A 54,940-nucleotide genomic window follows, 5' to 3' on the forward strand; every position below is an offset into this window, starting at 1 on the left:
CGACCTCATCCACTCGGTGTTCGACTTCACGGACCAGTTCGTCCGCGCGGTGATGGTGCCCCGCACCGAGATGGTGACGGTCGACGCCACGGCGACCACCGATGAGGCGATGGCACTGTTCCTCAACCGCGGTGTCTCGCGCATGCCCGTCGTCGACGACGAGGCCGATGACGTCGTGGGAGTGCTGTACCTCAAGGACCTCGTGCAGTTCGCGTACCGCGACGACAGCGCCTGGCGCGCGGCCTCCATCCGCCCGATCGCCCGGCCCGCGACCTTCGTGCCGGAGTCGATGCGTGCGGAGACGCTCCTCCAGCAGATGAAGCGCGACGCCGTGCATGTGTGCCTGGTGATCGACGAGCACGGCGGCATCTCCGGCCTCGTTACTCTGGAGGACCTGATCGAGGAGCTCGTCGGGGAGATCTCCGACGAGTACGATCAGGTATCCGCCGAGTTCGTCGATCTCGGCAACGGACGTTACCGCGTGAGTGCCCGACTCTCGCTGGAGGACGTGGGCGATCTGTTCGGCCTCGAGCTCGAGGACGAGGACGTCGACTCGATCGGCGGTCTGCTCGGCAAGGCGCTGGGACAGGTGCCGCAGCCGGGTGCAACGGCGACCGTGGAAGGCTTGGTCCTCACGGGCGGAGCATCCCGTGGTCGTGGTCGCGGAATCGCGACGGTGTTCGTGGAACGTGCGGCGGGGGAACCCGACGCTTCGCAGGATGAAGGAGATCGAGACGATGACTGAGGACACCCGAAGTGGTTTCGTGACCTTCGTCGGCCGGCCGAACGTCGGCAAGTCGACGCTGACGAACGCGCTGGTGGGCGAGAAGATCGCGATCACCAGTGAGAAGCCGCAGACGACCCGTCGAGCGATCCGGGGCATCGTGAACCGGCCGGAGGGTCAGCTCGTGATCGTGGACACCCCCGGCATCCACAAGCCGCGCACGCTGCTCGGCGAGCGGCTGAACGACCTCGTGGAGCAGGTGCTCGGCGACGTCGACGTCATCGGATTCTGCGTGCCCGCGAACGAGAAGGTGGGCCCGGGCGACCGGCGCATCGCCGCGTCGCTCGACGGCTACCCGCGGGCGAAGAAGATCGCGATCGTGACGAAGACCGACGTGGCTGCGCGCGACGAGATCACCGAGCGGCTGCTGGAGGTCGACGCGCTGCGCGAGGACTGGGACGCGGTCATCCCGCTGTCCGCCCTCACCCGAGACCAGCTCGAGGTGCTCTCCGACGAGATCCTCCTGCTGATGCCGAAGGGCCCCGCTCTGTACCCGGAGGGCATCACGACCGACGAGTCGGACGAGGATCGCATCGCCGAGATGATCCGCGAGGCGGCTCTCGACGGCGTGCGTGACGAGCTGCCGCACTCGATCGCCGTCGTGATCGACGACATCGCCCCCCGCGAAGGCACGGACCTGACCGACGTGCACGCGTCGATCGTGGTGGAGCGCGACAGCCAGAAGGCGATCATCATCGGGCACAAGGGGAAGCGTCTCAGCGATGTCGGAGCGCGTGCGCGCAAGGGCATCGAAGAGCTCCTCGGCACCCGCGTCTTCCTCGGCCTGCACGTCAAGGTCGCCAAGGAATGGCAGCGCGATCCGAAGCAGCTCGGCAGGCTCGGCTTCTGAGATGACCCCCCGTCACACGTCGAAGGCGGCGGGCAGACCGCCGACCCCGGACCGATGATCGGTCGCAGCGAAGACCCGAATCCGCTGCGAAACGAGGTCTTCACCCGAGTGTTCGATGAGCACTGGGCAGCAGTGCGACACCACATCGAGGGTGTCGTCGCCGCCGAGGAGGAAGTGACCGAGCTCGTCTCGGAGGTCTTCCTCTTCGCATGGTCGCGGCTCCGGCCCGCCCGGCCCCCGGGGCGCGTCTGGCTGCTCCGCGCCGCGGACCGGCGTCTGCGCACCCGACCCGGCCGTGTCTCGACCCCGCACAGTGCGCTGGATGCCGTGCACACCGGGCTGTGCGGTGACGACGGCGTCCCCGGTCTCGTCGATCGTGTCGAAGTCGTGAGGGCTTTGGGTGTCCTCACTCCGCCCCAACGGCGTATCATCATGCTCACGTACTGGGATGGACTCGCGGTGGGGGAGATCGCGGAGCTGTTGCGCGCTTCTGAGTCCCGAGTGCGGAAGACGCTGAGCCGAGCGCAGGAACGCCTGCGTGCGGAGCTGGGCCTGGAGGGGCTGATAACGGGTGATGACTGACAACGCCGTGCTCGAGCGGCTGCTGAGCGACGCCGATCCTGCGACGACGCCGAGGGACGCACTGCCAGATGCTCGCGCCCTCGCGACCAGGGATCGCATCCTCCGCTCGAACGGCGTACGCAAGCGGCGCCGCAGCCTGGCACTGGGCTGGGCATCGGGTCTCACCGCCATCGCCGCCTCCACGGCACTGGCCTTCGCCGTGCTCTCTCCGCAGGGCGCCGCCGTCGCTGGCACGCCGGCACCGCTCGACTTCTCCGGCGCGAACACGGTCGCCCAGATCGTCGACGACGCCAGTGCGGCGCTCACCGAGGTTCCCGGTCCGACGGCACCGGCCCGTACCGTCCGGACGGCATCGTGGGGGTTCTCGGTCGACGTCGACGAGAAGACCAGCACGGTCGTGCCGCAGCTGTCGACGCTGACCTGGGAGCCCGACGGGTCCGGACGCATGACGATCGTCGCCGGCGTTCCGTACGATCCGTCCGACGCGGTGGCCAGCAACGCCGCCGAGGTCACCAGCAGCGGGAAGGTCGTCACCGATCTGGTGATGGCACCGGGCGACTTCGAGACCCCGTGGACGGACGTGCCGGGGGAGACGCGCGACGACATGGTCGAGATGCTCCGTGCGTTCGGGATGCCGGAAGACCCGACGGCTTTCGAGGTGGGGGCGGCGATCACCTCGGTCCTCGACCAGTGGACGCTCACCGACACGCAGCACCACGAGCTGCTCCTCCTGCTGCAGGAGGCGGGCGGTGGGGATGCCCTCGGCACGACGACCGATCGGCTCGGACGCTCGGTGACGGGTATCCGTGTCGCGTCGCCGGACGGCGCCGTGAGCGACCTGATCCTGGTGTCCCGCGACACCGGTCGGATCGTCGGGGTCGAGCGCACCGTCCTGGTCGCGGATGAGATCTTCCCCGCGGGCGCGATCATCTCGTACCAGATGTGGGATCTCGACGAGGAGACGATCGGATGAAGCGAGTCGCCCCCCTCGGCGCGATCCTGCTCGGGCTCGTGATCGCCCTGGGCGCGACTCCCGCCTACGCGGCGGATTCCGGCGGTCGTGCGGTCGACCCTCAGGTCACGGCCATGCTGGAGGAGGTACCGGGCGGAATCGTCATCGATGCGACCCATGCGGTGTGGCCCGAACTGGACATGGAACTGAGCGTCCCCTCCGCGTCGGGGATCAGTGCGCGGTCGGTCGGTGCCTGTGCGACCGGCAAGTTCTGCGCCTTCAACGCCTCCTCGATCGGCGGGAGCGTCCTCTCGTTCAGCACCTGCGGCGTCAACGCGATCCCGTCGAGCTTCTCGGTGAAGTCGGTCGCGAACGCGCGCACCTCGGGGTCGCTGCAGGCGCGCAACGGCACGACCGTCCTCAAGACGGTGAGCGCCGGGAGCTGGTCGAACGTCACCGGCACGGTCACCAACCTCCGCTGCCTGCTCTGAGGATCGGCCCCCGCGAACATGTCGAAGCAGTGGATCGCCACCGCCTGGGGCGCACCGGAGTCGTGGGAGCTCGTCGAGCGCGGGGTCGCGGCACCCGGCGTGGGTGAGGTCACGATCCGCGTGCACGCCGCGGGCGTGAACCCGGCGGATGCGAAGCACGTCGCGTCCGCCCGCCCCGGTGTCGAGCTCCCCGTGCCGATCGGCTACGAGGTGTCCGGCGTGCTGACTGCGATCGGTCCCGACACGCGGATCGGCTCGGGCGAGGCGGTGCTCGACGCCGAGGTGGTCGCCTTCCGGATCCAGGGCGGCTATGCGACCGAGGTGACCGTGCCCGCCGAGAAGGTGTTCGCGAAGCCGACGACGCTCACCCACCCCGAGGCCGCGAACCTTCTGCTCGTCGGCACCACCGCCGCCGAGATGCTCGCGGTCACCGGAGCAGCGCCCGGGGAGACGATCCTGCTCCACGGTGCCTCGGGTGCGGTCGGCGTGAGCGTGCTCCAGCAGGCCCGCCTGCGCGGCATCCGGGTGATCGGCACCGCAGGGGAGCATCGACTCGACGAGGTCCGCAGGTTCGGGGGCATCCCGGTGACGTATGGAGCCGGGCTCGCCGATCGGGTGCGGGAGGTCGCGGACGCGCCGATCGCCGCCGCCCTCGACGCGGTCGGCACGGACGAGGCCGTGGACGTGTCTCTCGAGCTCGTCGCCGACCGCCGCTGCATCGTCACCATCGCCGCACCCGCCCGTGCGCAGGCCGCGGGCTTCCTCGCGATCGCGGGATCGATGCCGGACAGCGCCCGGTTCCGCGACGAGGTGCGCGGCGAGCTGATCGCGCTGGCGCAGAACGGCGATCTCATGGTCCCGCTCGCGCGCACCTTCCCGCTCGCCCAGGCGCCGGACGCCCATCGCCTCCTGGCGACCGGCCACCCGGGCGGCAAGCTGGCGCTGATCCCGTAGATCAGTCGATCTCGCCCAGGGACGAGGTCACGAACACGACGTCCTCGCCGTACTCGGCGTCCACGGCGTCCTGGAGCGTCCCGTCGTCCCAGACGACCTGCAGCCAGACGTATCCGCGGTCGGTGCCGACCGAGAGCGCCGACGGCCCGAGGCGTGCGGCGATGTCGTCCTGCACGCGGGTGAGCTCGGTGTCGGTCGTGGTCCCGTCGACGCCGCCCGTCGGGTCCTCCGTCGCCACCGGGTCGAACAGGGCGAGCATGATCGGCGGGTCGGTGTTCGTGAGGCGTTCACCGTCGTACGTCGCGTAGACGGCGTAGGCGCCCCACGTGGTGTCGCCGCTGCTCTCACTTCCGTCCACGCCCTCCCACGTCCAGTCGTCGAGCGGCACGCCGCTGCACTGGGGCGGGTACGACTCCGCGACGGCGCCGAGGCACAGCTGGACATCGCCGCCGACGTCCAGCACCGTGCCGACACCGATCACGCGCCCGTCGGGGAGATCGGGGTGCGCTTCCTCCAGGCGCTGATCGGAGGGAACGCTCGTGCTCGTCGGTGCCGCGGAGCTTCCGGGACCGGTCGCACAGGCGCTGAGGAACAGGAGTCCGACGGCGGATGCCGCGGCGAGGGCGAGGCGACGCTGCGATGTGCTCATACCGAGAAGTGTCGCCTGCGCCGGGATCGTCTCAGGACCGGCGGAATCCGGCGTCGCATCCCTGCTACCATGACGACATGCCTTTCGGCGGTCTGCTTCTTCTTAGCTGCCGCGACGAGTCCTAAAGCTAGGGCCTTCCTCGTCGCGGCGCTTGTGTTGGCCCGTTCATCTTGACGAAGAGAAGAAGCCCCATCATGCAGAACACTCAGCGCCCGTCCGCGATGCCGATCCACAAGTACCGGCCGTTCCACGAGCAGATCAACGTCCACCTGCCTGACCGCACCTGGCCGGATGCCCGCATCACCGAGGCCCCGCGCTGGTGCGCCGTCGATCTCCGCGACGGCAACCAGGCTCTCATCGACCCGATGTCGCCCGAGCGCAAGCGCGTCATGTTCGAGCTGCTCGTCAGCATGGGCTACAAGGAGATCGAGGTCGGCTTCCCGTCGGCGAGCCAGACGGACTTCGACTTCGTCCGCCAGCTCATCGAAGAGAACCTCATCCCGGACGACGTCACGATCCAGGTGCTGACTCAGGCGCGCGAGCACCTCATCGCCCGCACCTACGAGTCGATCGCGGGCGCCAAGCAGGCCATCGTGCACCTGTACAACTCGACCAGCGTGCTGCAGCGCGAGGTCGTGTTCCGCACCGACAAGCAGGGCATCATCGACATCGCGCTCGAGGGTGCACGGCTGTGCCGCCAGTTCGAGAAGACGATTCCGGACACGAAGGTCTACTACGAGTACTCGCCCGAGAGCTACACGGGTACCGAGCTCGAGTTCGCCCTCGACATCTGCAACCAGGTCATCGAGGTGTTCGAGCCCACGCCCGACCGCAAGGTGATCATCAACCTGCCCGCGACCGTCGAGATGGCCTCTCCGAACGTCTACGCCGATTCGATCGAGTGGATGAGCCGCAATCTCGCCCACCGCGAGAACATCATCCTGTCGCTGCACCCGCACAACGACCGCGGCACGGCGATCGCCGCCGCGGAGCTCGGCTACATGGCCGGTGCCGACCGCATCGAGGGGTGCCTGTTCGGCAACGGCGAGCGCACCGGCAACGTCGACATCGTGGCGCTGGGCATCAACCTCTTCACGCAGGGCATCGACCCGCAGATCGACTTCAGCGACATCGACCAGGTCAAGCGCACGGTCGAGTACTGCAACCAGCTGCCGGTGCCCGAGCGCAGCCCGTGGGCGGGCGACCTGGTCTTCACCGCGTTCAGCGGTTCGCACCAGGATGCGATCAAGAAGGGCTTCGAGGCCATGGAGGCCCGAGCGGCCGCCGAGGGCGTCACGGTCGACGAGATCGAGTGGGCGGTGCCCTACCTGCCCGTCGACCCGAAGGACCTCGGCCGTTCCTACGAGGCCGTCATCCGCGTCAACTCGCAGTCGGGCAAGGGCGGCGTCGCCTACCTGCTGAAGTCGGACCACGCGATCGACCTGCCGCGCAAGCTGCAGATCGAGTTCTCGGGCGTGGTGCAGGCCAAGACGGATGCGGAGGGTGGCGAGGTCACCAGCGAGCAGATCTGGTCGATCTTCAACGACGAGTACCTGCCCGCGGACGACACCGCGGCGAAGTGGGGCCGGTTCGAGCTGCTCGCGACCCAGACCCGCAGCGACATGTCCGGAGACGTCGTGCTCGATGTCGTGCTGCGCGATGACGACCAGCAGGTCTCCGTGTCGGGCAACGGCAACGGGCCCGTGGCCGCGTTCGTCGAGGTCCTGCGCGGTCAGGGCTTCGACATCACCGTCTACGACTACGTCGAGCACGCTCTCAGCGCCGGGGGTGACGCGCAGGCGGCGGCGTACGTCGAGCTGCAGGTCGGCGACCAGCGGCTGTGGGGCGTCGGCATCGACGGCGACATCTCGACGGCGTCGCTCAAGGCCATCGTCTCGGGTGTGAACCGTTCGATCCGCACGCGCCAGCAGGAGCTGGCAGCCGTCTGAGCACGGGGCAGTCGACGAAGGCCGGGATCCTCGGGGAACCCGGCCTTCGTCGTCGGCGGCTTCAGAGGTCGGCGCTGGGCTTCACGATCGCGATGGCACCCGTCTCCGCGGCCACCTTGCGGCGGTAGATGCGGCGCTGCTCCGGCAGGGAGACGTCGAACGTGACGGCGAGGACCCGGATGACGGCCGTGACGGCGATGCCGATGACCGCGGCGAGCGTGATCGGCATCCCCAGGGCGACGGCGATCACGATGAACGTGCACCCCGCGCCGGCGGCGACCGCATAGAGCGAGCCGACGTGCATGATCGCGGTCGGCAATCCCATCAGCATGTCCCGGAGCACGCTGCCACCGACCGCCGCGCACACGCCGATGAAGACGGCGGGCACCTCGGGAATGCCGAAGGCGAGGGCCTTGCTGGTGCCGAACGCGCCGAACATGCCGATCACCACGGCGTCGAGGACCACGATCACCGTGTTCAGCCTGGTGAACAGTCCCGCGAGCAGCATGCCGAGCAGCGCTGCCCCACCCGCCGTGACCAGGTACCACTGGTTCTGGAGCGTCGCGGGCGTCTGTCCGAGCAGGATGTCGCGGATCAGACCGCCGCCCATGCCGATCATGATGCCGATGATCGCGACGCCGAGCCAGTCGAGGCGTCGCTGCCCCTGGAACCCCGACGCGAACATCGCGCCTTGCACGCCGCCGAGGCCGACGCCGAGCAGGTCCGCCCACAGCGGAATGGTGAAGAGCGGTTCGGTCACGCGTCCATTCTCGCGCACGGAGGATAATCGAAGGGTGCCCACCTATCGAGACGAAGCGGTGATCCTGCGCACCCACAAGCTCGGTGAGGCGGATCGCATCGTCATCATGCTCTCGCGACGCCACGGCAAGGTCCGCGCGGTGGCGAAGGGCGTACGCCGGACCTCGTCGAAGTTCGGCGCCCGGCTCGAGCCGTTCATGGTCGCCGACGTGCAGCTGTATCAGGGGCGCTCGCTCGACATCGTGCAGCAGGCCGAGTCGCTCGGCTCCTACGGCACGGACATCGCCGCGCACTACGAACGGTTCACCGCGGCCAACGCGATGGTCGAGACGGCCGACCGCCTGAGTGACTCCGAGGCGACTCCGGACCAGTACCTGCTGCTCGTCGGCGGACTGCGTGCGCTGTCGCGCGGAGAGCACGTCGCACGGAGCATCCTCGACTCCTACCTGCTGCGCGTGATGTCGCTCTCGGGATGGGCGCCCTCGCTGGATGAGTGCGCGCGCTGCGGCACCCCCGGACCGCACGCACGGTTCGTCGCGCAGCTGGGGGGACTGGTCTGCGGGAACTGCGCTCCGGCGGGAAGCCCCCGGGTCGCCGAGAAGACCCTGGCCCTGCTCCGTGCCCTGATCGCGGGGGAGTGGGACGTGATCGACGCGTCTTCGCCCGCCGACACCGCAGCCGCCTCGGGACTCGTCTCCGCCTACGCCCAATGGCACCTGGAGCGCGGCATCCGCTCGCTCGCCCACGTGTCCGACATCCCCACGGAAGGAGCACGGTGAGCCCCAAGCCGTATACCCACAAGGACGCCGTGGCCTATCGGCCGCTGGACTGGACCGGGGCGCACCCGCCCGCGTTCCCCGCGGTTCCCGCGCACGTCGCGATCGTGATGGACGGCAACGGCCGCTGGGCCAACCGTCGGGGCCTCAACCGCATCGAGGGGCACAAGGCCGGGGAGGAGGTGCTGCTCGACGTGGTCGCCGGGGCGATCCAGGCCGGCGTGAAGCACCTCTCCGTGTACGCGTTCTCCACCGAGAACTGGGCCCGCTCTCCCGAGGAGGTGCGCTTCCTCATGGGCTACAACCGCGACGTGCTGCACCGGCGCCGTGATCAGCTCAACGAGTGGGGCGTGCGGATCCGCTGGGCGGGACGCAAGCCCCGGCTGTGGGGCAGCGTCATCAAGGAGCTGCAGTACGCCGAGCAGCTCACGCGCGGCAACGACGTGCTCACCCTGACGATGTGCGTCAACTACGGCGGGCGGGTCGAGCTCGTCGATGCGATGCGGGCGATCGCGGAAGACGTCGCGGCCGGGCGGGTGAAGCCCAAGGCGATCACCGAGAAGATGATCCGTCGGAACCTGTACGTGCCCGACATGCCGGACGTCGACCTGTTCCTGCGCAGCTCGGGGGAGCAGCGCACCTCGAACTTCCTGCTGTGGGAATCGGCGTACGCCGAGATGGTGTTCCTGGACACGCTCTGGCCCGACTTCTCGCGCGAGGAGCTGTGGCGCGCGATCGGCATCTACCTGTCGCGCGACCGTCGCTTCGGCGGCGCGATCGACACCCCCGACGCCCCGGCCTGAGCGCGCAGCCAGCGCTCCGTCTCCCGGGGGTGACCCAGTCGGACGATCGTCAGGTGCGGGAAGCGCTCCTGCAGCTCGGGAAACCGCTCGGCCCAGTTGTGCAGGGTCGCGGTCTGCCACGCGAGGATGTTCCTCGCGGGATCGCGGATGAGGAGGTTCCACGGACCCTTCTCGCGGTTGCCGTTCCAGAGCTCGCGCCGCAGAATGCCGCGGGCGAGCGTGCGCCGGAGCAGCCGGCTGCGCACCACGGCGTAGGGGTAGTCCGACCGGGTGCGGCTCCCTCGGAATAGCTCATAGAACCATGCGGTTGGATGATGATGTGACTGAACCCATCTCCATCGACATCTGGTCCGACATCGCCTGCCCCTGGTGCTACATCGGCAAGCGCAACCTCGAGAAGGGTCTCGAAGCGGTCTCCGCCGATGAGGACGCACCGCAGGTCAACATCACCTTCCACTCGTTCGAGCTGTCGCCCGACACTCCCGTCGACTTCGACGGCGACGAGATCGACTTCCTCGCCGGACACAAGGGCATGCCCCGTGAGCAGGTCGAGCAGATGCTGTCGAACGTGACCGGCGTCGCCGCGAACGCGGGTCTCGAGTACCGTTTCGACCTGCTGCAGCACACCAACACCGTGAAGGCGCACGAGCTGCTGCACTTCGCGAAGGCCGAGGGGCTCCAGCACGAGCTGGAGGAGCGGCTCATGTCCGCCTACTTCACCGAGGGCAAGCACGTGGGTCGCATCGACGACCTCGTCGAGCTGGCGACCGAGGTCGGCCTCGACGCCGATCGCGCCCGCGCCGCGCTCGAGAGCGAGCAGTACCTTCCGGCCGTGCGTCAGGACCAGGCCCAGGCCCGCGCCTACGGGATCCAGGGCGTGCCGTTCTTCGTCGTCGACGGCCAGTACGGCATCAGCGGCGCGCAGCCGCCCGCGGCGTTCGAGAACGTGCTCCGCGACCTCTGGTCGAAGCGCGGAGAGGCCGAGTCGGAGGCCGCGGCGGTCTAGCGGGTCAGAGCCGCTTCGATCGCGCTGACGATCTCGGGGGCGTCCGGCTTCTGCTTCGGGCGGAAGCGCAGGACGTCTCCGTCCGGCAGCACGAGAAACTTCTCGAAGTTCCACTCGACGCGGCCGGCCTTGCCCCCGGCATCCGGAGTCTCCTTCAGCGTCTTGTAGAGCTCGGACGCGTTCTTGCCGTTGACCTTGACCTTGTCGTTGACGGGGAAAGTGACGCCGTAGGTCGTCGAGCAGAACTCGAGGATCTCGTCGACCGAACCCGGCTCCTGACCGAAGAACTGGTTGCACGGGAAGCCGATGACGGTGAAGCCGCGGTCGCCGTAGAGACGCTGCAATTCCTCGAGCTGCTCGTACTGCGGGGTGAGGCCGCACTTGGACGCGACGTTCACCACCAGCACGACGTCGGCACCGAGATCGTCGAGGGTCTTCTCCTCGCCCTGAGCGTCGGTGAACGGGATCGAACGGAGCGCAGAATCGGTCATATTCACAGCTTAGGTCGCAGCATCCCTCCTGGCTCCGCGTCTGGGAGAATAGAGGGGACATGACTCTCGCCACCGCCCCCGCCCGCCCCCTTCGCATCGGTCCGATCGATCTCGACGTGCCGGTCGTGCTCGCGCCCATGGCCGGCATCACCAACACCGCGTTCCGACGTCTGTGCCGCGAGTACGGCGCCGGGCTCTACGTGAGCGAGATGATCACCTCGCGCGCTCTGGTGGAGCGCAACGAGACGACCATGCGGCTGATCCGGCACCACGAGTCCGAGACCCCGCGGTCCATCCAGCTCTACGGAGTGGACCCGAAGACCATCGCCGAAGCCGTGCGCATCATCGTCGCCGAGGACCACGCCGACCACATCGACCTGAACTTCGGCTGCCCGGTGCCCAAGGTCACACGCCGGGGTGGGGGAGCCGCGCTTCCCTGGAAGTCGAAGCTCTTCGCCGACATCGTCGACCAGGCCGTGAAGGCCGCGGGCGACATCCCGCTCACGGTCAAGATGCGCAAGGGCATCGACAAGGACCACCTGACGTTCCTCGAGGCCGGTCGCGCAGCCGAGGACGCCGGGGCCGCCGCCGTCGCGCTGCATGCCCGGACGGCGGGCGAGTTCTACTCCGGGAACGCCGACTGGAACGCCATCGGCGAGCTCAAGCAGGCCGTCACGAGCATCCCCGTGCTGGGCAACGGCGACATCTGGTCGGCCGACGACGCGGTGCGCATGATGGAGCAGACCGACTGCGACGGCGTCGTGGTCGGACGGGGCTGCCTCGGGCGTCCGTGGCTGTTCGGCGAGCTCGCCACGGCATTCGGCGGCGAGGGCAAGACCGTCGACGCCACGCTCGGCTTCGTGGCGAACGCCTTCCGGCGTCACGCCGAGCTCCTCGTCGAGTTCTTCGAAGACGAGGACCGCGGATGCCGCGACGTCCGCAAGCACGTGTCCTGGTACTTCAAGGGGTACCCCGTCGGCGGCGACATCCGCACCGGCCTCGCCACCGCATCCAGCCTCGACGAGATCGACGACTTCCTCGGACGGCTCGATCACACCGCGCCGTACCCCGGTGCGGACGCCGAGGGCCAGCGCGGCCGCTCCGGACACCCGAAGCGGACGGCGCTTCCCGACAAGTGGCTGGAGTCGCGCGAACTCGCGCCCTCGGCCTCCGAGATGATGCGCGGAGCGGAGATCGAGAACAGTGGCGGTTGATCTTCCGGTCGGCCTGCGCGCCGACGGCTACGACGCGCGTGACGCCGAGCGCTTCTTCGCCGAGACCCATCGCTCCGAGCGCAACGACTTCGCCCGCGACCGCGCGCGCGTGCTGCACTCCGCCGCGCTGCGACGTCTCGCCGCGAAGACCCAGGTCCTGAGCCCGGCGAGCACGGCCGACTTCGCCCGCAACCGGCTGACCCACTCGCTCGAGGTCGCCCAGGTCGGGCGTGAGCTGGCGGTCGCGCTCGGCGTCTCCGGCGACGTGGTCGACACCGCCTGCCTGAGTCACGACCTGGGGCACCCGCCCTTCGGGCACAACGGTGAGCGCGCGCTCAACGAGTGGGCCGAGCCCATCGGCGGCTTCGAGGGCAACGCGCAGTCGCTGCGCATCCTCACCCGGCTCGAGGCGAAGGTGCTCGACGACGACGACCGCTCCGTCGGGCTCAACCTCACGCGCGCGAGCCTCGATGCCACGTGCAAGTACCCGTGGACGGTCGACAGCCCGGTGCCGGATCCCGGTGGGCGCCTGAAGTTCGGCGTCTACCCGGAAGACGAGGCCGTGTTCCGGTGGATGCGGGAAGGGGCGCCCGGGCGCCTGCGGTGCATCGAGGCCGAGATCATGGACCTCTCCGATGACATCGCGTACTCGGTCCACGACTTCGAGGATGCGATCGTCAACGGCTACGTCGACGTCGCGCAGCTCGCCGATCCGCAGCAGCATGACGCGCTCGTCGGGCGGATCCAGCAGTGGGTGGGATACGACTTCACCCGGGACGAGCTCGCCGACGCCCTGTACCGCCTGTCGTCGCAGCCGATGTGGCTCGCGTCGTTCGACCGCTCTCGTCAGGCCCTCGCCCGGCTGAAGAACCTGACGAGCGACCTGATCGGCCGCTTCGCCCGCGCCTCGGTCTCGGCGACGAAGGATGCCTACGGCACGACGGCGCTGGTGCGCTACAACGCGCACGTCATCGTGCCGCGCGTGATCGAGGTGGAGATCGCGGTCCTCAAGGGCATCATGGGCCAGGCCATCGTGACGATCGAGGCCCGAAAGGGCGTCTACAAGGAGCAGCGGCGGGTGCTGAAGCGGCTCGCCGATGCGCTCTGGTCGACCGACGCGCTGTGGTCGGCGGGCTCCGACGTGCTCGAGCCCGCGTTCGCGGCCGACTTCATCGCGGCCGAGGACGACGCCGAGCGTGCCCGGGTCGTGGTCGACCAGATCGCGAGCCTCACGGATCAGAGCGCGATCGACTGGCACAACCGTCTGGTCGGCGAGATCGATCCGGCCGAGGTCGGCATCTGGACGCCCCGCCATGCGCGACCCGGCGCTCGCGCGCACGCCGAGAGGCGGCCCATCGCCGAAGGGGCGCACTGATGCCGCGGATCCTGCAGGCCGACGTGGACGAGGTCAAGGCGCGGACGAACATCGCCGACATCATCGGGGAACGCGTCGCCCTCAAGTCGGCCGGCGTCGGATCCCTCAAGGGGCTCTGCCCCTTCCACGACGAGAAGAGCCCCAGCTTCCACGTGCGACAGCAGGTGGGGTACTACCACTGCTTCGGCTGCGGCGAATCGGGCGACGTCTACTCCTTCCTCCGCGAGATGGATCACGTCAGCTTCACGGAAGCGGTGGAGCGTCTCGCCGGACGCATCGGCTACACGCTGCACTACGAGGACGGGGGAGCGGCCCCCGAGACGAGCGGTCGTAGCCGCCTCTACGCCGCCAACACAGCGGCCGCGGAGTTCTTCCGGTCGCAGCTGCTCACGCCGGATGCGGAGGCGGGCAGACGCTTCCTCGGGGAGCGCGGCTTCGACGCCGGAGCGGCGGCGCACTTCGGGGTCGGCTTCGCGCCGCGCGGCTGGGACGGCATGCTCAAGGCTCTCACCGCGCAGGGCTTCACCCGCGAGGAGCTGAGCAACGCGGGGCTGGTGTCGACCGGCCAGCGCGGCGTCTACGACCGGTTCCGCGGGCGCCTGGTGTGGCCGATCCGCGACGTGTCCGGGCAGACCATCGGCTTCGGCGCTCGCAAGCTCTTCGACGACGACCAGGGGCCGAAGTACCTGAACACCCCGGAGACGCCGATCTACAAGAAGGCGCAGGTGCTCTACGGTCTCGATCTCGCCAAGCGCGACATCGCCCGTGGCGACCCTCGGCGCGTCGTGGTGGTCGAGGGGTACACCGACGTGATGGCCTGTCACCTCGCCGGTCTCACGACCGCGATCGCGACCTGTGGCACGGCATTCGGCACCGATCACATCAAGGTGCTGCGCCGGGTGATGGGCGATGACAACGCCTCGGGCGAGGTCGTCTTCACGTTCGACGGCGACGAGGCGGGGCAGAAAGCGGCGCTGCGGGCGTTCACGGAGGACGACCGATTCAACGCGCAGACCTTCGTCGCGGTCGCCCCCGACGGCCTCGACCCCTGCGATCTGCGTCTGCAGCGCGGAGACGCCGCAGTGCGAGGCCTCATGGAGACCAAGCAGCCGATGTTCGAGTTCGCGATCGATCGCAAGCTCGGCGGCTTCGACCTCGCCACCGTCGAGGGGCGCGTGGGAGCCCTCCGCGCCGCGGCTCCGATCGTCGCGGAGATCCGCGACCAGCTGCTGCGGCCGGGGTACGAGCGCGTGCTCGCGCGTCGTCTCGGCATGGACCCGACCGAGGTGCGCAGCGAGGTCGAGCGGGCGGCGCGCGGTGGATCCGCGCCGCAGCAGGCACGGCGTGAGGTCCCGCAGGTCGATCCCGCCACGGGTGCGCCCGTCATCGCCCCAGTGACGCTCGCGAGTCTCCCGCGCACGCCCGATGTCGCCGTCGAGCGGGATGCACTGATGGGAGCGCTGCAGTACGGGCATCAGGTGGATCAGGCGCTGCTGAACCGCGCGCTCGGAACGCCGTTCCGGACGCCGGGGCTGGATGCGGTGCGCGAAGCCGTCGCCGCTGCACCGGACCGCATCCGGGCCGGATGGGTGACCGAGGCGGTGAACGGCGTGCGCGAGCCCTACCGCTCCCTCGCCGGCGAGCTGCTCATGACGCCGTTCCCCGCTCGTGACGAGGAGCGTGCCGTCGCCACGGTCGCCGATCTCGCCCGCAGGCTGGTGCTTCGCCAGCTCGAGCACGAGAAGCAGGAGCTCCTCGGCGCGGTGCAGCGGGTGCCCGCGGACTCCGACGGAGGACGCGCGTTGCGGATGCGGCTCCGGGACATCGACGCGGAGCGTCAGCGCTTCGCCGAGTCGTAACCCCGACGCGGGTGGCGCAGAGGGCAGGATGGAGACATGTCCCGCAGGCCCGATTCCCCGAACGCGATCGATTGCTCGGATCTGGTGATCGACCGGATCGGGCACGGTCTGCCGACGCGTGCCGTCGACGGCGTCACGTTCTCCCTCGCTCCCGGCGGGCTCATCTGCGTCGCCGGTCCCACGGGCTCGGGGAAGTCGACCCTGGTGGCGGCCCTCGCGGGCTCCACCGATCCTTCCGTGAAGGTCGTCGGCGGCAGCGCCCAGGTGTGCGGCGTCGACGTCAGGCGCCCGGGGCGCAAGCATCGGATCCTCACGTATCGCACCGGCTTCGTGCCGCAGGGTGCGGGAGCGGATCTGCCGCCGCGGCTGACCGTGAACGAGGTGATCGCCGAGCCGATCCTCATGCGCGAGCGGAAGGTCAACACGAAGGCGCTCTCGATCCGCGTGGCGACACTGCTGGACGAGCTCCACCTCCCGCTCGGGACCGCGGCCAAGTTCCCCTACGAGCTCAGCGCCGGCATGCGTCAGCGCGTCGCGATCGCCCGCTCGTTCGTCCTCGAGCCGAGGGTGCTCATCGCGGACGAGGTGCTCGCGAACCTCGACCTCGAGGTGCGCCCGGTGGTCTTCGACGCGATCACCCGCCGCCGCAAGGAGCAGTCGATGGCCGCCCTGCTCGTCACCAACGATGCCGACTTCATCCGCGAGCTGAACGCCGAGACGCTGATGCTGCGCGGAGGGCACGTCGTGGCCCGCGGTGTCGGCAAGGACCTGCTCTGGGTGCCGAACGCCGAGTCGGATTCCCGCCACTGATCCCGACACGCCCGACATCCGCGAAGGGCGCCCCGGTGTCATGAACTGGCCCTGGAGTTTGCTAAGCTTGTCGAGTTGCCCGCTCAGCGGACACATTCCTCGGTAGCTCAATTGGCAGAGCAGCCGGCTGTTAACCGGCAGGTTCTTGGTTCGAGTCCAAGCCGGGGAGCCAACGGAAAAGCCCCCTCCACGGAGGGGGCTTTTCTCGTTCCGGGACGTGCCCGTCCGGTTCGATCGGGTCTCAGCGCGCGGCGCCCTCGAGGCTTCCCTCGACCGGACCGGCGGGGTCGAACAGCACGCAGGCCAGGGTCTTGCCGCCGGGCTCGCCCCATGTCTCGCTCGTGGGTGCCATCACGTACACGTCGAGCGAGGATTCCGCCTTGCTCACGCCGACGAAGGTCGTGAAGGCGTCTCCGGCGCATTCGGCGGATGCGGTGTCGACCGCCTGCTGCGAGAAGGTCTTGCCGGTGAGGGGGACCATGTGGAAGACCTCCTCGTCGTGCGACTCCGTGCACGGGACGACCTGGGCGTCGGCGGGCAGGCCGGTGGCACTCTCGATCCGGCAGTCGCCCGCTTCCGCGGTCGAGGTGGTTCTCGCTCCCGCGCCGGAGGGCTCATCGGCGTCGGAGGGGTTTCGCGGCTCGGCATCGGTGCTGCAGCCGGCCAGGGCGACCGTGAGCGCGATGATGCTTCCTGCCAGCAGGAGAGGGGCTCGACGAAGGTGCTTCATGATGATGATCTTCCTCGTGTCTCGGGTGACACGGTACTCAGGGTACGACGGTCTCAGCCTTCGAGGTCGTCCACGCCCGGCATCCAACTCGCACCGGGGCGTCCCCACCCGCGCTTGCGGGCGATCTTCTGCGCCGTCTTCCAGTCGCTGTCGGACAGGCGGTCCACGTAGAGGATGCCGTCGAGGTGGTCGAACTCGTGCTGCATGATGCGCGCGCGCCAGCCGTCGACGTCGATCGAGACGGGCTGCCCCTCGAGGTCGGTCGCCGTCACGCGCGCCCGGTCCGAGCGTCGCAGCGGGAACCGCTCGCCCGGGAACGACAGGCACCCCTCGGACTCGAGATCCGGGTCCGGGTCGCCGGGCTCGAGCGGGACCATCCAGAGCACGGGGTTGATGAGGACGCCGCGCCAGGGCTCGTCGTCGTCGTCGACGTAGGAGTAGGTGTAGATCCGCAGCGGGACGCCGACCTGCGGAGCGGCGAGCCCGACTCCGGGGGCGGTGTCCATCGTCTCGAACATGTCGGCGACGAGGGTGCGGATGTCGTCCGTGATCTCGTCGACGGGGGAAGCGGGGGAGTGCAGGACGGGGTCGCCCATGATGCGAATCGGAAGTACAGCCACGTCACAACCCTAGTCGGCGCCATACGCCAGGTAGGGTCGTAGTGTGAGCGCAGGGGTGTGGATGGGGATGGCCGAAGACGTCGGCGACCAGCTCGTGGGCGCCTTCCAGGACCCGGGCATCCTGCTCGGCATCCCTCTCGCCCTCGCCGGAGCGGTCTTCATGTCGCTCGGCGCGCAGTATCAGCACCGCGGCGTGGAGAAGGTCGAGCGTCTCAGCGGCTCCACCGGCACGTCGGGGCTCACCTTCGCGCAGATCAAGGGCCTCCTGACCCGGCCGTCCTGGATCGTGGGGACGCTGATGCTCGCGCTCGCGATCGTCTGTCAGCTCGCGGCCCTCGTACGGGCGCCGCTCATCGTCGTCCAGCCTCTGGGAGCGATCGCCCTCGTCATCACGACGCTGCTCAATGCCCGGATCACGGGCCATTCGCCCACGAGGCAATCGTTGACGGCGATCATCTGCTGCGTGGGCGGCATCTTCCTCTTCGTGTTCTTCGCGGCGATCTACGCCACCGAGCAGGAGGTCACGGACCGCGAGCTCTTCGTCATCCTGGCCCTTCTGCTGGTCGTGATCATCGTGCTCGGCGCGTGCTGGCTGATCCTGCGCCATCGCATGCGTGCACTCTTCTACGTGATCGGCGCCGGCATCCTCTACGGCTTCGTCGCGACGCTCGCGAAGGTCGTCATCAAGCGCATCGAGGCGGGGCAGTTCGAGTGGATCACCGCCATCTGCGTGCTGGCCCTCGTCTCGGCCGCCGCCGTCGGTGCGTACTTCGTGCAGACCGCCTACAGCTCCGGCCCACCCGATCTCGTGATCGCGGGACTCACCGTGGTCGACCCCCTCATCGCCGTGCTCATCGGCATGGTCGTGCTGGGCGAGGCTGCGGCAGCCCCGTGGTGGGTCCTGGTGATCTTCGGGATCGCCGGCGCCATCGCCGTCTGGGGCGTCGTCGGGCTCGCCCGTTACCACCCGCAGGTGCTCAGCGACAGCCAGGAGCTCGGGATCGAGCGCGGGAGCACTCCGACGAGCACCGGCTCGAATTCCGGCCCGAACTCCGGTCACGATGCGCGAACCGCCGGAGAAGCCTCTCCGTCGACCACCGCCACTGGTGCTCCGAGCGACGGCACAGGATCCGACGGCCACGAGACGCCGCCGTGGCGGCAGGGTTCGTCAGACCAGTCGTAGCGGGCGGGTAGACCACCCGCAGGTGCGGGTCCGGAGACCCGCGACCTGTGGTGTTCAGTACGCCTGATCGATCAGGTCGGGGGAGACCTCGGAGGCCGCGGCCTCGTCGACGAAGAAGACCGTGCGCTTGCGGCCCTTGGCACCGGCCGCGGGAACGCTCGTGTAGCTCGCCCCCGCGAGAGCGAGGCCCAGCGCCGAAGCCTTGTCGGCGCCGGTGAGCACGAGCCACACCCGCTTCGAGGAGTTGAGCACGGGACGCGTGAGGGTCACGCGCTCGGGCGGCGGCTTGGGCGACTCGCGCACCGCCAGGACCGCGGCGTCCGTCACCGTGACCTCTTCGCGGTCGGGGAACAGGGACGCGATGTGTCCGTCCGGGCCGACGCCGAGGAAGCACACCGCGAAGGACGGCCAGGGGTGTTCGTCGGTGCCGAATCGAGCGAGGTCGGCGGCGTAGGCCGCTGCCGACTCGTCGAGCGTCAGACCCGTCTCCGGGCCGGAGACCTCGTGCACGTTCTCCGAGGGCACGGCGATGTGGTCGAGCAGGGCCTGCCGCGACTGCAGCGAGTTGCGGTCGGCGTCGTCCTTCGGCACGAACCGCTCGTCACCCCACCAGAAGTGCACGAGTGACCAGTCGATCTCGGTGGCCCGAGGATCGGCCGCTGCAGCTTGCAGCACCGCTCCACCCATCGAACCGCCGGTGAGGGCGATGTGGGCGAGCCGGCCGTTCCGGGTGCGCGCGCGGACACGCGTGAGGAACCGGTCGGCTACGCGGCTGGCGAGTGCGGCGGGCGTGGATTCCACCACGACCCGCTTCTCGGCGGACGATGTCGTCATCGACGTCACTCTCCTGTCTCGGGCGGACCCAGCTTCTCCCAGCCCTCGGTGATGACTCGACCGTACAGGACGTCCGGGTCCAGCCGACGCAGCTCCTCCGCAAGGCACTCACGGAGGGTGCGACGCGGGAGGTGGAGGTCGTGCTTCGGCTGATCCGGCTGCGTCAGGATCGCGATACCGGGAGACGGGCGCTCGAGCAGGATGTCGCCCGACGCGCGGGTCAGACGGACCGACTTGATGCCCTCCTGCCAGTGCTCGGGGTCTTCGTACGACCAGCGCACGGGCACGTCGAGGGCCATCTGCAGCCAGGCGGCGAGCAGAGCCGTCGACGGGGAGGCCGATGCACCGCGCACCTCGACACCCGTGATCGACTCGTACGGCGGCTGGTCGAGGACGGCGGCGAGCTGCTCGCGCCAGTGGGTCAGACGCGTCCAGGCGAGATCGGTGTCTCCCGGTGCGTGCGTGCGTCCGAGCAGCGCGAGCCGGTCGCGCACGTCGGGCGAGGTCGCGGCGTCCGTGATGCGACGCTGCGCGATGCGGCCGAGAGGCGACGTGGCGGGGGACGTGGGAGCCTCTTCGGGCCACCAGGCGACGACGGGGGCATCGGGCAGAAGGAGGCCCGTGATGAGGCTCTCCTCGTTGCTCGCAGCCTCGCCGTACGCCCGCAGGACGACGACCTCGCTGGCGCCGGCGTCGCCGCCGACCCGGATCTGGGCGTCGAGGCGGGACTCGCCGTCGCCCGTCGTGATCACGATGACGCGCATCGGGTGCTCGCGCGAGGCGTCGTTCGCCGCGTCGATGGCGGCCTCGGCGACGCCGTTGCGGGCCGCGATGACGAGCGTCAGCACACGGCCGAGTGCGACCGCGCCGCCCTCTTCGCGCACCTTGACGAGCTGCTTGGCGACCTGGCTGACGGTCGTGTCGGGAAGATCGATGATCACGGGCGTCTCCAGACTCGTCCGTCGCGGGCCAGCAGGTCGTCGGCGGATGCCGGTCCCCACGAGCCGGGCGCGTACTGCTCCACCGGTCCGCCGACGGCGGCCCAGTACTTCTCCACCGGGTCGAGGATCTTCCAGGAGAGCTCGACCTCCTCGTGCCGCGGGAACAGCGGCGGGTCGCCCAGCAGGACGTCGAGGATCAGGCGCTCGTAGGCCTCGGGGCTCGCCTCGGTGAAGGCGTGGCCGTATCCGAAGTCCATCGTGACGTCGCGGACGTTGGTTCCGCTGCCCGGGACCTTCGAGCCGAAGCGGATCGTGACGCCCTCGTCGGGCTGCACGCGGATGACGAGCGCGTTCTGTCCGAGCTCGGAGGCGTTGCCGCGACCGAACAGGTGCTGCGGAGCGCGCTTGAAGACCACGGCGATCTCGGTGACGCGTCGTCCGAGACGCTTGCCCGTGCGCAGGTAGAACGGCACATCGGCCCAGCGGCGCGTGTCGATCTCGAGCTTGATGGCCGCGTACGTCTCGGTCGTGGACTCGGGGTTCATGCCCTCCTCGTCCAGGAAGCCGGTGACCTCGTCGCCGCCCTGCCAGCCGCCGGCGTACTGTCCGCGGGCGGTCGCGAGCGAGAGGTCGTCCGGCACGTGGACCGCGGCGAGGACCTTCTCCTTCTCGGAGCGGAGGTGCTCGGCCGACAGGCTGATCGGCTCCTCCATGGCGGTGAGCGCCAGGAGCTGCAGCAGGTGGTTCTGGATGACGTCGCGCGCCGCGCCGATGCCGTCGTAGTACCCGGCACGCCCGCCGACGCCGATGTCCTCGGCCATCGTGATCTGCACGTGGTCGACGTAGTTGCGGTTCCAGATCGGCTCGTACAGCTCGTTCGCGAAGCGCAGCGCCAGGATGTTCTGGACCGTCTCCTTGCCGAGGTAGTGGTCGATGCGGAAGATCGAGTCGGCCGGGAAGGCCACCTCGAGCGCGGCGTTGAGAGCGCGGGCGGACTCCAGGTCGTGCCCGAAGGGCTTCTCGATCACGACACGGCGCCACCGCTCGTCGTCGTCGCTGTTCTCGCCGACGAGGCCGGACTCCTTCAGCTGCTTGGCGACGAGGGGGAAGTCCTTCGGCGGGATCGACAGGTAGAACGCGTGGTTGCCCATCGTGCCGCGTTCGACGTCGAGCTTCTCGACCGTCTCGCGCAGCTTGCGGAACGAGTCGGGGTTGTCGAACTCGCCCGAGACGAACCGGATGCCCTGGAGCAGCTGCGTCCAGGTCTCCTCCCGGAACGGTGTGCGGGCATGCTCCTTGACGGCGTCGTAGACGACCTGGGCGAAGTCCTGGTCCTCCCAGTCGCGACGGGCGAACCCGACCAGGGCGAAGCCCGGGGGGAGGAGACCGCGGTTGGCGAGGTCGTAGACCGCGGGCATCAGCTTCTTGCGTGACAGGTCTCCGGTGACGCCGAAGATCACGAGGGCGCTGGGCCCCGCGATCCGGTTGAGGCGGCGATCGTCGGGGTCACGCAGCGGGTTGTGCCCGCGCGAGATGGGAACAGACATCGGTGGGGGATTCTCCTGCTGTTACTTCTGTGCGGCTTCGAAGAGGGCGAGCACGTCGTCCGAGGACTCGGTGATCGTCAGCGTGACGACCGGGCGGCCGTGTTCGGCGAGCACACCCGCGTCTCCGGCGGCCTGCGCCTGGATGAGCTGCCCGAACGTGAAGGGACGGTCCGGGATCTCGAGGTCGACCTCGGTGCGCTCCAGGATCTGCAGGAACACGCCCTGTGCGGGGCCGCCCTTGTGGTACTGACCGGTGGAGTGCAGGAAGCGCGGACCCCACCCGAAGGTGGTCGGGCGACCGGAGTCGGCCGCGACGAGCTCGCGGAGGCCCTGGAGCTGCGGCACCTCCAGGCGGTTGACGTAGGCCTGGATGGATACGTAGCCGTCGGCGGGGAGCTGCGCCCAGAGGGCGTCGAGCACGCCTTCGACCGTGCCGGAGGCGGCGAGGGCCGGGTCGGACACCCGCACCTCGACGCCGTTCTCGACGAAGGCCGGAGCGGTCGGCTCGGGACGCGCGTCGAGCAGACCACGCGCCGCGATCTTCGCCGACTCGACGTCGGGCTGGTCGAACGGGTTGATGCGGAGCAGGTGCCCGGCGATCGCGGTGGCGTACTCCCACACGATGAACTGGGCGCCGAGGGTGCCGCTGACGAGGATCTCTCCCTCGTGGCGCTCGTGCAGGTGGAACTCGTTCGCGTCGTCGACCAGGCGGACGATCTGGAGATCGGCGGGCACCGGATCGAGCTCGGGCGAGACCGGGAGCAGGACGACCGGGAGGATGCCGGTGCCGTCCTTGCCCGTGGACTCCGCGATGAGCTGCTCGATCCAGTCCGGCAGGCCGTTGATGTGCGTGCCGTCGGTGATCAGGCCGAGCTTGTCACGGCGCGGGGTGGTCGCGGCGATGGCCGCACCCAGGCGGAGTGCCGGGTTCTCGGCCGAGTCCACGGCGACCTCGAGCAGCGAGGCCTCGGCCTCGTTCAGGAGCTCGTCGATGTCGACGCCGGCGAGGCCGGACGGCACCAGGCCGAAGGCGGTCAGCGCGGAGTAGCGCCCGCCGACGTTCGGGTCGGCGTTGAAGACGCGGTAGCCCGCCTCGCGCGCGGACGCGTCGAGGGGCGAGGCCGGGTCGGTGACCACGACGATGCGCTCGGTGGGGTCGATGCCGAGGTCGCGGAATGCGGCCTCGAACGTGCGACGCTGCGAGTCGGTCTCGACGGTGGAGCCCGACTTCGACGACACCACGAGGACCGTGTCCTCGAGGCCCTCGTCGAGAGCGGCCAGCACCTGGCCGGGCGCGGTCGAGTCCAGGATCGTCAGCGGGACGCCGGAGGTCTGTGCGATGACCTCGGGGGCGAGCGAGGATCCGCCCATGCCGGCGAGGACGACGCGCGTGACGCCCTTGGCGTTCAGGTCGGCGCGCAGCGCGACGATCTCGGCGACCAGCGGACGCGAGATCGAGACGGCCTCGACCCAGCCGAGTCGGACGGAGGCCTCGGCCTGTGCGGCGTCTCCCCAGAGGGTGGCGTCGCCGCCGGTGATGCGCGAGGCGATCAGATCGTGGACGAGGCTCGGCACCGTCTCATCGATCGCGGCGCGGGCGGCGCCGGACGTGTGGATCGAGAAGGTCATCGCTGCGACTCCAGAGCCTCGGCGACCTGGGTGAGCAGGTCGTGCCACGAGTCGATGAACTTCGCGACGCCCTCGTCCTCCAGGACCTGGGTGACGTCGGTGAAGTCGATGCCGACCTCGGCGAGGCCGGCGAACACCGCACGGGCCTCCTCGTAGCCGCCCGTGATCGTGTCGCCGGTGACGACGCCGTGGTCGAACGTGGCCTCGAGGGTCTTCTCGGGCATCGTGTTGACGACGCCGTCGGCGACGAGCTCGGTCACGTAGAGCGTGTCGGGGAGGGCCGGGTCCTTGACGCCGGTCGACGCCCACAGCGGGCGCTGCAGGTTCGCGCCCGCGTCGCGCAGAGCCTTCGCGCGGTCGCCCGCGAACGTCTGCTCGAACAGCTCGTAGGCGAGGCGGGCGTTCGCGAGGCCGGCCTTGCTCTTGAGGGCTTCAGCGGCGTCCGTGCCGATCGCGGTGAGGCGCTTGTCGGTCTCGGTGTCGACGCGCGAGACGAAGAACGACGCGACGGAGTGGATGGTCGACAGGTCGATGCCCGCGGCCTTGGCCGTCTCGAGACCGGTGAGGTAGGCCTCGATGACTTCGGCGTAGCGCTCCAGGCTGAAGATCAGCGTGACGTTGACGCTGATCCCGGCGCCGATCGCCTCGGCGATGGCGGGCAGGCCGGCCTTGGTCGCGGGGATCTTGACGAGGAGGTTCGGGCGGTCGATCTTGGCCCACAGCTCCTTGGCCTGCGCCACGGTGCCGGCGGTGTCGTGTGCGAGGTCGGGGGAGACCTCGATCGAGACGCGGCCGTCGACGTGGTCGGAGGCCTCCCAGACGGGACGGAACACGTCGAGGGCGGCCGCGACGTCCTGCGTGGTGGCGGCGAAGACCGCCTCCTCCGCGGTGGCGCCGGACGCGGCGAGCTCGGTCACCTGTGCGTCGTAGGACGTGTCGTTCTTGTCGGTGATCGCGTTCGCGAAGATCGTCGGGTTGGTCGTGACGCCCACGACGTTGCGCGACGAGATCAGCTCGGCGAGGTTGCCGGAGGAGATGCGGGTGCGGGAGAGGTCGTCGAGCCAGATGCTGACGCCGGCGGCGGCGAGCTGTGCGGTGGGGGTGCTCATGCGTTCTCCTTGGTGCTGTTTGCCGCGAGGGTCTCGCGGGCGGCCGCGATGACGGCCTCGGTGGTGATGCCGAACTTCTCGAAGAGGGTCTTGTAGTCGGCGGAGGCGCCGAAGTGGTCGATGCCGACCGAGCGGCCGCGGTCGCCCACGATTCCGCGCCAGCTGAGCACGGAGCCGGCCTCGACTGACACGCGCGCCGTCACGGAGGCCGGCAGCACGCTATCGCGGTACTCGGCGTCCTGCTCGTCGAACCACTCCAGCGACGGAGCGGACACGACGCGGACGTTCACGCCCTCCGCGGCGAGTGCCTCGCGGGCGTCGACCGCGAGCTGCACCTCGGAGCCGGTGGCCACGATGATGACGTCCGGGGTGCCGTTCGGGGCCTCGGCGAGCACGTACGCGCCCTTCGAGGCGTTGTCGGCGGAGGCGAACACGTCACCCGAGGCCGCTCCTTCACCGCGGGCGAACACCGGGATGTTCTGACGGGTCAGAGCGATACCGGCCGGTCCCTCGTGGCGACGGAGGATCTCGAGCCAGGTCGCGGCCGTCTCGTTCGCGTCCGCGGGGCGCACGACGGTGAAGTTCGGGATCGCGCGGAGCGTCGCGAGCTGCTCGACGGGCTGGTGCGTCGGACCGTCCTCGCCGAGGGCGACGGAGTCGTGGGTCCAGACGAAGATGCTGGGCACGTTCATGAGCGCTGCGAGACGCACGGGCGGGCGCATGTAGTCGCTGAAGATGAGGAACGTGCCGCCGAACGCGCGGGTCGGACCGTGCAGCACGATGCCGTTGATGATCGCACCCATGGCGTGCTCGCGGATGCCGAAGTGCAGCACGCGGCCGTAGGGGTTGCCCGACCACTCGTGGGTCGACCACTCGGCGGGGATGAACGACGGCGCGTCCTTGATGGTGGTGAGGTTCGACTCGGCGAGGTCGGCCGATCCGCCCCACAGCTCGGGGAGCTCGGCGGCGAGGGCGTTGATGACCTGGCCGGATGCGGCGCGGGTCGACACCTCCTTGCCGGACTCGAACACGGGCAGGGCGCTCGTGATGTCGGAGGGGAGCTCCTGCGCCTCGAGGCGGTCGAGGAGGGCCTTCTTCTCCGGGTTCGCGGCGGCCCAGGCGTTGAACGACTCCTGCCAGGCGGCACGGGCCTCGGCGGCACGGGCGGCGAGACCACGCGTGTGGGCGATGACGTCGTCGGCGACCACGAAGTTCTGCTCGGGGTCGAAGCCGAGGACCTTCTTGGTCGCGGCGAGCTCGTCGGCGCCGAGAGCGGAGCCGTGGATCTTGCCCGAGTTCTGCTTGCCGGGCGACGGCCAGCCGATGATCGTCTTGAGGATGATGAGCGACGGCTTCGAGGTCTCGCCCTTCGCGGCCTCGATGGCGGCGTGCAGCTCGGCGACGTCTTCGACGTACTCGCCGGTCTTCTTCCAGTCGACGACCTGGACCTGCCAGCCGTACGCCTCGTAGCGCGCGGCGACGTCCTCGGTGAAGGCGACGTTGGTGTCGTCCTCGATGGAGATCTGGTTGGAGTCGTAGATCGCGATGAGGTTGCCGAGCTGCTGGTGACCCGCGAGCGAGGAGGCCTCGCTGGTGACGCCCTCCTGCAGGTCGCCGTCGCCGGCGATCACGTAGACGAAGTGGTCGAAGGGGCTCGTGCCCGCCTCGGCCTGGGGGTCGAAGAGACCGCGCTCGTAGCGGGCGGCGTAGGCGAAGCCCACGGCGGAGGCGAGGCCCTGGCCGAGCGGGCCGGTGGTGATCTCGACGCCCTTGGTGTGGCCGTACTCCGGGTGACCCGGGGTCAGCGAACCCCACGTGCGCAGGGCCTTCAGGTCGTCCAGCTCCAGACCGAAGCCGCCGAGGTAGAGCTCGACGTACTGGGTGAGCGAGGAGTGTCCCGCGGAGAGGATGAAGCGGTCACGACCGAGCCAGTCGGTGTCGGTCGGGTCGTGACGCAGGACCCGCTGGTAGAGGAGGTAGGCCGCCGGGGCCAGGCTCATGGCCGTGCCGGGGTGACCGTTGCCGACCTTCTCCACAGCGTCAGCCGCCAGGATTCGTGCGGTGTCCACCGCGCGCCGATCGATCTCATCCCACTGCAATTCCGACACGTTCATGCCCTTTCCGACAGTTTCGAGGGCGCCCGTATTCCCTGGCGCATCCGCATCATCACGGAGAGGTGTGCACATCGCCGGGCGCGCGAGTGTTTTCAGCATAGCGGTGACGTGCGATGCGCTACGCGGGCCCGCGAGCCGGATGACGTCATCCGGTGTCATACACTGGAGAGGTTGTCCGGTCACACGTGCGGAGGAGGCGATCGAGATCTCGACGATGTCTGATCAGACCGTGAGGAAGTCGTCCGTCGGTCGCACGGTGAAGGCCTACGTCACGCTCACCAAGCCGCGCGTGCTCGAGCTGCTGCTCGTGTCCACGGTTCCCGTGATGTTCCTGGCGCAGGGTGGGCTGCCGAACCTCTGGCTCGTGCTGGCGACCGTCATCGGCGGATCGCTGAGCGCCGGTTCCGCCGCCTCGTTCAACATGTACCTCGATCGCGACATCGATGCGCACATGCACCGCACCGAGAATCGGCCTCTGGTCACGGGCGAGGTCAGCCCCCGCGGCGCGCTGATCTTCTCGTGGACGCTCGCCGTCGCCTCGACCGTCTGGCTCCTGCTCACGACGAACTGGCTCACCGCCCTGCTGTCGGCGACGGCCATCTTCTTCTACGTCGTGATCTACACGATGATCCTCAAGCGCCGCACCGAGCAGAACATCATCTGGGGCGGCATCGCCGGGTGCTTCCCGGTGCTGATCGGCTGGTCCGCCGTGACCGGCTCGCTCGACTGGCCGGCCTTCATCCTCTTCCTCCTGGTCTTCCTCTGGACGCCGCCGCACTACTGGCCGCTGTCGATGAAGTACAAGGACGACTACGAGGACGTGGACGTGCCGATGCTCGGCGTCACGCGCAACGCCTCCCAGGTCGGCCTCCAGGTCATCCTCTACGCGTGGGCGACCGTGGCCTGCTCGCTCCTGCTCGTCCCGATCGCGGACATGGGTCTCGTCTACACGGTGTCCGCCGCGGTGTTCGGCGGCTGGTTCATCTACGAGTCGCACCGCCTGTACAACCGGGCCGTCCGGGGGACCGAGCCGCGTCCGATGCGCGTGTTCCACGCCTCGATCACCTACCTGACGCTGATCTTCGTCGCGGTCGCGGTCGATCCGCTGCTGCCCTTCTGACACCTCAGAGACGACGGAGCGGCGCCGATTTCTCGGCGCCGCTCCGTCGTCTTCTGCTCGTGTGATCAGCGGGTGATCGAGGGAGCGTCCTCTTCCTTGTCGTCCGCGTCGGGCGCGGTCTCGACGACGGCATCCTCGGAGGCCGGCGTGCTCTCGGCGGGGACCTCGACGGTCTCGACGGGTGCGGGCGCGGTCACGACCGGCGCCGGCTTCTCGTCGGCCTCGGCAGTCCAGTCGATCGCCTCGACGACGGCCGGAGCGGGGGTGGGGACGAGCGAGCGCGCGGCGACAAGTCCGAGCGTCAGCAGGATGCCGACGATGCCGGCGGCCAGCACTCCGGCGCCCACGACGACGAGCGACTGTCCGACGTACACCTCGATGCCGGTGGCGGTGCCGTCGAGCAGCGTGGTCGTCATCGTCGCGATCTGGCCGGAGATGAGCCATCCGCCGACCGCGGTCGCGGCGAGGGAGACGACGAGCAGGAGCCAGAAGCCGATGCTTCGTGAGAGTGACTTGTTCATGCGGCCATCATCGCGGACATCCTGATGAGTCGGCGATGCGCCGCCTGTGGATCGCCTGTGCGGTGTCAGTCCGCGGCGGCGACCGGGCGCTTCAGATGCAGCACGACCACGGTGTACGTCGCGGCGGAGAGCGAGGCCAGGACCATGTGGATGCCGACGAGCAGCGGGGGGAGACCCTCCCGGGCCTGCCAGACACCCACGCCGACCTGCACCAGGATCGCGAGGACCAGCACGAGCAGCCAGCGCCGCGGTTCCAGGCGGAGCGCCCAGGCCGCGATGGTCAGGAACAGCACCAGGGCGGCCAGGATGTAGCCGGGCCACGAGTGCACGTGCGCGAGCACCGTCGCATCGAAGCCGTGTCGCAGCACGTCCGCATCGCCCGAGTGCGGGCCGGAACCGGTCGTGAGCACGCCGAACACGATGGTCACCGCCAGGGCGAGCCCGGTCACGTGGGTGACGATGGCGAACCACGCGGGCACCGCGCGTTCGCGCGGTCCCGGAGCGGTCTTCAGACGCACCAGGAAGGCGGCGGTGACGCACACCAGCAGCAGCGACGACGTGTAGTGGAAGCCCACGATGAACGGGTTGAGTCCGGTGAGGACCGTGATGCCGCCGACGAGGGCCTGCGCCACGACGCCGATGAGCGTGAGCCAGGCGAGCAGGACGAGATCTCGGCGAGCGGGTGTCGTTCGCACGGAGTGGACGGCGGCGGCGATCACCGCGAGGAGGAGGACGCCGGAGGCGATCGGGAAGGCCGGGATGTGGAAAGGCATCGCGATCGCATAGGCGATCCCGGCCGCGACGATCCCACCCGCGGCGTACCAGAGCGCGTCGACGAGGGCCCGCTTGCCGCTGATGGTGTGCAGGACCAGGAGCACGACGACCAGCGCGATGATCCCGACCACGCCGGTCATCAGGCGGTTGCCGAACTCGATGAGGCCGTGGACGCCCTGCACCTCGAAGATCGGGACCAGCGACTCGGGAGTGCACAGCGGCCAGTCCGAGCAGCCGAGTCCCGAGCCGGTCAGGCGCACGGCTCCGCCGGTGCCGATGATGATGGTCTCGCTGAGGAAGGACAGCCAGGCGAAGACCGTCAACGCACGGCCCCACAGAGCAGAGCGGCCCGGAGCCGTTCGCGTCGTCGGGGAGGCGGGGATCGTCGTCTCGGGCATAAGTCCTCCGGACCGCGCACGACGTGGCGGGCATGGCCCGTCTGTCAGGCGGAACCTGTAGAATCGGATTGTTGCGATGAGCGCTTACCGCGCTGAAGCATCGTCAACAGTTTAGGCGCGATGGAAGCGCCGGTGATGAGGGCCCACCAACGGCACCCGCTCCCGCAGACTCGACGGGGATCAGGTGTGTCGGGGCGGATGACACCGTTTGGGACCTGTGAGGAGAGTGTTGGATGTCGGATGTACTGATCGACCGCCCGGAGCTTGATGGTCTGGGGGTGTACGAGTTCGGCTGGCACGATGAGGATGCTGCGGGTGCCATCGCGAAACGCGGTATCTCCGAAGAGGTCGTCCGCGGCATCTCGGCTCTCAAGAACGAGCCCGAATGGATGCTCAAGACCCGTCTCAAGGGTTATCAGCTCTTCGGGCGCAAGCCGATGCCGACCTGGGGCGCAGACCTCAGCGAGATCGACTTCGACAACATCAAGTACTTCGTCCGCTCCACCGAGAAGCAGGCGCAGTCGTGGGAAGACCTTCCCGCCGAGATCCGTGAGACCTACGAGCGCCTCGGCATCCCCGAGGCCGAGCGCCAGCGCCTCGTGGCCGGCGTCGCGGCCCAGTACGAGTCCGAGGTCGTCTACCACCAGATCCGCGAGGACCTGGAGGCGCAGGGCGTCATCTTCATGGACACCGACACCGCGCTGCGCGAGCACCCCGAGTTCTTCGAGGAGTACTTCGGCACGGTCATCCCCGCCGGCGACAACAAGTTCGCCGCGCTGAACACGGCCGTGTGGTCGGGCGGCTCCTTCGTCTATGTCCCCAAGGGCGTGCACGTGGAGATCCCGCTGCAGGCGTACTTCCGCATCAACACCGAGAACATGGGTCAGTTCGAGCGGACGCTGATCATCGCCGACGAGGACAGCTACGTCCACTACATCGAGGGCTGCACCGCCCCGATCTACAAGTCGGACTCGCTGCACTCGGCCGTCGTCGAGATCATCGTGAAGAAGAACGCCCGCGTTCGCTACACGACGATCCAGAACTGGTCGAACAACGTCTACAACCTGGTCACCAAGCGCGCCGTGGCGTACGAGGGCGCGACCATGGAGTGGGTCGACGGCAACATCGGCTCCAAGGTGACGATGAAGTACCCGTCGATCTACCTGATGGGCGAGCACGCCAAGGGCGAGACCCTGTCCGTCGCCTTCGCCGGCCCCGGCCAGCACCAGGACGCCGGCGCGAAGATGATCCACATGGCTCCGTACACGCAGTCGTCGATCGTCTCGAAGTCGATCGCCCGCGGCGGCGGTCGTGCGGGCTACCGCGGTGAGGTGCGGGTGGATGCCGCGGCACACCACTCCGCGAACACCGTGCGCTGCGACGCCCTGCTGGTGGACACCAAGTCCCGCTCCGACACCTACCCGGCGATCGACATCCGTGTCGACGACGTGCAGCTCGGACACGAGGCCACGGTCTCCAAGGTCAGCGAAGAGCAGCTGTTCTACCTGCAGTCCCGCGGCATGCCCGAGGACGAGGCGATGGCGATGATCGTGCGCGGCTTCATCGAGCCGATCGCGCGCGAACTGCCCATGGAATACGCGATGGAACTGAACAAGCTCATCGAGATGGGCATGGAAGGATCGGTCGGCTAGTGACTGCCGCGACGACAGCGCCTGCCGAGGCGCAGCACACCGACGCGCCCGAAGGCGCGCACATCGATCCGGCGGCACAGGTGGCCGCTGCGGGATTCGTCCCGGTGCAGACCCGCTCCGAGCGTCCGCACTCCTTCGAGCCCGACGACTTCGGCGCCCCCACCGGGCGCGAGGTCAACTGGAAGCACACTCCGGTCGCCCAGCTCACCCCGCTGTTCGCGGTGGCGGAGCCGAATGACGGCGTCAGCTACACCTACACGGCCGGCGAGCAGTACATCGCCGCCCCGCTCGCGGTCGGCACCGCGCCGCGCGGTGAGGTCTTCCTCGCGGAGGACGTCACGGCGGCCGTCGCCTGGCAGGGCAGCGCCGAGGCCATCCACGTGCGGATCCCGCGCGAGGAGGAGGTCGCGGAGCCGGTCTTCATCGCGATCACCGGTCAGGGTGCCGAGCACCGTGCCGATGCGCACATCGTCATCGAGGCGCTGGAGCACAGCTCCGCCACGGTCGTCCTCCAGCACACCGGTTCCGCGCAGTACGCGCAGAACGTCGAGATCATCGTCCGGGACGGCGCGAAGCTCACCGTCATCAGCCTTCAGCAGTGGGCGGATGACGCGGTCCACGCCTCGGCGCACCAGGCCCGAGTGGGCGCGGACGCGACCCTCAAGCACTTCGTCGTGAGCTTCGGCGGCGGCGTCGTGCGGGTGAACCCGAACGTCGAGCTCGCCGGTGCCGGTTCCGAGGGATACCTGTACGGCCTGTCCTACGCGGACGCCGGTCAGCACCTCGAGAGCCAGGTCTACCTGCACCACAAGGGCCCGCACACCAAGGGCGACGTCCTCTACAAGGGCGCGCTGCAGGGTCAGGGCGCGCACAGCGTGTGGATCGGCGACGTGCTGATCGGCGCCGACGCGACGGGCACCGACTCGTACGAGGCGAACCGCAATCTGGTCCTCACCGAGGGCGCTCGCGCCGACTCGATCCCGAACCTCGAGATCGAGACGGGCGACATCCTCGGCGCCGGGCACGCGAGCGCCACCGGTCGTTTCGACGACGAGCAGCTGTTCTACCTGCAGGCGCGCGGCATCACCGAGGAAGAGGCACGACGCCTGGTCGTGCTCGGCTTCCTCACCGACATCGTGCAGCGCCTCGGCATCCCCGCCCTCGAGACCGAGCTGCTGGCGGCCATCGAGACGGAGCTCGCCGAGGTGAGTGCATGACCGCGGAGCGCGTCTGCGGCGTCGCCGACCTCGAGCAGGACATGCCTCTGCGTGTCGACCCGAGCGGCGTGCCCATCACGGTGATCAAAGACGGCGACGGAGTGATCCACGCCATCGGCGACACCTGCACCCACGGCGACATCTCGCTGTCCGAGGGCTTCGTGGAAGGCGACACGGTGGAGTGCTGGGCACACGGCTCCGCCTTCTCGCTGCTCACCGGAAAGCCCCAGAATCTCCCCGCATATGAGCCCGTCCCGGTCTACGTCGTCCAGATCGACGGCGACGACGTGCTCATCGATCCAGCTGTGACGAAGGAAGTCTGAAGAATGTCTGTTCTCGAGATCCGCGACCTGCATGTGACGGTCGAGACCGAGGCGGGGACCACCCCGATCCTCAACGGAATCAACCTCACCATGAACACCGGTGAGACCCACGCCATCATGGGCCCCAACGGCTCCGGCAAGTCGACGCTGGCGTACACGATCGCCGGCCACCCCAAGTACACGGTGACCTCCGGCTCGATCACGTTCGACGGCCAGGACGTCCTGGAGATGAGCGTCGACGAGCGCGCCCGCGCCGGGCTGTTCCTCGCCATGCAGTACCCGGTGGAGATCCCCGGTGTGACGGTGACGAACTTCCTGCGCACGGCGAAGACCGCGCTCGACGGCGAGGCGCCGGCGATCCGCGGCTGGACCAAGGACGTCAAGCAGGCCATGTCGAACCTGCGCATGGACCCGAAGTTCGCGCAGCGCAACGTCAACGAGGGCTTCTCCGGCGGCGAGAAGAAGCGCCACGAGATCCTGCAGCTCGAGGTGCTCAAGCCGAAGTTCGCGATCCTCGACGAGACCGACTCCGGCCTCGATGTCGACGCGCTGAAGATCGTCTCCGAGGGTGTCAACCGCGCGAAGGAGTCCACCGGACTCGGCGTGCTGCTGATCACGCACTACACCCGCATCCTCCGCTACATCCGTCCCGACTTCGTGCACGTGGTCGTCGCGGGCAAGATCGTGGAAGAGGGTGGCCCCGAGCTCGCAGACCGGCTGGAGAACGAGGGATACGACCGTTTCCTCGACCCCGCCGCTCCCATCGAGGCGTAGGCTGATCGCATGACAGCGATCCTCACGGACGAGAAGTACGACGCGGTCACCGAGGCTCTCAAGGACGTCATGGACCCCGAGCTCGGGATCAACGTCGTCGACCTCGGCCTCATCTACGACCTCGCCTGGGATGACGAGAACGATGCTCTCGTCATCCACATGACGCTGACCAGCGCGGGCTGCCCGCTCACCGACGTCCTCGAGGACCAGACCGCTCAGGCTCTGGACAGCGTGGTCGACCGCTTCCGGATCAACTGGGTGTGGATGCCGCCGTGGGGCCCGGAGCGGATCACCGACGACGGGCGCGACATGATGCGCGCCCTCGGCTTCGCGATCTGACCCCCACGGGGAGCACCGCCGTGAGGCGGCCCGATCGCGCGCGCTTCATCGGATGACACGTCGACGGCGCGTGTCGGAACCTCGGGAGAACGAATGCTTCAGGTGAAGGCCCTGCCGCTGGCGGAGCTCCGCGAGCGCAGCAGCGAGAAGTGGCGGGAGTATCCCGCCGACGTCCTGCCGCTGTTCGTCGCGGAGACCGACTTCCCGCTGGCGCCGGCGATCTCCACGGCGCTGCAGCGCGCGGTCGAGATCGGCGACACGGGGTACGTCGCTTCGCGGACCCCGCTCGCCGAGTCGTTCGCCGCATTCGCGACCCGCCGCTACGGGTGGGAGCCGGATCCCGCGCGCATGCGCAGCACCGCCGACGTGAGCATGGGGATCGTCGAGATCCTGCGCCGTGTCACGCAGCCGGGGGAACGGGTCGTCGTCACCCCTCCGGTGTATCCGCCGTTCTACGACCTGGTGGCCGAGGCCGGTGCCGAGGTCGAGCGCGTTCCTCTGCTCGACACGGGCACGCACTGGGAGCTCGATCTCGACGGCATCCGTGCCGCGTTCGAAGACGGAGCGACGGCGATCCTCCTCTGCAACCCGCACAACCCGACCGGCACCGTGCACGGGCGCGACAGTCTCGCCGCCCTGGCGGAGCTGGCCGAGCAGTACGGCGCCGCCGTGGTCTCGGACGAGATCCACGCGCCGCTCGCGCAGCCGGGCACCGGGCTCACGCCGTTCCTCGCGGTGAGCGATGCCGCGGCGCGCGTGGGCTATGCGGTCGTCAGCGCGAGCAAGGCGTTCAACCTCGCCGGCCTCAAGTGCGCCCTGATGGTCACGGCCGACGACGAGACGAGCGCCGTGGTCCGCGGACTGCCCGTCGAGGTCGAGTGGCGCACCGGACAGTTCGGACTCCTCGCCGCCGTCGCCGCGTTCTCGGACGAGAGCGATCCCTGGCTCGACGGACTGCTGCGCACCCTCGACGAGAACCGGGTGCTCCTGGAAGACCTCCTCGCGGCGCACCTCCCCGGCGCCCGCTACCGCATCCCCGACGCCGGATACCTCGCCTGGATCGACCTCTCCGCGTTGGAGTGGGGCGACAACCCGGCCCGGCGCATCCTGAAGGACGCCAAGGTCGCACTGCACTTCGGGCCCGCCTTCGGTGCGGAGGGCGCGGGGCACGTGCGGCTGAACTTCGGTACCAGCCCCGAGATCCTCACCGAGGCCGTCGAGCGCATCGCAGCGCTCGTGGGGCGATGACCGTCCCGGCCGACGCCGCGACCATCTGGGACCGCCAACGGATCTGGGTCACCCTCGGAGCCGTCGCGCTGATCTTCCTCGCGGCGATCGAGGCGCTCGCGGTCACGACGGTGATGCCGATCGTCAGCGAGGCGCTGCACGGGGAGGCCCTCTACGCCGTGGCGTTCGCCGGCACCCTGGCGACGAGCGTGATCGGCATGGTCGCGACGGGTGCGTGGTCGGATGCCCGCGGACCGCGCGGCGCCCTGTACGTCGCCGTGACGCTCTTCATCCTCGGCCTGCTGATCTCGGGCTTCGCCGTGACGATGGACCAGTTCCTCATCGGTCGACTCGTCCAGGGGCTGGGCGCGGGAGGGCAGACCGTCGCGCTCTACGTCGTCGTGGCGAGGCTGTACCCGCCGCACCTGCACGGGCGGATCTTCGCCGCCTTCGCCGCGGCCTGGGTCGTGCCGTCGATGGTGGGGCCGTTCCTCGCCGGCGCCGTGGCCGAGTACCTGGACTGGCGCTGGGCGTTCCTCGGCGTCGCCGTGCTCACCGCGGCGGCCTTCGTGATGATCGCGGTCCGGCTGCGCGGTGTCGACCTCGGAGGAGGAGAGCGGCAGGACCGGCGCGCGCTCGTCGTCCGGCTGGCGCTGGCCGTGGTGGTGGCGGTGCTCGCCGTCGTCATCGGCTTCTCGGCGAAGCTGGCGCCCCCGATCGGATGGCCCGTGGCACTCGGAGCCGTGCTGGCGATCGGCGTCGCCGTGCTCCCGTTGTTGCCGCGACGCACCCTGCGGGCGGGCCACGGTCTGCCGAGCGTGGTGCTCATGCGCGGCATCGCGGCGGGCGCGTTCTTCGCGGCCGAGGCCTACATCCCGTACCTGCTCATGAAGAAGTTCGACTTCAGCGCCACCTGGGCCGGAGTCGCCCTCATGCTGGCCGCGCTGGCATGGGCGGGGGCCTCGGCGCTGCAGGGACGTTTCGGCGAACGACTGGGTAATCACCGCATCACGGTGATCAGCCTCGGCTCTCTCCTCGTGGCGATGCTGTGCGTTCTGACGGCCGCGATGTTCGATGTGTCGCCGGCCGTCGTGGTGCTCGGATGGGCGTTCGCCGGCGGAGGGATGGGGCTGCTCTACCCGCGCCTGACCGTGCTGACGCTGGCGTACTCGGACGAGACGAACCAGGGGTTCAACTCCTCGGCACTGTCGATCTCGGACGCTACCGGGTCGGCCGTCGCCATCGCCCTGGCCGGACTCGCCGTGGCCACACTCGGCGGACAGGCCAGCGCGTTCGGGGCGGTCTTCGCGTTCTGCGTCGGCCTGCTGCTGTTGGCCGCGGTCCCCGGACTCAGGCTCGGGCACGCGGCGGAGTCGCCGGCTCCCTGAGCGCTCCCGCGAGTGCGGTGACCCCGAGGTCGAAGACGCGGTCGAGGCCGGCCGTGACGTCGACCTCATCCGCACGGGGGAGGGCACCGTGGCTGTCGGCATGCATGCGCTGCTGCACGAGGGTGGCATGGCCGAGGACGAAGTGCAGGATCGCCGCCCCGCGGTCCTCGGCGTCGGTCGCGCCCTGTGTGCGCAGTGCTGCGGTGAGTGCCGACTGCGCCTGCGAGGAGCCGAGCTGGAGGGCGTACGTGCTGAGCACCAGCTCGGCGCCGTCCCGGTAGGCGAAGAGCGCGTCACGGATGCTTCGCGCGGTGGTGAGGACGTCGGCGCTGCCCTGGGGGATCGAGGCCGTAATCCGGTCGGCGAGATCGGCCAGCAGCTCCTGCTTGCTGGCGAAGTGCCAGTACAGGGCGCTGGGCTGCACGTCGAGCCCAGCGGCGATGCGACGCATGGACAGATCGGCGAGCCCGACCTCGTCGAGCAGGGCGAGGGCGCTCCGAGCGACGCTGTCACGGTCGTGCCGTGCCGGATTGGGCTCTGGGCTCATCCTCCGATTATAGTGAACGACGTTCAGGTGAACACTGTTCAGGAGCAGGGATCCGGGAGGGCGCGATGACGGGGCACACAGAGCTCGCGCTGGCGCCGATCACCCTCGACGGCGTGACGGTGCGCTTCGACGGTCGCACGGTGCTGCGCGAGGTGGACGTCGAGCTCACCGCGCCGACGATCGCCGTGATCGGTGCGAACGGGTCGGGGAAGTCGACCTTCGCGCGGCTGCTGAACGGTCTGGTGGCGCCCGACGTCGGCACGGTTTCGGTGCACGGCCTCGACACCGTGAAAGACAGGGCGGCGGTCCGGAAGCGGGTCGGTTTCGTGTTCACCAACCCCGACGCGCAGATCCTCATGCCGACCCCCGCGGAGGACCTCGCCCTGTCGCTGCGCGGGCAGCCGCGGGCCGAAGCGGCCGAGCGCGTGCGCGAGACGCTCGCCGCGCACGGGCTGGAGGAGCACGCCGACGTTCCCGCCTCGAGTCTGTCCGGCGGGCAGAAGCAGATGCTGGCCCTCGCCTCCGTCCTCATCACCGAGCCGCGGCTGGTCGTGGCGGATGAGCCGACGACGCTCCTCGACCTGCGCAACGCCCGCCGCATCGGAGATCTCCTGCTCGCGCAGCCGGCCCAGGTCGTGATCGTGACGCACGACCTGGAGCTGGCGGGACGCTGCGGAGCCGCGGTGCTGTTCGACGAGGGCCGGATCGCGGCTTCCGGGGAACCGGCGACGGTGATCGACGCCTACCGTCGGGCGTGCGCGTGATCGCGCTGTACCATCCGGGCACGGGAGTCCTGCACCGGGCACCCGCCGGACTCAAGCTGGCCGTGCTCGCGATAGGAGCGCTCGTCCTGTCGCTCTATCCGCACGATCCGCTGAGCATCGCGATCGCACTGCTCGTCGTCTGGGCGCTGTACGGCGTCGGTGGACTGCCGTTCCGGACACCCTTCGTCGAGATCTGGCGGCTGCGCTGGATCGTGCTCGTCCTCGCCACCGCGCTGGCCGTCTTCGTCTCGCCCGTCGCCGCCTGGGTGAGCACGGGTCGGGTGGTGGCCGTGCTCCTCCTGGCGGGCCTGCTGACGCTCACGACCCGGATGTCGGATCTCCTCGCGGTGCTGCGCCGGCTGCTGGTCCCGTTCCGCCGCTTCGGTCTCGATCCGGACGTCGTGGCGCTGACGGTGTCCCTGACCCTCACGACGATCCCGGTGATCGCCGGTTTCGCCCGGCGGGTGCGGGAGGCGGAGCAGGCCCGCGACGTCCGCCTGGGCGTGCGCACCGTGGTGCCGCTGCTGGTGCTGTCGCTGCGGCATGCGGATGATGTGGGGGATGCCCTGGCCGCACGGGGCATCGGCTGACCTCACGCCGGTACGAGCACTCCGGCCGGGGACGACGGCGGCGCGACGCGTGATGCGAGCCGCAGGGCGACGGCGATCAGGGTGACGGCGATCAGGACCGTCGCGACCGAGGTGCCCAGCGCGAGCAGCAGCACGACGCCGATCAATCCGCTCAGGGCCGCGATGACGAGCCGGCGCGTCGATGCCGTCGCCGCCGGGGCGGGCTGCGACTCGAATCGGGTGAACGCCACGGCCACGAGGGCGCTGAGGGCGAGTGCGGTCGCGAGCCAGAGCGGACGTCCCGCCCACCAGCCGGCACTGTCGAGGTCCGGCAGAGCGACCCCGGTGGTCAGGGCGTACACCGCGGTGACGCCGGCCATGACGAGCAGCACCGGCATGTGCCAGAGGTAGATGGTCATGGTGCGCACGGTCACGAAGGCCGTGAAGGCGGCCACGCGCGGACGGCGGCTGAAGCGCTCGAGCCGCTCGCGGTGGAGCGAGAGCAGACTCGTGTGCACGATGCCGACGAGCAGCAGGGCGGCCGTCGGAGGGTTGATGTTGTGGATGAGGTCGGGGGAGTACAGGCCCGTCAGGAACGTCGTGGCCAGCAGGAGAAGAGCTCCGAAGCCGGCGGTGGCGCGCACGCGCCGGCTCAGTGCATCGATGCGTCCGTCGGCCAGGAAGAACCCGAGCTGCTGCAGCGTCATCCACACGAATGCGAGGTTCAGGAAGCCGAGACCCTCGAAGCCGGTCGCGCCGCGCAGCACATCGACCGCGATCGCGGCCAGCGCGAGCGCCCCGATCGTCCGGTACGGCGCGCGTTCGTGCGCGGCCGCGAGAAGGGGAAGCAGCGCCTGGCAGAGGAGGAAGACCCCCAGGAACCACAGCGGCTGGCCGTAGCGGAAGCCCGCCGTCGCGATCAGATCGGCCGGGACGCCCGAGACCGTGAGCACGGCGAGCGCGACGCCGACGACCGCGATCGCGAAGATCGCTGGTCGCAGCAGGCGGTGCAGTCGGCCGGCGACGAAGTCCACGCCGGTTCCGCCGCGCTGCCGCAGACGCCGGTAGGCGAGGAGGCCGGAGAAGCCGCCGATGACGAAGAACAGCGGCATGACCTGGAGGAGCCAACTGAGCGGGGCGATCCAGCCCGTGCCGTCGCTGGCGTTGTCGAACACGGGGCCGGTCGCGTCGACCGTGACGCCGACCATGATGGAGTGCAGGAGCACGACCCCGAGCACGCACAGCGCCCGGACGAAGTCGATCCCGGTGTCGCGGGATGCGCGCGGGGGAGCCGTGACGGTGACGGCGCGCGGTGCCTGGACGATGGCCATGAGTCCTCCTCGGGAGTGGTGTCCCAGGAGACTATGGACGCGGTGGCGTCGGGGGCATCACCCTCGGGTGCCGTTGCGACCCCCTACGACGGGGTGAGTCAGGAGGACGGCTCGACCAGTCCGGTGTCGTAGGCGAGGATCACGGCGTGCACGCGGTCGCGGAGGTTGAGCTTCGCGAGCACCTTGCCGACGTGCGTCTTGACCGTCTGCTCGGCGATGAAGAGGTCGGCGGCGATCTCGGTGTTCGAGCGTCCCCTGCCGATCAGCACGAGGACCTCGCGCTCCCGCTCGGTCAGGTCGGCGAGTGCCGTCTCCGAGCGTGGAGCTCGCGGACGACGACCGGCGAACTGCTCGATGATGCGTCGGGTCACGCTGGGCGCGAGGAGGGCATCGCCGCCGGCGACCACGCGCACGGCATGCACGAGCTCCTCCGGCAGGGCGTCCTTGAGCAGGAATCCGCTGGCGCCCGCCTCGAGCGCGTCATAGACGTAGTCGTCGATGTCGAAGGTCGTGAGCATGAGGATCCGCGGCACGTGAGCGGCCGGGTACGCCGGGCCGAGGATCCGTCGGGTGGCCTCGATCCCGTCGAGCTCCGGCATCCGCACGTCCATCAGGATCACGTCCGGGTCCAGGCGCGCGGACAGCGTGACGGCCTCGACCCCGGTCGCCGCCTGCCCGACCACGCGGATGCCGTCGTGCGCGTCGAGCAGTGCGGCGAATCCGGCGCGCACCATGGCCTGGTCGTCGGCGATGAGCACGCTGATCGTCACGGGGTCTCCTTGTCGGGGGAAGGGACGGCTGCGGGTGAGGCGTCGGCGGTCAGCGGGAGCGTCGCGTCGACGCCCCAGCCACCGTCGGAGGTCGGGCCGGCCGACAGGCTCCCGCCGAGGAGCTCGGCCCGTTCGCGCATGCCACGCAGTCCGTAGCCGGTGGTGTGGTTCTCCGGCGCACGTGCCGGCGCGGTGTTCTGCACGCGGATGCGGACGGCGCCGGCGTCGGCCTGCACGCGCACCTCGATGCGCGCCCCCGGGGCATGCCGCACCGCGTTGCTCAGCGCCTCCTGGATGATGCGGAAGACGGCGATCTGCACGGCGGGCGTCGCGGAGGAGGCCGTCTTCTGGCCCTCCAGCGCGAGCCCCACCTCGACGCCGGCCCGACGGATGCTGTCCACCAGTGCGGGGACGTCGTCGATGCCCTGCTGCGGGGCGAGTTCGGCGGTCTGGTCCTCCGTGCGGAGCACGCCCAGCATGCGTCGCATCTCGGTGAGCGAGCTCCGGGCGGTCGCCGCGATGTCGTCGAACTCCGTGGTGGCCGCGTCGCTGAGGTCCGGGATGCGGTACCGGGCGGTGGATGCCTGCACCTGGATCACGGACATGCTGTGGGCGACCACATCGTGCAGCTCCCGGGCGATGCGGGTGCGCTCCTCCACGAGAGCCCGTCGGGACTCCTCGAGCGCGCTGTGCTCCTTCTCGCGGGTGAGCTCCTCGGCCACGCGCAGGCGGCCGGCCACCAGGGCGGCGATGAGATACATGGTGACGGCGACGGCGGCGGTCACGATGAGATCCGCGGTGGCGCTGCCGGACGTGGCGGGCGTCGCGACCATGTCGGGACGGAGGAGCGGCGAGGTCAGCGACGCGATGACGCCGAGGATGAGGGCGAACGCCCCGAGCCGCGCACCGTGGAGGAACGTGACGACGCCGACGAACAGCACGAAGACGAGGAGCGCGGGGACCGACCACGGCCACGGCGACTCCGTCGCGAGCTCCGGCACGACGGCGAGCGGGAGGAGCAGCGTGGCTCCGGTCAGGACGGCGATCGCCCAGCGCGGGTGGGAGAGGGCGAGGAGCGGCGATCCGCACAGCGCCGCGCCCAGGAGGAATGCCAACGGCAGCGGTGTGCCGTAGAGGACGGTCTGCAGCGGCACGAGGACGGCGTACAGCGCGACGGCCGCCGCACACAGCGCCGCGAGGGCGAAGGTGCGGCGGCTGATCCGTTGGCGGCGCGGGATGCGCTCTCGGCGGCGTGCCATGACTGTCATCCTGCCAGTTGCGGTGCCGGCTCGCGGCGGCGACGGGCCGCGGCGATGCGGTCGATCACGAGGCCGATGACGAGCGCGATGACGATGCCGAGACCGGCGCTGAGCAGCGGCTGATCCTTGATCCAGGCGCCGGCGAGCAGGCCGACGGCGAGGCTGAACACGCTCCAGCTGACGCCGGCGATCAGGCTCAGCGGCAGGAAGCGTCGCCAGGAGAAGCCGAGAGCGCCGGCCGACATGTTGACTGCGACGCGCCCCACCGGGATGTATCGCGCCCCGAGGATGAGGGTCGCGCTGCGCCGGTCCAGGGCGCGCTGGGCGTGATGGAACGCCGTGGCCACCCGAGGGCGCCGCATCCAGGCGAAGCGGGTGGTGCCGAGCCCGCGGCCGATCAGGTAGGCGATGTTGTCGCCGATCGCGGCGCCGACCGCGGCCACCGCACCGAGCAGGAGCAGATTCCCCTCGCCGGTGGACGCGGTGACGGCTGCGGCGGCGACGAGCACGGTCTCGCTGGGGACCGGCGGGAAGAAGCCGTCGATGATCGTGACCGCGAACAGCACGAGGTACAGCCAGGGCGATGCGATGGCCTGCATGATGAGCTCGTTGAGGATGTCCACCAGAGCACGTTATGCAGGGGGCGCCCGCGGCGGCATCCCTCTGCGGTATCGGACGGATCCCTCTCGGGAGTGATGTTCCTGACCGCGGCATCCGGCGGCGCCGCTTATACTGGGAGGCTGGCCGATCGGCCGAAACACCTCCCTGGAAGAACGGACGTCTGCTGTGCTTGCCGTGCACGACCTCGAGATCCGCGTTGGCGCGCGCCTGCTGATGGAGAACGTCTCGTTCCGCGTCGCCGACGGAGACAAGATCGGACTCGTCGGTCGCAACGGGGCCGGGAAGACCACCCTCACCAAGGTGCTGGCCGGCGACGTCCTGCCCGCCGGTGGCTCGGTGACCCGCTCGGGTGAGCTCGGCTATCTGCCGCAGGACCCCCGCTCCGGCAACCCGGAGGACCTCGCGCGCACGCGCATCCTGGACGCCCGTGGGCTCGGTCAGCTGAACCTCGGGATGACCGAGGCGGCGCTCGCGATGGGCTCCGACGACCCCGCGGTCGCGGACAAGGCGATGAAGCGGTACGCCCGTCTCACCGAGCAGTTCGAGGCCCAGGGCGGCTATGCGGCAGAGGCGGAGGCGGCGTCCATCGCCAACAACCTCTCGCTGCCCGACCGCATCCTCGACCAGCCGCTGTCGACATTGTCCGGCGGTCAGCGCCGTCGTATCGAGCTCGCGCGCATCCTCTTCTCCGACGCGCAGACGATGATCCTCGACGAGCCGACCAACCACCTCGACGCCGACAGCGTCGTGTGGCTGCGCGAATTCCTCAAGGGGTACAAGGGCGGGCTGATCGTGATCAGCCACGATGTCGAGCTCGTCGGCGAGACGGTGAACCGCGTGTTCTACCTCGACGCGAACCGCCAGATCATCGACACGTACAACATGAACTGGAAGAACTACCTGCGTCAGCGGGTGGCCGACGAGGAGCGCCGCAAGAAGGAGCGCGCGAACGCCGAGAAGAAGGCGACGACGCTGCAGCTGCAGGCCGCCCGCTTCGGTGCCAAGGCGTCGAAGGCCGCCGCGGCCCACCAGATGATCGCCCGCGCGGAGAAGCTGCTCGCCGGCCTCGACGAGGTGCGCCAGGAGGACCGGGTCGCGAAGCTGCGCTTCCCGAAGCCGGCGCCCTGCGGAAAGACGCCGATGATGGCATCCGGGCTGTCGAAGTCGTACGGATCACTCGAGATCTTCACCGACGTCGACCTCGCGATCGACCGCGGATCCAAGGTCGTCGTGCTCGGTCTCAACGGTGCGGGCAAGACCACGCTGCTGCGCATGCTCGCGGGTGTCGACCAGCCCGACACGGGCCAGCTCGAGCCCGGTCACGGACTCAAGGTCGGCTACTACGCCCAGGAGCACGAGAACCTCGACGTGAACCGCTCGGTGCTCGAGAACATGGTCTCGGCGGCACCGCACATCACCGAGACCGAGGCGCGCAAGGTGCTCGGGTCGTTCCTGTTCACGGGCGATGACGTCCTCAAGCCCGCCGGAGTCCTGTCCGGTGGGGAGAAGACGCGTCTCTCGCTGGCGACGCTCGTGGTGTCCTCCGCGAACCTGCTGCTGCTCGATGAGCCCACGAACAACCTCGATCCCGCATCGCGCGAGGAGATCCTCGGTGCGCTCGCGCACTACGAGGGTGCGGTCGTCCTGGTCTCCCACGACCCGGGTGCCGTCCAGTCGCTCAACCCCGAGCGCGTGCTCATCCTTCCCGACGGCGTCGAGGACATCTGGAGCCAGGAGTACCAGGACCTCATCGAGCTCGCCTAGGAGCCCGCTCGAACCGCGTGTCGGCGGCCCGCTGTAGCGTCGACACATGGATCCCACCCGCATCCGCGCCGTGTGCTGGGACTGGAACGGAACGCTGCTCGACGACGCCGAGATCTGTCGCCAGGTGATGAACGCCGTGCTCCGTGAGCACGAGCTGGATCCTCTGATCGATGCCTCCGCCTACCGTTCGGTGTTCCGCTTCCCGATCCGCGACTTCTACCGGGAGGTGGGGATCGGCGACGAGCGCTTCGTGCCGGCCGCCACCGCGTACCTCGAACTGCTCGCGACGCGGGTGGGCGAGGCACGACTCCACGAAGACGCCCGCACCACACTCGCGGTGCTCCGCGCGCACGGCATGCGCCAGGTGCTCGCCTCCGCGACCCTTCCCGACGCCCTCGCGCGACAGATGGCGCCGTACGACCTGGAATCGGCGTTCGAGCGGGTGCTGTCCATCGACGATCCGTATCGGGCGTCGAAGCACGACGTCATCGCGCGCTGGCTGTCGGGCTCGGGCCTCGCCGCCGACGAGGTGCTCGTGATCGGCGACACCAACCACGACCGGGAGATCGCGCATGAGCTCGGCATGCCCTTCGTGCACTTCGACGGCGGGCACCAGGCCTGGTCCGGCGAGACGCGCCGGATCGCGGCACTCGGCGAACTGGTCGACCTGCTGCTGCCTCCGGCGTCCCGGAACGCGGAGGGCGCCGTCGCGAAGGAGCGAGGCTGAGGCGGAGGGGATTCGTGGCATAGTCGGGAGCATGCCGATCGCTCAGCGCCCGTCCTCGTCCGAGATCAGCGAGTGGCTGCGTGCGCAGCCTGCCCTCACCGGTGTCGCACCGACACTCGACGTCGCAGAGCTTCCCGACGATCCGGTGCCGCTCTTCATCGACTGGCTCCGGGAGGCCGCCGAGGGCGGAGTGGCCGAGCCGCACGCGGCGACCCTGGCGACCGTCGACGACGACGGCCTGCCGGATGCGCGGACGCTGATCCTCAAGGACGTCGATGCGCGAGGATGGGCCTTCGCCGGAGGGCGCGCATCCCGCAAGGGTGCTCAGATCGCCGCACGCCCCGCCGCGGCGCTGAACTTCTGGTGGCAGCCGCTCCGACGGGCCGTCCGCGTCCGGGGCATCATCGAGGAGGCCTCCGCGGCGGAGAGCGCCGCAGATCTCGCCGCGCGCTCCGCCGACGCGCGTCGCGGTATCGCACCGGGGGAGTGGGTCCTCTGGCGGATCGTTCCGACGCGGGTCGAGTTCTGGCAGGGATCGGCGGACCGGAACCACACGCGGATCGTCTACCGGCGGACGGAGAGCGGCTGGGACCTCACGGTGTCGGGCGCTGGCGCCGGCACGGAGGGCGCTCGGATCGTGGAGGAGCGCGCATGAGCGACTATCAGGTGGTCGAGATCGGGGCTCTCGACGAGTGGCGCGCTCACCACGGCGGATTCGACGCGGCGCGCGCACGCGACGGCCGCCGGGTGGTCGACCACGAGCTGACGATGCAGTTCATCGGGATGACGGCGAATGCGCTGGAGCCCGGTGAAGAGGCCGGCTACTGGCATGTGCATCGGAAGATCGAGGAGGTGTACGTCTTCCTCGGCGGGCGCGGACAGATGGGTCTCGATGACGACATCGTGGAAGTCGGCCCCGGTACCGTGATCCGCGTCGGTCAGGGGGTCGCCCGCATCTGGCGGGCGCGGCCGGACAGCGACGGCGAGCTCCGGTGGCTCTGTCTCCGCGCCGGCGGCGAGGAGCTGCCGCATCTTCCGGACGACAGCTCACGGCTGCCGGAGCGTCCCCTGCCGTGGGCGGACTGATCGTCCGCTGAGGCTCATCGCACGTCGAGCAGCTCGTCCTCGACGTCGGCGTCGTGGTCCTTGCGACGCGATTTCCTGACCGGAGCCGGCATGCCCTCGACTTCTTCGCGGTGCTTCACGATCTCCGTCCGGATGATGTACCCGATGAAGATGAAGCCCATCAGGGCGAAGAGGATCCATTGGATCGCATACGACAGGTGCGGCCCCGGATCGTCGGTGGGGGAGTCGAATCCGCCCAGCGTCCCTTCGCCTGCGGGCTCCTCGCTGATCACACGGCCGTAGGCTCCGGTGATCACGTCGCCGTCGACGAGCTCTGCGATGGAGGGCAGGTTGATGGTCGGCACCTGACCCTCGGGTGCGCCACGGCCCGAAGCCGGGAGCTGCTCACCCGGGCGAAGACGCACGGTGACCTCGGCTTCGCCCGCCGGCGGTGCCGGCACCGAGTCCGGTGCGTCTCCCTCGCCCGGCGGCACCCAGCCGCGATCGACGATGAAGATGCGGCCGTCCGCGTCGCGGAACGGCACCAGCACCTCGAAGGCGCTCGTCCCACCGTGCGGACGGTTCCTCACCAGCAGCTGCTGGTCGGCCAGGTATTCGCCCCGCAGGGTCACCGGACGCCACTCGTCGGAGGGGTCGAGAGCACCGTCGGCGCCGATGAGGTCGGCGAGGGGCACCGGCTTCGCGTCGTAGTTCTGCTCGACGAGCTCGATCTGCGCGGCGCGCGACTCGTTCCGCTCGAACTGCCAGTGCGACAGGAAGACGCACGCGACCGCGAAGCCGATCGCGATGAGCACATACACGCCCCACCGGGTCAACCGTCGACTCATGCGGGAATTCCGTCGCGGACGGTCACCGGGAAGTCCCGCGCGGCCAGGTAGTCGCGGAGGAAGCCGACGTGCTCATCGCACGCCAGCCAGATCTTCTCGCGGTCGGCGGCGTGGATGCGGGGGTTGCGCCAGACCACCTGCCTGGTCGCCGCGCTCCGGCAGCCGGCGCGCGAGCATTCGAGGTCTGTCATCGTTCCTTCGGGCCTTCGTGGATCGTGAACACCTGGGGTGTCGTCGCGTCGGACTCGATCGGTGCGGGGCGCGGGGCGTCGAGTTCCCGCACAGGAGATTCGGCAGCGGTCTCGGTGCTGTCGCTGCCCGCGTTCGCGAAGACCACGGCGATGTAGGGCAGCACCGCTGCCGAGATCCCGAAGACCCAGGTGTACCACCCGTACGGCTGCACGAGGACCATGAGGGCGAAGCACACGATGCGGATCGTCATCGTCAGCGCGTATCGGCGCACACGATGGTCAGCCTCATCCCGCGGAGACTGCGGCAGTGAGGTGACGGCCGGGATTTCACGCGCGTTCTTCACGATGCCTCAAGCCTACGCCGGTGCGGGCCGCCCGGCGTGCCTGTTCGGTGCCGTCTCAGCGGGAGAAGATGAACGGCAGCGTGAACACGCCGACGAACAGGAAGCTGATGATCGTGCTGATCACGGTGAAGGCGGCGATGCCGACCATCACGTAGCCGAGGATCAGGCCGGTGATGGCCAGCCCTCGCCCTCCGATCGCCGGATCGCGCTTGGTCTGCCCGAGGGCCATGTGACCGGTGATCACGGCGGCGATGGACGCGAGAACCGGGACGATGGCCCAGAAGAGGACGATTCCCGCGATGCCGCAGACCAGCGACGTGATGGCGAGCCCGCTGGTCGGTCGCGGAGCCGCCACCGTATATCCGGGAGCGGCGTAGCCGGACGGAGCGGCGTAGCCGGGATGCGCGGGGGCCGTGCCGTAGCCGGGCTGCGCGGGCGGCGGGGCATAGCCGGGCTGGGGCGGCGCGACGGGCTGGACGCCGTAGGCGGGAGCGGGCGGCGGTGCGTAGACGGGCACGGCGCCGGGGTAGCCCTGCGTGGGCTGCGGTGTCGGCTGCAGTGCGGGCCGCACCGGCTGGGCCGGAAGCACCGGTGCCGCGGCAGGCGCTGCCGGCGGCGGGGTGAACGACAGCTCGTCGCCGGAAGAGGGGGTGCGGTTGTCGCTCACACGGAAGCCTTTCGTCACGATCAGAGTCCCAGCACGGTCCGGGTCTGTCAAACCCCGGTCGGACGAGGCCCGAGGGCTTCCTCGGTAGGATCTATGACGGCTCGGAACCCCGGACCACCGATCCAGATCAGGAGTCCTCATGAGCGCTCAGCGCGTCGTCCTCGTCACCGGCGGCAATCGCGGCATCGGTCGCGCGATCGCGGAGCGCTTCGTGCGGGACGGCTATCGCGTCGCCGTCACCGCCCGCAGCGGCGAGGGCCCGGAGGGCACGCTGACGGTCCGCGCGGATGTGACGGATGCGGCCGCTCTCGACGCCGCGTTCACCGAGGTGGAGCAGCAGCTCGGCCCGGTCGAGATCGTCGTCGCGAACGCCGGCATCACGAAGGACACGCTCCTCCTGCGCATGAGCGAGGACGACTTCGACAGTGTGGTCGCCACGAACCTGGGCGGCACGTTCCGCGTCGTCAAGCGCGCCTCGAAGGGCATGCTGCGCGCACGCTTCGGCCGCGTGATCCTCATCTCCAGCGTCGTCGGTCTCTACGGCTCCGCCGGCCAGGTCAACTACTCCGCGTCGAAGAGCGCTCTCGTCGGCTTCGCCCGTTCGCTCACCCGTGAGCTCGGCGGCCGCGGCATCACCGCGAACGTCGTCGCGCCGGGGTTCATCGAGACCGACATGACCTCCGAGCTCCCCGAGGAGACGCAGAAGCAGTACAAGGCGAACATCCCCGCCGGACGGTTCGCGACTCCGGACGAGGTCGCCGGGGTCGTCACCTGGCTCGCGGGCGACGATGCCGGCTACATCTCCGGCGCGGTCATCCCCGTCGACGGCGGTCTCGGGATGGGGCACTGACCCCGAGGTGACGGCTCAGCGCGAGATGGCCGCGTTCAGGAGCTCGCCGAGCCGCTGCGGGACGGAGAACTGCGGCCAGTGGCCGGATCCGACCCGGACGACCTCCGCGTCCTCGATCGCGTGGAACTCGTCGGCGTAGGGCCCCCACTGGTCGATCATGCCCTCGAACGCCGCCTGGTCGAGACCGCCCATCAGCAGCGTCGCGGGCACCCGGTGCCGAGCCGGATCCCCGAGGGCGATGCCGTCCGTCGGCACGCGCGCGGGCACGCTGTGCGTGAGCGGCGCCGTGCGGGCTCGCGTCGCCTCGTCGAGGTCGCTGACATCCTCGTCGGGGAAGAAGTCCCAGCCGGGGAAGGGCACCACGCCGTCGACGATCTCGAACTCGCTGATCCCGTTCCCGGACGGCGGCGGCACCGTGTCGACGAAGATGACGCGGCTCACCCGGTCCGGCCGGGCATCGGCGACGCCCCAGGCGACGTTGCCGCCGCCGCTGTGACCGACGACCACGACGTCTCCGTCCACCGCGTCGACCGCGGCGACGGCGGCGGCGACCCAGTCGGCGATGCCGATGTCGCCGGAGACCGCCGCGGGTTCGCCGAGGCCCGGCATGGTGAGCGGGTGCACGCGATGACCGGCCTGCTCGAGCGCTGGAACGACGTCGTCCCAGCTGGAGGCGTCGAGCCAGAGACCGGGGATGAGGATGATGTCCATGAGCCGACGCTAGTGGCGGGCGCGGACATTCTCCAGGGGTGCCTAGGGCAGCAGTGCGATGACTTCGGAGAGGTTCTGCGGGCCGATCACCAGGCTCGCGGCGTCCCGCACCGCAGGCTTGGCGTTGAAGGCGAGTCCGAGTCCGGCGACGGCCATCATCGGCAGGTCGTTCGCGCCGTCGCCGATCGCGATCGTGGCGTGCGGCGTGACGCCGAGCTCGGCCGCCCACTCCTGCAGCGATGTGGCCTTCGCGGCACCGTCGACGATGTCGCCGTCCACGCGGCCGGAGAGCACGCCGTCGACGATCTCCAGACGGTTCGCCCGCCAGCGATCGACGCCGAGGCCTGGCGCGACGCTGTCGAGGATCTCGTGGAAGCCGCCGGAGACGACGCCGACGACACCGCCGCGCTCGTGGACGGCCGCCGTCAGCTCGCGCACTCCGGGCGTCGGCTCGATCCGCGCGAGGACCCGCTCGAACGCCGAGACGGGCACACCCTCGAGGGCGGCGACCCGGGAGCGCAGGCTCGCGGAGAAGTCGATCTCGCCGCGCATCGCGGCCTCGGTGGCGGCCTGCACCTCCGCGCGACGACCGGCCTCGTCGGCGAGCAGCTCGATCACCTCGTTGCGGATGAGGGTGGAATCGGCATCGAGGACGACGAGGAATCGCGCGGTGGTCACGTGTTCGAGCCTAGCGATCGTCCACGACTCCGCCGTGCCGCATGACGGCCTCAGCGCTCGATGAAGACGCCCTTGCCGACGACCGTGATCCCGGACTCCGTCACGGTGAACCCGCGGGCGAGGTCGCGTTCGCGGTCGACTCCCACGGTCGCGCCGTCGGCCAGCACGACGTTCTTGTCGAGGATGGCGCGGTGCACGCGTGCTCCCTGCCCCACGTGCACATGGTCGAACACGACCGAGTCCGTGATGGTCGAGCCGCCTCCGGCGAGCGTCCACGGTCCGACCACGCTGCGCTCCAGGTGTGTGCCCGAGAGCACGGAGCCAAGCGACACGATGGAGTCGATCGCGTTCCCGATCCGGCCCACCGAGTCGCGGACGAACTTCGCGGGCGGGGAATTGACCGCCTGCGAGTGGATCGGCCACTCCATGTTGTACAGGTTGAACACGGGCAGGGTGGAGATCAGGTCGCGGTGGGCGTCGAAGAACGAGTCGATGGTTCCGACGTCGCGCCAGTAGGAACGGTCGCGCGGCGAGGAGCCGGGTACCTCGTTCTGCTTCATGTCGTAGTAGCCGGCCTCGCCCCTGTCGACGAAGTACGGGACGATGTCGCCGCCCATGTCATGCCCGGAGGTGGGGGACTCGCCGTCGGCCTCGACCGCGGCGATCAGTGCGTCGGCGTCGAAGATGTAGTTGCCCATGGAGGCGAGCACCTCGTGGGGGGAGTCCTCGAGGCCGGCGATGTCGGTCGGCTTCTCCAGGAACTGCCGGATGCGTCCCGACTCGGCATCCGCGTCGATCACCCCGAACTGCGACGCGAGGGCGAGCGGCTGACGGATGCCGGCGATCGTGGCCTTCGCCCCGGACTCGATGTGCGCCTCGAGCATCTGGCGGAAGTCCATGCGGTAGACGTGATCCGCGCCGATGACGACGACGATGTCGGGCTTCTCGTCGTTGATGAGGTTCATGCTCTGCAGGATCGCGTCGGCCGAGCCGGAGAACCAGCGCTTTCCGAGGCGCTGCTGCGCGGGGACGGAGGCCACGTAGGAGTCGAGCAGGGCGGACATGCGCCAGGTCTGCGAGATGTGGCGGTCGAGGCTGTGCGACTTGTACTGCGTGAGCACCACGATCTGTCGCAGGCCCGAGTTGATGAGGTTCGAGATCGCGAAGTCGATCAATCGGTACTGTCCGCCGAAGGGCACTGCGGGTTTCGCGCGATCCGCGGTGAGAGGCATGAGTCGCTTGCCCTCGCCGCCGGCGAGGATGATCCCGAAGACCTTCTTTGGAGCGGACATGGCTCCACCATAGATGCGTTCGCGGCCGCTGTACTAGCGTTCAGACATGCGAGTCGAAATGATCACGAAGGAGTACCCGCCCGAGGTCTACGGCGGTGCCGGCGTGCATGTCGCGGAACTCGTCGCCGCACTCCGCGAGCACGTCGATGTGCGGGTCCGCGCGTTCGGCTCACCGCGTGAGGAGTCGGGGACGTTCGCGTACCGGACGCCCTCGGAACTCGCCGGTGCGAACGCTGCGCTGCAGACCCTCGGCACCGATCTGGAGATCGTCTCGGCGATCGCGGATGCCGATCTCGTGCACAGCCACACCTGGTACGCGAACTTCGCCGGGCATCTCGCCGCGCAGCTGCACGGGATCCCGCACGTGCTGACCGCGCACAGCCTCGAGCCGCTGCGCCCGTGGAAGGCCGAGCAGCTCGGCGGCGGGTACGCGATCTCCAGCGGCATCGAGCGGCTCGCCTACGAGAACGCCGCCGCGGTGATCGCCGTGAGTGCGGGGATGCGCGCGGACATCCTGCGCAGCTACCCCCAGGTCGATCCCGCGAAGGTGCGCGTGATCCACAACGGCATCGACGTCGAGCGGTGGCGTCCCGTGCAGGATGCGGCGTTCCTGCAGTCGATCGGGATGGACCCCGCCCGGCCGTCGGTCGTGTTCGTCGGCCGCATCACGAGGCAGAAGGGGCTGCCGTATCTGCTCCAGGCCGCCCGTCTCCTGCCGCCCGAGGTGCAGCTCGTGCTGTGCGCGGGGGCGCCGGACACTCCGGAGATCATGGCGGAGGTGCAGGAAGGGGTCCGACTGCTGCAGGAGAGCCGCGACGGCGTCATCTGGATCGAGCGGATGCTCCCGCGCGACGAGCTGTCGGCGATCCTCACCGCGGCGACGACGTTCGTGTGCCCGTCGGTGTACGAGCCGCTGGGGATCGTCAACCTCGAGGCGATGGCCTGCGGCGCCGCCGTCGTGGGAACCGCGACGGGCGGGATCCCCGAGGTCGTCGCCGACGGTGTCACCGGGCGGCTCGTGCCGATCGAGCAGCTGCAGGACGGCACCGGCACGCCCGTCGATCCGGAGCGCTACGTGGCCGATCTGGCCGCGGTGCTCACCGAGGTGGCGATGGATCCCGAGCGGGCGCGTGTGTACGGCGAGGCCGGACGGGAACGTGCGCGCGACGACTTCAGCTGGGCGGCGATCGCCGAGACGACGCGCGCGCTCTACGCGGAGCTGACCGCCTGAGCCGATAGGCTGGAGCCATGCCGAGCGCTCTGGAATTCACCGACGTCGTCGTGCGCCGTGAGGGGCGCAACATCATCGATCACGTGACCTGGGAGGTCGACGACGATCAGCGATGGGTGATCCTCGGCCCGAACGGTGCGGGCAAGACCACGCTGCTGCAGCTGGCCGACACCCTCATGCACCCCACCTCGGGCACGGTCACCGTGCTGGGGGAGACCCTGGGGCGGACCGACGTGTTCGAGGTCCGGCCGCGTATCGGCTTCGCGTCGTCGGCCATGGCCAAGCGCGTCCCGCGCGACGAGACGGTCCTCAACACGGTGCTCACCGCGGCGTACTCCGTGCTCGGCCGCTGGAACGAGAACTACGAGGACATCGACGAGCGTCGCGCCCTTCGAGTGCTCGGCGACTGGCGCCTGGACCACCTGGCCGACCGCACGTTCGGCACGCTCAGCGACGGCGAGCAGAAGCGCGTGCAGATCGCCCGTGCCGTGATGACCGACCCGGAGCTGCTGCTGCTCGACGAGCCCACGGCTTCGCTCGACCTCGGCTCCCGGGAAGAGCTGCTCGCACTCCTGAGCGGCTACGCATCCTCGCCCACGACGCCGGCCATGCTGATGGTCACGCACCACGTCGAGGAGATCCCGGTCGGATTCACCCACGTGATGCTGCTCCGTGAGGGCCGGGTCGTCGCCGCAGGCCCGATCGCGGAGACCCTCACGGCGGAGGCGCTGACCGAGGCGTTCGGGATGCCGATCGTGCTCAGCAGCGACGGCGGCCGCTACGCCGCCCGCGCGGCCGCCTGAACCAGGTTTCTGCGCTCGCTGAACTACTGATAGAATCGACCCTTGGTGCTCTCTGCACCGCAGACTTCCCTCGTCCCTGGCACAATCCAGGGCAGCAACTAAGGAATCCCATGAAGACTGACATTCACCCCGAGTACAAGGCAGTCGTGTTCCGCGACCTCGGCTCGGGAGAGACGTTCCTCACCCGTTCGACCGTCTCCAGCGACAAGACCATCGAGCTGGACGGCGTGGAGTACCCGGTGATCGACGTCGAGATCTCCTCGGCATCGCACCCGTTCTACACGGGCAAGCAGCGCATCATGGACTCGGCCGGTCGCGTCGAGAAGTTCAACCAGCGCTTCAAGGGCTTCGGCGGCTCGTCCAAGTAACGACTGCCAAGACGAAGGCCCCATGCTCCTCGGAGCGTGGGGCCTTCTTCGTGTCGTCCGACCGTGCGCTCAGACGTCGAGCCTGATGCGACCGTCATCGATCGTGTCGGGCGGATCGCCGGGAGACGGCGCCGGGGCGGTCCGCTGCGTCTGACGGTCGCGTTCGATCCCGGCCTCGTGCGCGGTCGGCGACCAGACGGCCTCGAACGCGCCGCCGAGGCCGCCGCCGCCACTCTCGAACTTCTTCTCGATCGGCATTCTCGAGAACCCGAACGCGATCAGCAGGATCACCGCGGCGGCCAGGAGCAGGAGCACGCCGACCGACACGATCACGCCCAGCCCCTCGTCCATGTTCTCCAGGGTAGGCGGTGGGTCTCGCGTCGGCATCCTCCCACGGGAGGAGACGTCAGCGGACGCGGCGGCCCTGGGCGAGGTCGATCAGACGCGAGAGCACCGGTCCGCTGCGCAGTCCGTTGTGCTCGTGCTCGCTCGTCACCCAGAGCTTCACGCCGGGCAGCAGGCGCGCGGTCTCGAGGGAGAACTCCATGGGCACGTACACGTCGTCGACGTAGACGGCGGCGGCTCCGGTGGCCTCGGAGGCGGCGATCGCTCCGGCGTCGTAGATGCTCGGCCACTCGAACTCCGCGAGCTCGAGGGCGACCTCGCGCCACGGCTGGAAGGCCGGCACGGTCTCCGCCCAGTCGCGGCGCACGTGCTCGCCCGTGAAGAGCGTGGGATCCTCGCGGAAGTCGGCGGGCTCGGTGCGCTCGGCGGACCAGCGGGTGGCGTGCCCGTC

General features: G+C 69.6%; 61 protein-coding genes and 1 tRNA gene (2 of these 62 only partly in view). 34 read left to right on the forward strand and 28 right to left on the reverse strand.

Annotated elements, in window-relative coordinates; translation table 11 throughout:
• The 6 genes in view from AC07VM_RS14580 to AC07VM_RS14605 are tightly spaced (at most 54 nt apart) and all read left to right on the forward strand, a layout consistent with a single transcriptional unit that may run on beyond the window.
• Positions 1–745: the 3' portion of a hemolysin family protein gene (locus AC07VM_RS14580; protein WP_494911923.1), read on the forward strand. It extends 551 nt beyond the left edge of the window; only the last 745 of its 1,296 coding nucleotides appear in the window; its start codon lies off the left edge, out of view; the stop codon is at positions 743–745.
• A complete protein-coding gene (era, locus tag AC07VM_RS14585) occupies positions 720–1,634 on the forward strand; it encodes a GTPase Era (protein ID WP_494911924.1) in 915 nt (304 codons plus the stop codon). Before AC07VM_RS14580 ends, era begins: the two co-directional genes overlap by 26 nt.
• Before the next feature lie 54 nt (positions 1,635–1,688).
• The gene (locus tag AC07VM_RS14590) at positions 1,689–2,216 is read left to right on the forward strand and encodes an RNA polymerase sigma factor (RefSeq protein WP_494911925.1); all 528 of its coding nucleotides are present in this window, start codon (positions 1,689–1,691) and stop codon (positions 2,214–2,216) included.
• The gene (locus AC07VM_RS14595) at positions 2,209–3,189 is read left to right on the forward strand and encodes a hypothetical protein (protein ID WP_494911927.1); all 981 of its coding nucleotides are present in this window, start codon (positions 2,209–2,211) and stop codon (positions 3,187–3,189) included. The genes AC07VM_RS14590 and AC07VM_RS14595 overlap by 8 nt, the downstream gene beginning before the upstream one ends.
• Positions 3,186–3,659 (forward strand): hypothetical protein, encoded by a 474-nt coding sequence (locus tag AC07VM_RS14600; RefSeq protein WP_494911928.1) that lies wholly within the window; start codon positions 3,186–3,188, stop codon positions 3,657–3,659. The genes AC07VM_RS14595 and AC07VM_RS14600 overlap by 4 nt, the downstream gene beginning before the upstream one ends.
• 18 nt (positions 3,660–3,677) lie before the next feature.
• Entirely contained in the window at positions 3,678–4,613 is a 936-nt protein-coding gene (locus AC07VM_RS14605; RefSeq protein WP_494911930.1) for an NADP-dependent oxidoreductase, read from the forward strand.
• Position 4,614: 1 nt separating this feature from the next.
• Here AC07VM_RS14605 and AC07VM_RS14610 read toward each other — a convergent pair whose 3' ends face one another.
• The gene (locus tag AC07VM_RS14610) at positions 4,615–5,262 is read right to left on the reverse strand and encodes a hypothetical protein (protein WP_494911931.1); all 648 of its coding nucleotides are present in this window, start codon (positions 5,260–5,262) and stop codon (positions 4,615–4,617) included.
• A gap of 194 nt (positions 5,263–5,456) precedes the next feature.
• On the opposite strand from AC07VM_RS14610, the gene leuA reads away from it, so the two are divergent.
• Complete coding sequence (gene leuA, locus AC07VM_RS14615; protein ID WP_267414935.1) at positions 5,457–7,211, forward strand: 2-isopropylmalate synthase; 1,755 nt, start codon at positions 5,457–5,459, stop codon at positions 7,209–7,211.
• Positions 7,212–7,272: 61 nt separating this feature from the next.
• Here the strand turns inward: leuA and AC07VM_RS14620 are convergent, their stop codons facing one another.
• A complete protein-coding gene (locus AC07VM_RS14620; RefSeq protein ID WP_267414934.1) occupies positions 7,273–7,971 on the reverse strand; it encodes a trimeric intracellular cation channel family protein in 699 nt (232 codons plus the stop codon).
• Between the two features lie 34 nt (positions 7,972–8,005).
• Between AC07VM_RS14620 and recO the strand changes: the two genes are divergently transcribed.
• Positions 8,006–8,749: a DNA repair protein RecO gene (recO, locus tag AC07VM_RS14625; RefSeq protein WP_267414933.1), complete on the forward strand. Its 744-nt coding sequence runs from the start codon at positions 8,006–8,008 to the stop codon at positions 8,747–8,749.
• On the forward strand, positions 8,746–9,549 hold the full coding sequence (locus AC07VM_RS14630) for an isoprenyl transferase (protein ID WP_267414932.1): 804 nt from the start codon (positions 8,746–8,748) through the stop codon (positions 9,547–9,549). The genes recO and AC07VM_RS14630 overlap by 4 nt, the downstream gene beginning before the upstream one ends.
• Here AC07VM_RS14630 and AC07VM_RS14635 read toward each other — a convergent pair.
• Positions 9,489–9,797: a hypothetical protein gene (locus tag AC07VM_RS14635; RefSeq protein ID WP_494911932.1), complete on the reverse strand. Its 309-nt coding sequence runs from the start codon at positions 9,795–9,797 to the stop codon at positions 9,489–9,491. The genes AC07VM_RS14630 and AC07VM_RS14635 overlap by 61 nt on opposite strands.
• 71 nt (positions 9,798–9,868) lie before the next feature.
• On the opposite strand from AC07VM_RS14635, the gene AC07VM_RS14640 reads away from it, so the two are divergent.
• Positions 9,869–10,555, forward strand: a complete 687-nt coding sequence (locus tag AC07VM_RS14640) for a DsbA family oxidoreductase (RefSeq protein ID WP_267414930.1) — start codon at positions 9,869–9,871, stop codon at positions 10,553–10,555.
• Here the strand turns inward: AC07VM_RS14640 and AC07VM_RS14645 are convergent.
• Entirely contained in the window at positions 10,552–11,046 is a 495-nt protein-coding gene (locus AC07VM_RS14645; protein ID WP_494911934.1) for a glutathione peroxidase, read from the reverse strand. The two genes, AC07VM_RS14640 and AC07VM_RS14645, sit on opposite strands and share 4 nt — an antisense overlap.
• Before the next feature lie 59 nt (positions 11,047–11,105).
• On the opposite strand from AC07VM_RS14645, the gene dusB reads away from it, so the two are divergent.
• The 5 genes from dusB (at position 11,106) to AC07VM_RS14670 (ending at position 16,476) form a co-directional block, all read left to right on the forward strand.
• On the forward strand, positions 11,106–12,260 hold the full coding sequence (gene dusB, locus AC07VM_RS14650) for a tRNA dihydrouridine synthase DusB (RefSeq protein ID WP_267414928.1): 1,155 nt from the start codon (positions 11,106–11,108) through the stop codon (positions 12,258–12,260).
• Complete coding sequence (locus AC07VM_RS14655) at positions 12,250–13,635, forward strand: deoxyguanosinetriphosphate triphosphohydrolase (protein ID WP_494911936.1); 1,386 nt, start codon at positions 12,250–12,252, stop codon at positions 13,633–13,635. The genes dusB and AC07VM_RS14655 overlap by 11 nt, the downstream gene beginning before the upstream one ends.
• Entirely contained in the window at positions 13,635–15,494 is a 1,860-nt protein-coding gene (gene dnaG, locus AC07VM_RS14660) for a DNA primase (protein WP_494911938.1), read from the forward strand. The genes AC07VM_RS14655 and dnaG overlap by 1 nt, the downstream gene beginning before the upstream one ends.
• 36 nt (positions 15,495–15,530) lie before the next feature.
• Positions 15,531–16,304 carry an ATP-binding cassette domain-containing protein gene (locus AC07VM_RS14665; RefSeq protein ID WP_267414925.1) on the forward strand — a complete coding sequence of 258 codons (774 nt, stop codon included), beginning with the start codon at positions 15,531–15,533 and terminating at the stop codon, positions 16,302–16,304.
• Positions 16,305–16,400: 96 nt separating this feature from the next.
• Positions 16,401–16,476, forward strand: a tRNA-Asn gene (locus AC07VM_RS14670).
• A gap of 69 nt (positions 16,477–16,545) precedes the next feature.
• Here AC07VM_RS14670 and AC07VM_RS14675 read toward each other — a convergent pair.
• Both AC07VM_RS14675 and def read right to left on the reverse strand, forming a co-directional pair.
• Positions 16,546–17,034 (reverse strand): hypothetical protein, encoded by a 489-nt coding sequence (locus AC07VM_RS14675; RefSeq protein ID WP_494911939.1) that lies wholly within the window; start codon positions 17,032–17,034, stop codon positions 16,546–16,548.
• Between the two features lie 53 nt (positions 17,035–17,087).
• Positions 17,088–17,654: a peptide deformylase gene (gene def / locus AC07VM_RS14680; RefSeq protein ID WP_494911940.1), complete on the reverse strand. Its 567-nt coding sequence runs from the start codon at positions 17,652–17,654 to the stop codon at positions 17,088–17,090.
• 61 nt (positions 17,655–17,715) lie between these two features.
• Between def and AC07VM_RS14685 the strand changes: the two genes are divergently transcribed.
• On the forward strand, positions 17,716–18,837 hold the full coding sequence (locus tag AC07VM_RS14685; RefSeq protein ID WP_494912399.1) for a DMT family transporter: 1,122 nt from the start codon (positions 17,716–17,718) through the stop codon (positions 18,835–18,837).
• A gap of 54 nt (positions 18,838–18,891) precedes the next feature.
• On the opposite strand, the gene pgl is transcribed toward AC07VM_RS14685, so the two are convergent.
• The 6 genes from pgl to tkt are packed head-to-tail and all read right to left on the reverse strand — an operon-like array spanning position 18,892 to position 27,005.
• The gene (gene pgl / locus AC07VM_RS14690; RefSeq protein WP_494911942.1) at positions 18,892–19,671 is read right to left on the reverse strand and encodes a 6-phosphogluconolactonase; all 780 of its coding nucleotides are present in this window, start codon (positions 19,669–19,671) and stop codon (positions 18,892–18,894) included.
• A gap of 5 nt (positions 19,672–19,676) precedes the next feature.
• Positions 19,677–20,612, reverse strand: a complete 936-nt coding sequence (locus AC07VM_RS14695; protein ID WP_267414920.1) for a glucose-6-phosphate dehydrogenase assembly protein OpcA — start codon at positions 20,610–20,612, stop codon at positions 19,677–19,679.
• Positions 20,609–22,159: a glucose-6-phosphate dehydrogenase gene (gene zwf, locus AC07VM_RS14700; RefSeq protein WP_267414919.1), complete on the reverse strand. Its 1,551-nt coding sequence runs from the start codon at positions 22,157–22,159 to the stop codon at positions 20,609–20,611. Before zwf ends, AC07VM_RS14695 begins: the two co-directional genes overlap by 4 nt.
• A 21-nt stretch (positions 22,160–22,180) precedes the next feature.
• Positions 22,181–23,788: a phosphoglucose isomerase-related protein gene (locus AC07VM_RS14705; protein ID WP_267414918.1), complete on the reverse strand. Its 1,608-nt coding sequence runs from the start codon at positions 23,786–23,788 to the stop codon at positions 22,181–22,183.
• Positions 23,785–24,897, reverse strand: coding sequence for a transaldolase (gene tal / locus AC07VM_RS14710; protein ID WP_494911943.1), 1,113 nt, complete (start codon positions 24,895–24,897; stop codon positions 23,785–23,787). The genes AC07VM_RS14705 and tal overlap by 4 nt, the downstream gene beginning before the upstream one ends.
• Positions 24,894–27,005, reverse strand: a complete 2,112-nt coding sequence (gene tkt / locus AC07VM_RS14715) for a transketolase (RefSeq protein ID WP_494911945.1) — start codon at positions 27,003–27,005, stop codon at positions 24,894–24,896. The genes tal and tkt overlap by 4 nt, the downstream gene beginning before the upstream one ends.
• A gap of 220 nt (positions 27,006–27,225) precedes the next feature.
• On the opposite strand from tkt, the gene AC07VM_RS14720 reads away from it, so the two are divergent.
• On the forward strand, positions 27,226–28,131 hold the full coding sequence (locus AC07VM_RS14720) for a heme o synthase (RefSeq protein WP_267414915.1): 906 nt from the start codon (positions 27,226–27,228) through the stop codon (positions 28,129–28,131).
• A 65-nt stretch (positions 28,132–28,196) separates the two neighbouring features.
• On the opposite strand, the gene AC07VM_RS14725 is transcribed toward AC07VM_RS14720, so the two are convergent.
• Together AC07VM_RS14725 and AC07VM_RS14730 are read right to left on the reverse strand one after the other, a co-directional pair.
• A complete protein-coding gene (locus AC07VM_RS14725) occupies positions 28,197–28,652 on the reverse strand; it encodes a hypothetical protein (protein WP_494911947.1) in 456 nt (151 codons plus the stop codon).
• A 65-nt stretch (positions 28,653–28,717) separates the two neighbouring features.
• Positions 28,718–29,824 (reverse strand): COX15/CtaA family protein, encoded by a 1,107-nt coding sequence (locus AC07VM_RS14730; protein WP_416383311.1) that lies wholly within the window; start codon positions 29,822–29,824, stop codon positions 28,718–28,720.
• Between the two features lie 233 nt (positions 29,825–30,057).
• On the opposite strand from AC07VM_RS14730, the gene sufB reads away from it, so the two are divergent.
• From sufB to AC07VM_RS14765, 7 genes are all read left to right on the forward strand, one after another.
• Positions 30,058–31,476 (forward strand): Fe-S cluster assembly protein SufB, encoded by a 1,419-nt coding sequence (sufB, locus tag AC07VM_RS14735; protein ID WP_267414912.1) that lies wholly within the window; start codon positions 30,058–30,060, stop codon positions 31,474–31,476.
• On the forward strand, positions 31,476–32,693 hold the full coding sequence (gene sufD, locus AC07VM_RS14740) for a Fe-S cluster assembly protein SufD (RefSeq protein WP_494911948.1): 1,218 nt from the start codon (positions 31,476–31,478) through the stop codon (positions 32,691–32,693). Before sufB ends, sufD begins: the two co-directional genes overlap by 1 nt.
• Entirely contained in the window at positions 32,690–33,016 is a 327-nt protein-coding gene (locus AC07VM_RS14745; RefSeq protein WP_267414910.1) for a non-heme iron oxygenase ferredoxin subunit, read from the forward strand. Before sufD ends, AC07VM_RS14745 begins: the two co-directional genes overlap by 4 nt.
• 3 nt (positions 33,017–33,019) lie before the next feature.
• Positions 33,020–33,790, forward strand: coding sequence for a Fe-S cluster assembly ATPase SufC (sufC, locus tag AC07VM_RS14750; RefSeq protein ID WP_494911949.1), 771 nt, complete (start codon positions 33,020–33,022; stop codon positions 33,788–33,790).
• A 9-nt stretch (positions 33,791–33,799) separates the two neighbouring features.
• Positions 33,800–34,129, forward strand: coding sequence for a metal-sulfur cluster assembly factor (locus AC07VM_RS14755; protein ID WP_494911950.1), 330 nt, complete (start codon positions 33,800–33,802; stop codon positions 34,127–34,129).
• A 93-nt stretch (positions 34,130–34,222) separates the two neighbouring features.
• Positions 34,223–35,377, forward strand: coding sequence for a MalY/PatB family protein (locus AC07VM_RS14760; RefSeq protein ID WP_494911951.1), 1,155 nt, complete (start codon positions 34,223–34,225; stop codon positions 35,375–35,377).
• Positions 35,374–36,744, forward strand: a complete 1,371-nt coding sequence (locus AC07VM_RS14765; protein WP_494911952.1) for an MFS transporter — start codon at positions 35,374–35,376, stop codon at positions 36,742–36,744. The genes AC07VM_RS14760 and AC07VM_RS14765 overlap by 4 nt, the downstream gene beginning before the upstream one ends.
• Here the strand turns inward: AC07VM_RS14765 and AC07VM_RS14770 are convergent.
• Positions 36,707–37,291, reverse strand: coding sequence for a TetR family transcriptional regulator (locus AC07VM_RS14770; RefSeq protein WP_494911953.1), 585 nt, complete (start codon positions 37,289–37,291; stop codon positions 36,707–36,709). The genes AC07VM_RS14765 and AC07VM_RS14770 overlap by 38 nt on opposite strands.
• A 65-nt stretch (positions 37,292–37,356) precedes the next feature.
• Between AC07VM_RS14770 and AC07VM_RS14775 the strand changes: the two genes are divergently transcribed.
• Together AC07VM_RS14775 and AC07VM_RS14780 are read left to right on the forward strand one after the other, a co-directional pair.
• A complete protein-coding gene (locus AC07VM_RS14775) occupies positions 37,357–38,055 on the forward strand; it encodes an energy-coupling factor ABC transporter ATP-binding protein (protein ID WP_494911954.1) in 699 nt (232 codons plus the stop codon).
• Positions 38,046–38,645, forward strand: a complete 600-nt coding sequence (locus AC07VM_RS14780) for a CbiQ family ECF transporter T component (RefSeq protein WP_494911955.1) — start codon at positions 38,046–38,048, stop codon at positions 38,643–38,645. Before AC07VM_RS14775 ends, AC07VM_RS14780 begins: the two co-directional genes overlap by 10 nt.
• A gap of 2 nt (positions 38,646–38,647) precedes the next feature.
• On the opposite strand, the gene AC07VM_RS14785 is transcribed toward AC07VM_RS14780, so the two are convergent.
• From AC07VM_RS14785 to AC07VM_RS14800, 4 genes are all read right to left on the reverse strand, one after another.
• Positions 38,648–39,955 carry an acyltransferase family protein gene (locus AC07VM_RS14785; protein WP_494911956.1) on the reverse strand — a complete coding sequence of 436 codons (1,308 nt, stop codon included), beginning with the start codon at positions 39,953–39,955 and terminating at the stop codon, positions 38,648–38,650.
• Between the two features lie 98 nt (positions 39,956–40,053).
• On the reverse strand, positions 40,054–40,725 hold the full coding sequence (locus tag AC07VM_RS14790) for a response regulator (protein WP_494911957.1): 672 nt from the start codon (positions 40,723–40,725) through the stop codon (positions 40,054–40,056).
• Complete coding sequence (locus tag AC07VM_RS14795; protein WP_494911958.1) at positions 40,722–41,984, reverse strand: sensor histidine kinase; 1,263 nt, start codon at positions 41,982–41,984, stop codon at positions 40,722–40,724. The genes AC07VM_RS14790 and AC07VM_RS14795 overlap by 4 nt, the downstream gene beginning before the upstream one ends.
• Positions 41,985–41,989: 5 nt before the next feature.
• The gene (locus tag AC07VM_RS14800) at positions 41,990–42,607 is read right to left on the reverse strand and encodes a DedA family protein (RefSeq protein WP_494911960.1); all 618 of its coding nucleotides are present in this window, start codon (positions 42,605–42,607) and stop codon (positions 41,990–41,992) included.
• Positions 42,608–42,770: 163 nt separating this feature from the next.
• Here AC07VM_RS14800 and abc-f point away from each other — a divergent pair, with 163 nt between their 5' ends.
• Genes abc-f through AC07VM_RS14820 form a run of 4 tightly spaced genes read left to right on the forward strand, consistent with a single transcriptional unit; the run spans position 42,771 to position 46,182 of the window.
• A complete protein-coding gene (gene abc-f, locus AC07VM_RS14805; RefSeq protein ID WP_267414898.1) occupies positions 42,771–44,369 on the forward strand; it encodes a ribosomal protection-like ABC-F family protein in 1,599 nt (532 codons plus the stop codon).
• Between the two features lie 46 nt (positions 44,370–44,415).
• Positions 44,416–45,096, forward strand: a complete 681-nt coding sequence (locus AC07VM_RS14810) for an HAD family hydrolase (protein WP_494911962.1) — start codon at positions 44,416–44,418, stop codon at positions 45,094–45,096.
• A 31-nt stretch (positions 45,097–45,127) separates the two neighbouring features.
• A complete protein-coding gene (locus tag AC07VM_RS14815) occupies positions 45,128–45,751 on the forward strand; it encodes a pyridoxine/pyridoxamine 5'-phosphate oxidase (RefSeq protein ID WP_494911963.1) in 624 nt (207 codons plus the stop codon).
• The gene (locus AC07VM_RS14820; protein WP_494911964.1) at positions 45,748–46,182 is read left to right on the forward strand and encodes a cupin domain-containing protein; all 435 of its coding nucleotides are present in this window, start codon (positions 45,748–45,750) and stop codon (positions 46,180–46,182) included. The genes AC07VM_RS14815 and AC07VM_RS14820 overlap by 4 nt, the downstream gene beginning before the upstream one ends.
• Positions 46,183–46,196: 14 nt before the next feature.
• Here AC07VM_RS14820 and AC07VM_RS14825 read toward each other — a convergent pair whose 3' ends face one another.
• Genes AC07VM_RS14825 through AC07VM_RS14840 form a run of 4 tightly spaced genes read right to left on the reverse strand, consistent with a single transcriptional unit; the run spans position 46,197 to position 48,211 of the window.
• The gene (locus tag AC07VM_RS14825) at positions 46,197–47,009 is read right to left on the reverse strand and encodes an SURF1 family cytochrome oxidase biogenesis protein (protein ID WP_494911965.1); all 813 of its coding nucleotides are present in this window, start codon (positions 47,007–47,009) and stop codon (positions 46,197–46,199) included.
• A complete protein-coding gene (locus tag AC07VM_RS14830) occupies positions 47,006–47,200 on the reverse strand; it encodes a hypothetical protein (protein ID WP_267414891.1) in 195 nt (64 codons plus the stop codon). Before AC07VM_RS14830 ends, AC07VM_RS14825 begins: the two co-directional genes overlap by 4 nt.
• Positions 47,197–47,544, reverse strand: a complete 348-nt coding sequence (locus tag AC07VM_RS14835) for a DUF3099 domain-containing protein (protein ID WP_267414890.1) — start codon at positions 47,542–47,544, stop codon at positions 47,197–47,199. Before AC07VM_RS14835 ends, AC07VM_RS14830 begins: the two co-directional genes overlap by 4 nt.
• 55 nt (positions 47,545–47,599) lie before the next feature.
• Complete coding sequence (locus AC07VM_RS14840; protein ID WP_494911967.1) at positions 47,600–48,211, reverse strand: DUF4190 domain-containing protein; 612 nt, start codon at positions 48,209–48,211, stop codon at positions 47,600–47,602.
• Between the two features lie 139 nt (positions 48,212–48,350).
• Between AC07VM_RS14840 and AC07VM_RS14845 the strand changes: the two genes are divergently transcribed.
• Complete coding sequence (locus AC07VM_RS14845) at positions 48,351–49,061, forward strand: beta-ketoacyl-ACP reductase (protein ID WP_267414885.1); 711 nt, start codon at positions 48,351–48,353, stop codon at positions 49,059–49,061.
• A 15-nt stretch (positions 49,062–49,076) separates the two neighbouring features.
• Here AC07VM_RS14845 and AC07VM_RS14850 read toward each other — a convergent pair whose 3' ends face one another.
• The 3 genes from AC07VM_RS14850 to AC07VM_RS14860 are packed head-to-tail and all read right to left on the reverse strand — an operon-like array spanning position 49,077 to position 51,742.
• The gene (locus AC07VM_RS14850) at positions 49,077–49,772 is read right to left on the reverse strand and encodes an alpha/beta fold hydrolase (protein WP_494911968.1); all 696 of its coding nucleotides are present in this window, start codon (positions 49,770–49,772) and stop codon (positions 49,077–49,079) included.
• A 42-nt stretch (positions 49,773–49,814) separates the two neighbouring features.
• Positions 49,815–50,450, reverse strand: a complete 636-nt coding sequence (serB, locus tag AC07VM_RS14855; protein WP_494911970.1) for a phosphoserine phosphatase SerB — start codon at positions 50,448–50,450, stop codon at positions 49,815–49,817.
• A gap of 50 nt (positions 50,451–50,500) precedes the next feature.
• On the reverse strand, positions 50,501–51,742 hold the full coding sequence (locus AC07VM_RS14860) for a glucose-1-phosphate adenylyltransferase (protein ID WP_267414879.1): 1,242 nt from the start codon (positions 51,740–51,742) through the stop codon (positions 50,501–50,503).
• Between the two features lie 46 nt (positions 51,743–51,788).
• Between AC07VM_RS14860 and glgA the strand changes: the two genes are divergently transcribed.
• The 3 genes from glgA to AC07VM_RS14875 all read left to right on the forward strand — a co-directional run bounded on the left by glgA (position 51,789) and on the right by AC07VM_RS14875 (position 54,144).
• A complete protein-coding gene (gene glgA / locus AC07VM_RS14865) occupies positions 51,789–52,973 on the forward strand; it encodes a glycogen synthase (protein ID WP_494911971.1) in 1,185 nt (394 codons plus the stop codon).
• A gap of 17 nt (positions 52,974–52,990) precedes the next feature.
• Positions 52,991–53,776, forward strand: a complete 786-nt coding sequence (locus AC07VM_RS14870) for an ABC transporter ATP-binding protein (RefSeq protein ID WP_494911972.1) — start codon at positions 52,991–52,993, stop codon at positions 53,774–53,776.
• A 110-nt stretch (positions 53,777–53,886) separates the two neighbouring features.
• A complete protein-coding gene (locus AC07VM_RS14875) occupies positions 53,887–54,144 on the forward strand; it encodes a type B 50S ribosomal protein L31 (protein ID WP_021200734.1) in 258 nt (85 codons plus the stop codon).
• A gap of 69 nt (positions 54,145–54,213) precedes the next feature.
• Here AC07VM_RS14875 and AC07VM_RS14880 read toward each other — a convergent pair whose 3' ends face one another.
• Both AC07VM_RS14880 and AC07VM_RS14885 read right to left on the reverse strand, forming a co-directional pair.
• Entirely contained in the window at positions 54,214–54,495 is a 282-nt protein-coding gene (locus tag AC07VM_RS14880; protein ID WP_494911973.1) for a hypothetical protein, read from the reverse strand.
• A 55-nt stretch (positions 54,496–54,550) separates the two neighbouring features.
• Positions 54,551–54,940, reverse strand: partial view of an alpha/beta fold hydrolase gene (locus AC07VM_RS14885; protein WP_416383310.1) — the final stretch only. 864 nt of this gene lie beyond the right edge of the window; the window shows 390 of its 1,254 coding nt (coding positions 865–1,254); the start codon falls outside the window, past its right edge; the stop codon is at positions 54,551–54,553.

The organism is Microbacterium sp. GW821-FHT01D02 (assembly GCF_059422585.1).

Coding starts and splice junctions, on each gene's coding strand:
- era (WP_494911924.1), top strand. CDS start 720: ATGAAGGAGATCGAGACGATGACTGAGGACACCCGAAGTGGTTTCGTG.
- AC07VM_RS14590 (WP_494911925.1), top strand. CDS start 1,689: ATGATCGGTCGCAGCGAAGACCCGAATCCGCTGCGAAACGAGGTCTTC.
- AC07VM_RS14595 (WP_494911927.1), top strand. CDS start 2,209: ATGACTGACAACGCCGTGCTCGAGCGGCTGCTGAGCGACGCCGATCCT.
- AC07VM_RS14600 (WP_494911928.1), top strand. CDS start 3,186: ATGAAGCGAGTCGCCCCCCTCGGCGCGATCCTGCTCGGGCTCGTGATC.
- AC07VM_RS14605 (WP_494911930.1), top strand. CDS start 3,678: ATGTCGAAGCAGTGGATCGCCACCGCCTGGGGCGCACCGGAGTCGTGG.
- AC07VM_RS14610 (WP_494911931.1), bottom strand. CDS start 5,262: ATGAGCACATCGCAGCGTCGCCTCGCCCTCGCCGCGGCATCCGCCGTC.
- leuA (WP_267414935.1), top strand. CDS start 5,457: ATGCAGAACACTCAGCGCCCGTCCGCGATGCCGATCCACAAGTACCGG.
- AC07VM_RS14645 (WP_494911934.1), bottom strand. CDS start 11,046: ATGACCGATTCTGCGCTCCGTTCGATCCCGTTCACCGACGCTCAGGGC.
- dusB (WP_267414928.1), top strand. CDS start 11,106: ATGACTCTCGCCACCGCCCCCGCCCGCCCCCTTCGCATCGGTCCGATC.
- dnaG (WP_494911938.1), top strand. CDS start 13,635: ATGCCGCGGATCCTGCAGGCCGACGTGGACGAGGTCAAGGCGCGGACG.
- AC07VM_RS14665 (WP_267414925.1), top strand. CDS start 15,531: ATGTCCCGCAGGCCCGATTCCCCGAACGCGATCGATTGCTCGGATCTG.
- AC07VM_RS14675 (WP_494911939.1), bottom strand. CDS start 17,034: ATGAAGCACCTTCGTCGAGCCCCTCTCCTGCTGGCAGGAAGCATCATC.
- AC07VM_RS14685 (WP_494912399.1), top strand. CDS start 17,716: ATGGGGATGGCCGAAGACGTCGGCGACCAGCTCGTGGGCGCCTTCCAG.
- pgl (WP_494911942.1), bottom strand. CDS start 19,671: ATGACGACATCGTCCGCCGAGAAGCGGGTCGTGGTGGAATCCACGCCC.
- zwf (WP_267414919.1), bottom strand. CDS start 22,159: ATGTCTGTTCCCATCTCGCGCGGGCACAACCCGCTGCGTGACCCCGAC.
- AC07VM_RS14705 (WP_267414918.1), bottom strand. CDS start 23,788: ATGACCTTCTCGATCCACACGTCCGGCGCCGCCCGCGCCGCGATCGAT.
- tal (WP_494911943.1), bottom strand. CDS start 24,897: ATGAGCACCCCCACCGCACAGCTCGCCGCCGCCGGCGTCAGCATCTGG.
- AC07VM_RS14720 (WP_267414915.1), top strand. CDS start 27,226: ATGTCTGATCAGACCGTGAGGAAGTCGTCCGTCGGTCGCACGGTGAAG.
- AC07VM_RS14725 (WP_494911947.1), bottom strand. CDS start 28,652: ATGAACAAGTCACTCTCACGAAGCATCGGCTTCTGGCTCCTGCTCGTC.
- AC07VM_RS14730 (WP_416383311.1), bottom strand. CDS start 29,824: ATGCCCGAGACGACGATCCCCGCCTCCCCGACGACGCGAACGGCTCCG.
- sufB (WP_267414912.1), top strand. CDS start 30,058: ATGTCGGATGTACTGATCGACCGCCCGGAGCTTGATGGTCTGGGGGTG.
- AC07VM_RS14745 (WP_267414910.1), top strand. CDS start 32,690: ATGACCGCGGAGCGCGTCTGCGGCGTCGCCGACCTCGAGCAGGACATG.
- sufC (WP_494911949.1), top strand. CDS start 33,020: ATGTCTGTTCTCGAGATCCGCGACCTGCATGTGACGGTCGAGACCGAG.
- AC07VM_RS14755 (WP_494911950.1), top strand. CDS start 33,800: ATGACAGCGATCCTCACGGACGAGAAGTACGACGCGGTCACCGAGGCT.
- AC07VM_RS14760 (WP_494911951.1), top strand. CDS start 34,223: ATGCTTCAGGTGAAGGCCCTGCCGCTGGCGGAGCTCCGCGAGCGCAGC.
- AC07VM_RS14765 (WP_494911952.1), top strand. CDS start 35,374: ATGACCGTCCCGGCCGACGCCGCGACCATCTGGGACCGCCAACGGATC.
- AC07VM_RS14770 (WP_494911953.1), bottom strand. CDS start 37,291: ATGAGCCCAGAGCCCAATCCGGCACGGCACGACCGTGACAGCGTCGCT.
- AC07VM_RS14775 (WP_494911954.1), top strand. CDS start 37,357: ATGACGGGGCACACAGAGCTCGCGCTGGCGCCGATCACCCTCGACGGC.
- AC07VM_RS14785 (WP_494911956.1), bottom strand. CDS start 39,955: ATGGCCATCGTCCAGGCACCGCGCGCCGTCACCGTCACGGCTCCCCCG.
- AC07VM_RS14795 (WP_494911958.1), bottom strand. CDS start 41,984: ATGGCACGCCGCCGAGAGCGCATCCCGCGCCGCCAACGGATCAGCCGC.
- AC07VM_RS14810 (WP_494911962.1), top strand. CDS start 44,416: ATGGATCCCACCCGCATCCGCGCCGTGTGCTGGGACTGGAACGGAACG.
- AC07VM_RS14815 (WP_494911963.1), top strand. CDS start 45,128: ATGCCGATCGCTCAGCGCCCGTCCTCGTCCGAGATCAGCGAGTGGCTG.
- AC07VM_RS14820 (WP_494911964.1), top strand. CDS start 45,748: ATGAGCGACTATCAGGTGGTCGAGATCGGGGCTCTCGACGAGTGGCGC.
- AC07VM_RS14825 (WP_494911965.1), bottom strand. CDS start 47,009: ATGAGTCGACGGTTGACCCGGTGGGGCGTGTATGTGCTCATCGCGATC.
- AC07VM_RS14830 (WP_267414891.1), bottom strand. CDS start 47,200: ATGACAGACCTCGAATGCTCGCGCGCCGGCTGCCGGAGCGCGGCGACC.
- AC07VM_RS14845 (WP_267414885.1), top strand. CDS start 48,351: ATGAGCGCTCAGCGCGTCGTCCTCGTCACCGGCGGCAATCGCGGCATC.
- AC07VM_RS14850 (WP_494911968.1), bottom strand. CDS start 49,772: ATGGACATCATCCTCATCCCCGGTCTCTGGCTCGACGCCTCCAGCTGG.
- AC07VM_RS14860 (WP_267414879.1), bottom strand. CDS start 51,742: ATGTCCGCTCCAAAGAAGGTCTTCGGGATCATCCTCGCCGGCGGCGAG.
- glgA (WP_494911971.1), top strand. CDS start 51,789: ATGCGAGTCGAAATGATCACGAAGGAGTACCCGCCCGAGGTCTACGGC.
- AC07VM_RS14870 (WP_494911972.1), top strand. CDS start 52,991: ATGCCGAGCGCTCTGGAATTCACCGACGTCGTCGTGCGCCGTGAGGGG.
- AC07VM_RS14875 (WP_021200734.1), top strand. CDS start 53,887: ATGAAGACTGACATTCACCCCGAGTACAAGGCAGTCGTGTTCCGCGAC.
- AC07VM_RS14880 (WP_494911973.1), bottom strand. CDS start 54,495: ATGGACGAGGGGCTGGGCGTGATCGTGTCGGTCGGCGTGCTCCTGCTC.